Source organism: Paenarthrobacter ilicis (assembly GCF_016907545.1).
Taxonomy (GTDB): domain Bacteria; phylum Actinomycetota; class Actinomycetes; order Actinomycetales; family Micrococcaceae; genus Arthrobacter; species Arthrobacter ilicis.
Genome location: NZ_JAFBCD010000001.1, coordinates 1,834,230 through 1,891,900, shown reverse-complemented (window position 1 = coordinate 1,891,900; position 57,671 = coordinate 1,834,230). Strand labels below are relative to the sequence as shown.

Annotated in this window: 47 protein-coding genes (1 of these 47 only partly in view); 15 read left to right on the top strand and 32 right to left on the bottom strand. The window is 62.4% G+C overall.

Annotated features, from left to right (window positions below; genetic code table 11):
• Positions 1-173: 173 nt before the first annotated feature.
• The 8 genes from JOE60_RS08610 to JOE60_RS08575 all read right to left on the bottom strand — a co-directional run bounded on the left by JOE60_RS08610 (position 174) and on the right by JOE60_RS08575 (position 10,115).
• Positions 174-656 (bottom strand): pyridoxamine 5'-phosphate oxidase family protein, encoded by a 483-nt coding sequence (locus JOE60_RS08610; RefSeq protein ID WP_167266879.1) that lies wholly within the window; start codon positions 654-656, stop codon positions 174-176.
• Positions 657-725: 69 nt separating this feature from the next.
• The gene (locus tag JOE60_RS08605) at positions 726-1,370 is read right to left on the bottom strand and encodes a hypothetical protein (RefSeq protein ID WP_204814887.1); all 645 of its coding nucleotides are present in this window, start codon (positions 1,368-1,370) and stop codon (positions 726-728) included.
• 153 nt (positions 1,371-1,523) lie between these two features.
• On the bottom strand, positions 1,524-1,964 hold the full coding sequence (locus JOE60_RS08600) for a hypothetical protein (RefSeq protein WP_167266881.1): 441 nt from the start codon (positions 1,962-1,964) through the stop codon (positions 1,524-1,526).
• A 343-nt stretch (positions 1,965-2,307) separates the two neighbouring features.
• Positions 2,308-3,123, bottom strand: coding sequence for a slipin family protein (locus tag JOE60_RS08595; RefSeq protein ID WP_167266883.1), 816 nt, complete (start codon positions 3,121-3,123; stop codon positions 2,308-2,310).
• Between the two features lie 92 nt (positions 3,124-3,215).
• Positions 3,216-5,927: a magnesium-translocating P-type ATPase gene (gene mgtA, locus JOE60_RS08590; protein ID WP_167266885.1), complete on the bottom strand. Its 2,712-nt coding sequence runs from the start codon at positions 5,925-5,927 to the stop codon at positions 3,216-3,218.
• Positions 5,924-8,374: a phosphoketolase family protein gene (locus JOE60_RS08585; protein WP_167266889.1), complete on the bottom strand. Its 2,451-nt coding sequence runs from the start codon at positions 8,372-8,374 to the stop codon at positions 5,924-5,926. The genes mgtA and JOE60_RS08585 overlap by 4 nt, the downstream gene beginning before the upstream one ends.
• A gap of 7 nt (positions 8,375-8,381) precedes the next feature.
• Complete coding sequence (locus JOE60_RS08580; RefSeq protein WP_167266891.1) at positions 8,382-9,527, bottom strand: acetate/propionate family kinase; 1,146 nt, start codon at positions 9,525-9,527, stop codon at positions 8,382-8,384.
• Positions 9,528-9,608: 81 nt separating this feature from the next.
• The gene (locus JOE60_RS08575) at positions 9,609-10,115 is read right to left on the bottom strand and encodes a pyridoxamine 5'-phosphate oxidase family protein (protein ID WP_167266893.1); all 507 of its coding nucleotides are present in this window, start codon (positions 10,113-10,115) and stop codon (positions 9,609-9,611) included.
• Positions 10,116-10,331: 216 nt separating this feature from the next.
• Here JOE60_RS08575 and JOE60_RS08570 point away from each other — a divergent pair, with 216 nt between their 5' ends.
• Positions 10,332-10,754: a pyridoxamine 5'-phosphate oxidase family protein gene (locus JOE60_RS08570; RefSeq protein WP_167266896.1), complete on the top strand. Its 423-nt coding sequence runs from the start codon at positions 10,332-10,334 to the stop codon at positions 10,752-10,754.
• On the opposite strand, the gene JOE60_RS08565 is transcribed toward JOE60_RS08570, so the two are convergent.
• The 3 genes from JOE60_RS08565 to JOE60_RS08555 all read right to left on the bottom strand — a co-directional run bounded on the left by JOE60_RS08565 (position 10,699) and on the right by JOE60_RS08555 (position 14,302).
• The gene (locus tag JOE60_RS08565; protein WP_167266899.1) at positions 10,699-12,618 is read right to left on the bottom strand and encodes a heavy metal translocating P-type ATPase; all 1,920 of its coding nucleotides are present in this window, start codon (positions 12,616-12,618) and stop codon (positions 10,699-10,701) included. The genes JOE60_RS08570 and JOE60_RS08565 overlap by 56 nt on opposite strands.
• A 9-nt stretch (positions 12,619-12,627) precedes the next feature.
• Positions 12,628-13,695 carry a zinc-dependent alcohol dehydrogenase family protein gene (locus JOE60_RS08560; RefSeq protein ID WP_167266901.1) on the bottom strand — a complete coding sequence of 356 codons (1,068 nt, stop codon included), beginning with the start codon at positions 13,693-13,695 and terminating at the stop codon, positions 12,628-12,630.
• Between the two features lie 136 nt (positions 13,696-13,831).
• Complete coding sequence (locus tag JOE60_RS08555; RefSeq protein ID WP_167266903.1) at positions 13,832-14,302, bottom strand: pyridoxamine 5'-phosphate oxidase family protein; 471 nt, start codon at positions 14,300-14,302, stop codon at positions 13,832-13,834.
• Positions 14,303-14,456: 154 nt separating this feature from the next.
• On the opposite strand from JOE60_RS08555, the gene JOE60_RS08550 reads away from it, so the two are divergent.
• Entirely contained in the window at positions 14,457-16,172 is a 1,716-nt protein-coding gene (locus JOE60_RS08550) for a sensor histidine kinase (protein ID WP_420851378.1), read from the top strand.
• A gap of 4 nt (positions 16,173-16,176) precedes the next feature.
• On the opposite strand, the gene JOE60_RS08545 is transcribed toward JOE60_RS08550, so the two are convergent.
• Positions 16,177-16,875: a response regulator gene (locus JOE60_RS08545; protein WP_167266907.1), complete on the bottom strand. Its 699-nt coding sequence runs from the start codon at positions 16,873-16,875 to the stop codon at positions 16,177-16,179.
• 279 nt (positions 16,876-17,154) lie between these two features.
• On the opposite strand from JOE60_RS08545, the gene JOE60_RS08540 reads away from it, so the two are divergent.
• A complete protein-coding gene (locus JOE60_RS08540; protein WP_167266909.1) occupies positions 17,155-18,048 on the top strand; it encodes a universal stress protein in 894 nt (297 codons plus the stop codon).
• Here JOE60_RS08540 and JOE60_RS08535 read toward each other — a convergent pair.
• Together JOE60_RS08535 and JOE60_RS08530 are read right to left on the bottom strand one after the other, a co-directional pair.
• Entirely contained in the window at positions 18,020-18,460 is a 441-nt protein-coding gene (locus JOE60_RS08535; RefSeq protein ID WP_239529018.1) for a pyridoxamine 5'-phosphate oxidase family protein, read from the bottom strand. The two genes, JOE60_RS08540 and JOE60_RS08535, sit on opposite strands and share 29 nt — an antisense overlap.
• 4 nt (positions 18,461-18,464) lie before the next feature.
• Positions 18,465-18,911: a universal stress protein gene (locus JOE60_RS08530; protein WP_167266913.1), complete on the bottom strand. Its 447-nt coding sequence runs from the start codon at positions 18,909-18,911 to the stop codon at positions 18,465-18,467.
• Positions 18,912-19,071: 160 nt separating this feature from the next.
• On the opposite strand from JOE60_RS08530, the gene JOE60_RS08525 reads away from it, so the two are divergent.
• Positions 19,072-20,535: an MGDG synthase family glycosyltransferase gene (locus JOE60_RS08525; protein ID WP_167266915.1), complete on the top strand. Its 1,464-nt coding sequence runs from the start codon at positions 19,072-19,074 to the stop codon at positions 20,533-20,535.
• An 18-nt stretch (positions 20,536-20,553) separates the two neighbouring features.
• Here JOE60_RS08525 and JOE60_RS08520 read toward each other — a convergent pair whose 3' ends face one another.
• Complete coding sequence (locus tag JOE60_RS08520; protein WP_167266917.1) at positions 20,554-21,165, bottom strand: TetR/AcrR family transcriptional regulator; 612 nt, start codon at positions 21,163-21,165, stop codon at positions 20,554-20,556.
• 188 nt (positions 21,166-21,353) lie between these two features.
• Between JOE60_RS08520 and JOE60_RS08515 the strand changes: the two genes are divergently transcribed.
• From JOE60_RS08515 to JOE60_RS08500, 4 genes are all read left to right on the top strand, one after another.
• A complete protein-coding gene (locus JOE60_RS08515) occupies positions 21,354-22,688 on the top strand; it encodes an MFS transporter (RefSeq protein WP_167266919.1) in 1,335 nt (444 codons plus the stop codon).
• A gap of 39 nt (positions 22,689-22,727) precedes the next feature.
• Complete coding sequence (locus JOE60_RS08510) at positions 22,728-23,999, top strand: glycoside hydrolase family 1 protein (protein WP_167266921.1); 1,272 nt, start codon at positions 22,728-22,730, stop codon at positions 23,997-23,999.
• A gap of 62 nt (positions 24,000-24,061) precedes the next feature.
• Entirely contained in the window at positions 24,062-26,344 is a 2,283-nt protein-coding gene (locus JOE60_RS08505; protein WP_167266923.1) for an alpha-L-rhamnosidase, read from the top strand.
• An 82-nt stretch (positions 26,345-26,426) separates the two neighbouring features.
• Positions 26,427-27,494, top strand: coding sequence for a quercetin 2,3-dioxygenase (locus tag JOE60_RS08500; RefSeq protein WP_167266925.1), 1,068 nt, complete (start codon positions 26,427-26,429; stop codon positions 27,492-27,494).
• A 61-nt stretch (positions 27,495-27,555) separates the two neighbouring features.
• Here the strand turns inward: JOE60_RS08500 and JOE60_RS08495 are convergent, their stop codons facing one another.
• The 11 genes from JOE60_RS08495 to JOE60_RS08445 all read right to left on the bottom strand — a co-directional run bounded on the left by JOE60_RS08495 (position 27,556) and on the right by JOE60_RS08445 (position 41,866).
• Positions 27,556-29,079 carry a carboxyl transferase domain-containing protein gene (locus JOE60_RS08495; protein WP_167266927.1) on the bottom strand — a complete coding sequence of 508 codons (1,524 nt, stop codon included), beginning with the start codon at positions 29,077-29,079 and terminating at the stop codon, positions 27,556-27,558.
• Positions 29,076-30,323, bottom strand: a complete 1,248-nt coding sequence (locus JOE60_RS08490) for a CaiB/BaiF CoA transferase family protein (RefSeq protein WP_167266930.1) — start codon at positions 30,321-30,323, stop codon at positions 29,076-29,078. The genes JOE60_RS08495 and JOE60_RS08490 overlap by 4 nt, the downstream gene beginning before the upstream one ends.
• A complete protein-coding gene (locus JOE60_RS08485; protein WP_167266933.1) occupies positions 30,320-31,576 on the bottom strand; it encodes a DUF3500 domain-containing protein in 1,257 nt (418 codons plus the stop codon). Before JOE60_RS08485 ends, JOE60_RS08490 begins: the two co-directional genes overlap by 4 nt.
• Positions 31,554-33,278, bottom strand: coding sequence for an FAD-dependent monooxygenase (locus tag JOE60_RS08480; RefSeq protein WP_167266935.1), 1,725 nt, complete (start codon positions 33,276-33,278; stop codon positions 31,554-31,556). Before JOE60_RS08480 ends, JOE60_RS08485 begins: the two co-directional genes overlap by 23 nt.
• Positions 33,278-34,135: a fumarylacetoacetate hydrolase family protein gene (locus JOE60_RS08475; protein ID WP_167266937.1), complete on the bottom strand. Its 858-nt coding sequence runs from the start codon at positions 34,133-34,135 to the stop codon at positions 33,278-33,280. Before JOE60_RS08475 ends, JOE60_RS08480 begins: the two co-directional genes overlap by 1 nt.
• Positions 34,136-34,226: 91 nt before the next feature.
• Positions 34,227-35,102: an alpha/beta hydrolase gene (locus tag JOE60_RS08470; protein WP_167266939.1), complete on the bottom strand. Its 876-nt coding sequence runs from the start codon at positions 35,100-35,102 to the stop codon at positions 34,227-34,229.
• A 146-nt stretch (positions 35,103-35,248) separates the two neighbouring features.
• The gene (locus JOE60_RS08465; RefSeq protein ID WP_167266941.1) at positions 35,249-36,235 is read right to left on the bottom strand and encodes an alpha/beta hydrolase; all 987 of its coding nucleotides are present in this window, start codon (positions 36,233-36,235) and stop codon (positions 35,249-35,251) included.
• A 29-nt stretch (positions 36,236-36,264) separates the two neighbouring features.
• Positions 36,265-37,272, bottom strand: a complete 1,008-nt coding sequence (locus tag JOE60_RS08460) for an oligopeptide/dipeptide ABC transporter ATP-binding protein (RefSeq protein ID WP_167266943.1) — start codon at positions 37,270-37,272, stop codon at positions 36,265-36,267.
• On the bottom strand, positions 37,269-39,308 hold the full coding sequence (locus tag JOE60_RS08455) for a dipeptide/oligopeptide/nickel ABC transporter permease/ATP-binding protein (protein WP_167266945.1): 2,040 nt from the start codon (positions 39,306-39,308) through the stop codon (positions 37,269-37,271). The genes JOE60_RS08460 and JOE60_RS08455 overlap by 4 nt, the downstream gene beginning before the upstream one ends.
• Positions 39,305-40,258, bottom strand: coding sequence for an ABC transporter permease (locus JOE60_RS08450; RefSeq protein ID WP_167266947.1), 954 nt, complete (start codon positions 40,256-40,258; stop codon positions 39,305-39,307). Before JOE60_RS08450 ends, JOE60_RS08455 begins: the two co-directional genes overlap by 4 nt.
• A 51-nt stretch (positions 40,259-40,309) precedes the next feature.
• Positions 40,310-41,866 carry an ABC transporter substrate-binding protein gene (locus JOE60_RS08445; protein WP_167266949.1) on the bottom strand — a complete coding sequence of 519 codons (1,557 nt, stop codon included), beginning with the start codon at positions 41,864-41,866 and terminating at the stop codon, positions 40,310-40,312.
• A 236-nt stretch (positions 41,867-42,102) separates the two neighbouring features.
• Here JOE60_RS08445 and JOE60_RS08440 point away from each other — a divergent pair, with 236 nt between their 5' ends.
• Positions 42,103-42,927 (top strand): IclR family transcriptional regulator, encoded by an 825-nt coding sequence (locus tag JOE60_RS08440; RefSeq protein WP_167266951.1) that lies wholly within the window; start codon positions 42,103-42,105, stop codon positions 42,925-42,927.
• On the opposite strand, the gene JOE60_RS08435 is transcribed toward JOE60_RS08440, so the two are convergent.
• Entirely contained in the window at positions 42,924-43,571 is a 648-nt protein-coding gene (locus tag JOE60_RS08435; protein WP_167266953.1) for a TetR/AcrR family transcriptional regulator, read from the bottom strand. The two genes, JOE60_RS08440 and JOE60_RS08435, sit on opposite strands and share 4 nt — an antisense overlap.
• A 112-nt stretch (positions 43,572-43,683) precedes the next feature.
• On the opposite strand from JOE60_RS08435, the gene JOE60_RS08430 reads away from it, so the two are divergent.
• From JOE60_RS08430 to JOE60_RS08405, 6 genes are all read left to right on the top strand, one after another.
• Positions 43,684-46,059: an alpha-L-rhamnosidase gene (locus JOE60_RS08430; protein WP_167266955.1), complete on the top strand. Its 2,376-nt coding sequence runs from the start codon at positions 43,684-43,686 to the stop codon at positions 46,057-46,059.
• Positions 46,060-46,184: 125 nt separating this feature from the next.
• On the top strand, positions 46,185-47,711 hold the full coding sequence (locus JOE60_RS08425; protein WP_167266957.1) for a glycoside hydrolase family 43 protein: 1,527 nt from the start codon (positions 46,185-46,187) through the stop codon (positions 47,709-47,711).
• 92 nt (positions 47,712-47,803) lie between these two features.
• Complete coding sequence (locus JOE60_RS08420; RefSeq protein WP_167266959.1) at positions 47,804-48,526, top strand: SDR family oxidoreductase; 723 nt, start codon at positions 47,804-47,806, stop codon at positions 48,524-48,526.
• Between the two features lie 13 nt (positions 48,527-48,539).
• The gene (locus tag JOE60_RS08415; protein ID WP_167266961.1) at positions 48,540-49,538 is read left to right on the top strand and encodes an NADP-dependent oxidoreductase; all 999 of its coding nucleotides are present in this window, start codon (positions 48,540-48,542) and stop codon (positions 49,536-49,538) included.
• A 48-nt stretch (positions 49,539-49,586) separates the two neighbouring features.
• Complete coding sequence (locus JOE60_RS08410) at positions 49,587-50,453, top strand: alpha/beta fold hydrolase (RefSeq protein WP_167266963.1); 867 nt, start codon at positions 49,587-49,589, stop codon at positions 50,451-50,453.
• Positions 50,454-50,522: 69 nt separating this feature from the next.
• Positions 50,523-51,125, top strand: coding sequence for a TetR/AcrR family transcriptional regulator (locus JOE60_RS08405; protein WP_167266965.1), 603 nt, complete (start codon positions 50,523-50,525; stop codon positions 51,123-51,125).
• 84 nt (positions 51,126-51,209) lie between these two features.
• Here the strand turns inward: JOE60_RS08405 and JOE60_RS08400 are convergent, their stop codons facing one another.
• The 5 genes in view from JOE60_RS08400 to JOE60_RS08380 are tightly spaced (at most 10 nt apart) and all read right to left on the bottom strand, a layout consistent with a single transcriptional unit that may run on beyond the window.
• Entirely contained in the window at positions 51,210-52,889 is a 1,680-nt protein-coding gene (locus JOE60_RS08400; protein WP_167266968.1) for a dipeptide ABC transporter ATP-binding protein, read from the bottom strand.
• Complete coding sequence (locus JOE60_RS08395; protein ID WP_167266970.1) at positions 52,886-53,839, bottom strand: ABC transporter permease; 954 nt, start codon at positions 53,837-53,839, stop codon at positions 52,886-52,888. The genes JOE60_RS08400 and JOE60_RS08395 overlap by 4 nt, the downstream gene beginning before the upstream one ends.
• 10 nt (positions 53,840-53,849) lie before the next feature.
• On the bottom strand, positions 53,850-54,797 hold the full coding sequence (locus tag JOE60_RS08390) for an ABC transporter permease (protein ID WP_167266973.1): 948 nt from the start codon (positions 54,795-54,797) through the stop codon (positions 53,850-53,852).
• Between the two features lie 7 nt (positions 54,798-54,804).
• Complete coding sequence (locus JOE60_RS08385) at positions 54,805-56,442, bottom strand: ABC transporter substrate-binding protein (RefSeq protein ID WP_167266975.1); 1,638 nt, start codon at positions 56,440-56,442, stop codon at positions 54,805-54,807.
• Positions 56,439-57,671: the 3' portion of an NtaA/DmoA family FMN-dependent monooxygenase gene (locus JOE60_RS08380; RefSeq protein ID WP_167266977.1), read on the bottom strand. Its footprint extends 183 nt past the window's final position; 1,233 of the gene's 1,416 nt are visible here — the last part of the coding sequence; the start codon falls outside the window, past its right edge — the gene reads right to left on this strand; the stop codon is at positions 56,439-56,441. Before JOE60_RS08380 ends, JOE60_RS08385 begins: the two co-directional genes overlap by 4 nt.

Sequence of the window (57,671 nt, the reverse complement as noted above, 5' to 3'; positions counted from 1 at the left end):
TGGCGCAGCTACGAGGTTTGGTGTCTGGCTAATGGTTGTGAAGTGTCTCAACCAACGCGGGGAGGGTTTTCTGAGCCAGACCAAGGTCTGTTTCCTGAGGATGCACGGTAAAGGATCGGCTGAGGAACTGCCCTATCTCCCCGGCGACTGGGTCCTCGTTACTTGGTGACCCATCACTGATCGGGGATGGCGGATGGTGAGGGATCCCTGACCGTCCGCAGTACAGTGCCGCGCCAGATATCCGGGCGCAAGGTCTTGAAACGGCGGCCTGTGACGGAAGTCGGGATGAGCCGCAAATAGGAACTCTTACTTCCTGCCTGCCATGGCTCGAGGTTCAAATCATCGGCCGCAGCCATTTCCTGGGAGTCCACGATCAACTGCGACTGGCCCCGCACGACGACGCTCCACGCCATCTCTGTAGAGGAGCTGTATCCATCGATTTCCAAAGCGCTCGGATCCGTCACCGCGCTCTGATACTTGGTGCCCAGGTCGCTACGGAAAACAATACTGGCACCACTAAGGACGAAGTTCACAGGAAAAATCTCAGGATGCCCATCAACCGGGACAGCCAACCGACCCACCGTGGTCCCGTTCAGGAGATACCAGCACTCGCCCGGGTGGAGGCGTTCAACGGCAGCGCGTGATTCGGCGTTCATGTCATCGACGCTAACGGCAGCATCGCGTCATCGTTAGGGCCATTGGTCCCGTCCTGACCGCGGGCGCCTTCACCATGCGGCGGAGGGGGCGTGACTGCCAGCATCTCCCTGTCCGTTAGCGGCCAAGGCTATACGTTGGGCTGCAAGGCCTGTCAATGCCGCTACAGTGACAGCCATGAAAATTCCCGCCAACGCATAGCTCGCGAACAGCACGGGCGCTGGAGTCATTTCGTCAATGAACGGCGACGGGGCCAACGTCCACAGGATGCCGATAGCCCACGCACCAGCGTTGATAGGGATCCATTGAAGACTCTTCCGAACCACCCGCCGGAGAACAAGCCACTGCAGCGTCGGAATCGAAACCAATAGCAGTACCGCTCCGACGACAACCTCTGGCGTAATCCAAAGGTTCCCCAGGTCGAAACCAGCAATCGTACTGGGCAACATACCAATCGCCCATGCCACGGCAGCGCCCACAGCGGTAGCGGCAACCCACACGGGCCGCGGCACGACCAACGGTCCGAAGCCAATCGATTGCCCAAGTCCAAGCAAGGCTCCCTCGCAGGCACCTGCGACAACCATCACCGGATAGACACCCCATCCCTGCACTGCCGCTAAGGCGAGGAACCCGCCAACCGCAGCTGGAATCATGAATCCAACCGCCTCGCACGCTGTGACAGCCAGCATCCAGCGCCGGATAAATGCGGTGCGCACACTCCTCTGCCTCCTCTTATGTACTCACAGGACCATGACCGCCGCGCAGGTTCCCGAGGCTGCCTTCACCAAACCTCCCTGGCTCGACGTTGGCTCAACGGGCCCTTGTTGCAAGGTGCACCACGAAAATGCCGATGACCTGCATCTCCGGCGTTAATCGAAGTGGATTTCGGCCGCGGCTTGTCGGATGGATTCCAGACGCCGTTCTTCAATCAGTCCCAGAGCGTCAAGCTCTTCCGCGCGGTCTGCGCGTTCTTGGCAGGCCTGAGCGGAAATCTCATCCAGGATCACTCCCACAAGATGGGCCAAACCTGACTTGAGTTCCGCGAGGTTGGTGTTGCTGATCAGGAGTCGACGGTCCGAGACGCTGATTTCAACCTCGCCGAAGCCGGCCCCAGCGAAGCGGTGGCTGCTATTGACTGCGTGAAGAAGGTCGATCTCCCTGGGTTGGGGGCGGCGGGAAAATACTGCCGGGACGGTGTAGCGGGCGGGGCCTTGGACCGTGCCCAGGTCATGCGGCAAGGCAGAGGCGAGGACGCCGCTCAGTGTCAGTGCTGTCTCGACGCGAACAGGGAATTCGTGAATGGTTGTCATGGCGCTGTGCCAACGTTCTATTAGGTGCACTGTCGGACCCGCCGGAACGTGGAACGGCTGTGGCTGGTTCAGGGACCCGGGTCCGGGTCGGCTGGGTGGGAGGCGCTGGCATGCGTCCGGCCTGCCTGAGCAGGTTGGTCATGGCCGCCCTCAAGTCTACGCGCCCCACCCGCGACGGGAGGCCTGGAACAAGTGACAAAACCTTGTCAATCATGACGTCTGCGCGGGATCCGGGCCGTCAGGTCCCAAAGGTCCCATCATCAGCCGGGCAGAGCAACCCGAGCGCGGCTCAACCAAGCTCACTATCCTCCACCCGGTTCAGAGGGCCTGCCTATTGGGGAATTCATGCCGCTTTGATGGGAGTCTTGCCGTTGGAGGATGCTGCGGCCAGGTTCTCTCGAGCCAAGAACGCGGAAAGTTCACCGATGGTGCTCATCAGTGGGGCGGGAAAGACCACTGTGGTGTTCTTATCGACCCCGATTTCAACCAGAGACTGCAGATTCCTTAGCTGTAGGGCCAAGGGGTGGGCCATCATAGTGTCAGAGGCTTCGCCGAGCGCTGTCGCGGCGATGGCTTCGCCTTCAGCTGCGATGATCTTGGCCCTCTTCTCCCGTTCCGCTTCAGCCTGGCGGGCCATGGCACGTTTCATACTTTCCGGTAGCTGGATATCTTTGAGTTCCACCAGGGTCACCTCTACGCCCCACTCCACGGTGAGGACATCGAGGATTTCACGGATGTCAATATTGATCCGTTCGGTTTCGGACAGGGTTTGGTCCAGGGTGTGCCGACCCACGACCTTCCTCAGGGTTGTCTGGGCAATCTGGTCAATAGCGGAGGCCACATTCTCGATGGCCACCACCGACTTCACAGCGTCCACCACCCGATAGTAGGCAACGGCGGAGACATCCACGCTCACGTTGTCCTGAGTGATGATGCCTTGGGACTGGATGGGCATGGTCACGATCCGCAAACTCACCAACGGCAACCGATCGATGACCGGGATGATCAACTGCAGACCAGGCTCCCTGACACCAAGAACTCTGCCAAGCCGGAAAAGCACACCTTTTTCGTATTGACGTACGACCCGGATCGACGATTTCGCGGCGATCAGCAACAGCACCAAAACAACGACAAGGACGACAATAGTGGTGGGGCCCATCAGGATCCCCTCCTGAATGTGAGCGGGACGTGCCGGGGCCGGACACGGCCCCGTGACATGTGTCCGTTATCCCATTGTCCCACCAAAGGATACTAAAAGCCCCACTCTCTGCTCCCCGGTAAATCCCGTGACTCAGGGAACTTCGCGGGGCGGGGGTGAAGATCATCAGTGGTCTTCTTTGGGGCGCCGGATAGTTTCCCGGCTGTGGTGAAGCGCGATGCACGGCGGCTGATGTGGTGGGTCGACCGGCGTCGGGGGATTTTCATGGCGGGTGACTCTTGCTTGGAGCGGGAGAAGAACCAATGTTTGGCGAATTCGACCATCACCAGATAAATGATCACCATGCTGAGGAGGGCAAGAAAGAACGGCACCGGCAATGGATCAAAGCCAAGCCACGGTCCGAGGGGTGACAGCGGCAAAGCGACTCCCACGGCGACGACCCCCAACGAGGCAACGGTTAGCCCTGCCGAGGGTCTGCTGCGGAAGAAAGGCACTTTGCGGGTGCGGATGGCGAAGATAATCAGGGTCTGGGTGGCGATTGATTCGATGAACCATCCCGCCCGGAACTCGCCAGGGACGGCAGTAAATACCGTGAGCATCAATGTGAAGGTCGCAAAGTCAAAGATCGAGCTGATAGGCCCGAAGAGGAGCATGAAGCGTCGAATAAAGGCGATATTCCAGTGGGTGGGAGCACGGAGTTGTTCCTTATCGACCCTGTCGGTGGGGATGGCCAATTGCCCGGCATCGTAAAGCAGGTTATTGAGCAGAATCTGGCTTGGCAGCATTGGCAGGAAGTTCAACACCGCTGAGGCGGTCGCTGCGCTGAACATGTTCCCGAAATTGCTGGACGTTCCCATGAGGACGTATTTGATGGTATTCGCGAAGATCCGCCGCCCCTCCCCGACACCTGCTGCAAGGACACCCAGGTCTTTATCGAGCAGGATAATATCGGCTGCGTCCTTGGCGACGTCAGTGGCCGTATCCACTGAAATGCCGATGTCTGCTTTGTGCAGGGCCAGGGCGTCGTTGACCCCGTCTCCCAGAAATCCTACGGAGCCGCCACTCTTGCGGAGCGCAGTGATGATCCGTGCCTTATGTTCCGGGGACACCCGGGCAAAGATGGAAGCGGTCCGTGCTGCCGAGACCAGGTTCTCATCAGACATCCCATCAATGTCGGCCCCGTTGAGGGTGCCACCGGAAACGATTCCAATCTCAGCGCAGACTTTCTCGGCCACTTTGGCGTTGTCGCCGGTGGCGATCTTCACTGTGATCTGCAATGACTGAAGGTGGTCAAGTGAAGCTTTAACGTTCGCCTTGGGGCGGTCCAGGAAAATGAGAAAACCAGCAAGGGTGAAGTCGCGTTCGTCTGTGTCTCTAATCTTTTGCAGTCCAGGAACGTCACGGTATGCAACCGCCACAACGCGCGATCCTGCTCCAAACTGCTCATCCAACGTCTCCAATGCGCTTTGGGTTGTTGGCCGACACAGGGAAAGGACGTCTTCAGGGGCGCCTTTGGTGATCAGCTGCTCACCATGTGCCGGGTGTCGGACGAGCACGGAGGTACGGCGCCGATCATGGTCGAAACTGATGAGATCCAAACGTGTAAATTGCTCAGGGCCAAGCCGCGCCGCTGAAAGGCTGGTCCAGAGTGCCCCATCCAGCGGGTTTTGTCCGGCGACGGAGTCTTTGGCCGCGGTGTAGTCCGCCTCTGTGGCCAGCAGCCCCAGGGTGAGCACCTGGTCCTGGGTTGTTTCGGGCCCTACCGGCAGCGCTCCGGTATAGCTGATCCTGCCTTCGGTCAGGGTGCCGGTCTTGTCCGTGACCAAGATGTCCATGTCGCCCAGATCTTCGATGCAAACCAAACGTTTGACGAGCACTTTCTGCTTGGCCAGGACGCGCGTTCCGGTGGCCAGGCTGGTACTGACGACGGCGGGAAGAAGTTGAGGCGTGATGCCCACAGCGATGGCGAGGGAGAAGAGCAATGATTCAATGATCGGCCGTTGAAGCAGGACATTGATGATGAAGATCAAAGTGGTGAGACCTAAGGCGACTTGCAGCAAAAGGAAAGAGAATCGTCGAAGACCGAGTTGGAACTCGGTCTGAGGTTGGCGTTCTCCCATTCCCGAAGCGATACGTCCGAACTCCGTGCCCCTTCCGGTGGCCACAACCACTCCGGTTCCCCCACCGGAATGAACCACCGTGCCCATAAACGCGCACGATGTCCGATCACCAAGGGCCACCCCATCGAGAACCGGGGATGGGTCTTTTTCCGTGGGCAGCGACTCCCCGGTAAGAATGCTCTCATCACAGAGCAAACTGTTTGTTTCCAGCAACCGCAAGTCGGCGGGAACAATCGTCCCGAGTCCCAATTGAACGACGTCGCCGGGCACCACGTTTGTCACGTCCACGGCCAGGGTCCTGCCCTCGCGAAGTACCAGAGCACGATGGCTTATTTGCGAGTGAAGGGATTCCGAGGCGCGCTCGGCCCTGAATTCGTTGCTGAATCCGAGCCCCACACTGACAAGAAGGATGCCCCCGATCACTATCGAGTTGGTCGCATCCCCCAAGAACAACGACACCGACGCAGTGACGAACAACAAAACCAGGATGGGACTGGCGAGCTGACGCCCCAGTACGCCCCAGGCACTGGCTTTATGCGACAGGACCGCGTTCGGACCCACCATAGCCAGCCGGGCCGCCGATTCCTGGTCCGATAGGCCAGACGGGGCGGAAGACAGCTGGTGCAAAACCTGTACGGTATCAAGTCCGGCTGCCGTCGCTGTGGAAAGCTGGAGGGGGTTCATTTACCGGCCGTCGCCGGAGGGCCGGGATTCCAACCTTCAGTCCACACCCACTCCCTGATTTCGGGAAGATCCTCGAAGTGCTCGCGGATGTACTGGGAGTGGGCTTCCAACTGCGTCCCGCAATGCTCCAGCAGTTGGTCTTCTCCTGGGTATCGCCCGTGGGCCCGCCGCAGGGCTTCCATGACCAGGTGGTAGCGGCTGACCTTGTTCAGGACCACCATGTCGAAAGGTGTGGTGGTGGTACCTTGCTCGGTGTAGCCGCGGACATGGAACCGCTCGGGATGCGGGCGGCCGTGCAGAAGTTGATGAAGGGCCCTCGCGTAGCCATGCCAAGCCATCACGACGTCCACGCCATCGGTGAAAAGTTCCTCAAATTTTTCACCAGACAGCCCATGTGGGTGCGCATCCGGCGGTGGCAAGACCATGGCGTCCATGACGTTGACCACCCGGACTGACATGTCTGGGACGTACTTCCGCAACAGCCACGATGCCGCCAATGTCTCCTGCGTGGGAACATCACCGGCGCATGCGAGGACAATATCCGGGCCCTCGCCGGCCCGGGTTCCGGGCACCTCGTTGCCGGCCCAATCCCAGATGGATGCGCCCACGGCAGCATGCTTCCGCGCCTCTTGAAGCGTCAGGTACTGGGGATGCTCCTGCTTGTCGATCACCACCAGATTTACGTAGTCCTTGCTTCGGAACATATGTTCCGCGGTGACCAGCAAGGTGTTTGCGTCAGGAGGAAAATAGACACGGATGACCGTGCTGGAGAGGGACAGGACCGTATCGATGAGGCCGGGGCCTTGATGGCTGAAGCCGTTGTGATCGTTACGCCAGCACGTAGAGGTCAGCAGGATATTCAGGCTCGGGACGGGTTTCCGCCACTCCAGTGACCGTGCGTGCTGGAGCCACTTGGCGTGCTGGATGGTCATGGATGCGCTCACCATCGCAAACGCCTCATAGCTCGCGAACAAGCCGTGCCGGCCGGTCAGCACATATCCTTCCAGCCACCCCTGGCATAGGTGTTCTGAAAGGACTTCCATCACGCGTCCGCCAGGGGAAACGTGATCGTCTGCGAGCGCCGTTACCGGGTTCGCGGCCGGTTCCATAAGGCAGCGATCGGTGGCTTCAAAGACTGCCCCGAGCCTGTTGCTGTTGGTTTCGTCGGGGCAGAAGAGGCGGAACCTTGGGTCTTCGGCGGTATCGATGTAGATATCCCGAAGCATCTCCCCCAACGGTCTGGTGCTCTCCTGCATCACCGCACCGCGGGGCACGGCCTCGATGGCGTAGTGATCCAGCGTGGGAATCACCAAATCATGACTTCCAGCACCACGGCTGGCCGGCAACGTACCCATTCGAAGATCGCCTGTCGGGGCGAGTTGGGCGAGTTCGTCAAGAAGCCGTCCACCGCCGTCGAACAGTTCTTCCGGGCGGTAGGAACGCATCCATTCTTCCAGTTGCTTCAGGTGGCCGGGGTTTTCCCGGACCCCGGCCAGAGGGACCTGGTGGGAACGGTGGGTTCCCTCAACGGGTTTTCCGTCCACCATCGCGGGTCCCGTCCATCCTTTGGGGGTGCGCAGGATGATCGCCGGCCATCGTGCGGGACCGGTAACTCCCTCTGCGCGGGCGCGGGACTGGATGGTCCGGATCGATGCGTAGGCTGAGTCCAGCGCCGAGGCGAGGGCTGGGTGCACGATGGCGGGGTCGTCGCCGGAGACGATGACGGGATCCCAGCCGTGGGCCTCCAGCAGTGATGCTACCTCCAGGTTTGAGCGGCGGCCCAGCACGGTGGGGCCGGAGATCTTGTACCCGTTGAGGTGGAGTATTGGAAGCACAACACCGTCCCTGAGCGGGTTCAGAAACGAGGGCGCCTTCCAAGAGCCCTCCAGGGGACCGGTTTCGGCTTCCCCATCGCCCACGACGCAGGCAACGATCAGATCCGGGTTGTCCATGGCTGCGCCGGTGGCATGCATGAGGGAGTAGCCCAGTTCGCCGCCCTCGTGAATGGATCCGGGCGTAGCAGGACCAACATGGCTGGCGATGCCTCCCGGCGTCGAAAACTGCCGGACGAGTCTCCGAAGCCCCTCCAGGTCTTTGCCTATGTCCGGATAGACCTCCGAGTAGCTGCCTTCCAGGTAGGTATTGGCGACGACGGCGGGACCACCGTGGCCGGGACCGGCCACGAACAGGACTTCCGAACCTGTGCGGCGGATGAGCCGGTTGAGGTGTGCGTAAATCAGCGACAAGCCCGGACTGGTGCCCCAGTGTCCCAACAGCCGGGGCTTGATGTGCTCTGCTTGCAGCGGCTCTCTGAGCAGGGCGTTCTCCTGCAGGTAGATCTGTGCCACGGTCAGGTAGTTGGCCGCGGACCAATACCGGTGAATGAGGGCAAAGTCCTCCTTCACCGGTTCTCGCTCAGTAACTGTGGTGTTTCTCTTCAAACTCATGTCGCGGTCAACCTTCCGTGGGGGTGGCGAGCAAGGCCGCCGTCGATTCTGCAATGGCGCGTTCTTCGTCGCAGGGCACTGCCAAGACAGGAAATGTTGATCGTCTGGTACTGATTTTGCGGATGCCTTCCTGGAGAGACGCATTGAGTTCCTCGTCAAGCCCGATCCCCAGCGGTCCCAACCAGGCGACCACTTTGTCCCGGAACAACGCAGAGTTCTGGCCCACGCCGCCGGTGAACACCAAAGCGTCCGGCCGGCCAACCACCATGGCGTAGGCCGCGATGTACTTGGCAAGACGGTAGGCAGCGATGTTCAAAGCGAGGATCGCAGCCGGTTCGCCCTTGAGGGAAGCGGCGCCAATGTCACGCATGTCTGCTGTTCCGGCCAGAGCCAACAGCCCCGAACGGTGGTTGAGTGTGTCAGCAACTTCCTCCGCCGTTGCGCCCGCCTGCTGCATCAACAACACGATGGAAGGGTCCAGGTCTCCCGATCGAGTCCCCATGACCAGGCCTTCCACTGGGGTCATTCCCATGGAGGTGTCCACGCTGAGCCCCTTCCTGACAGCGGTGACGGACGCCCCGTTGCCAACATGGGCCACGATCGCGTTCACAGATGCCACGCTGAGAAATCCTGCTGTGTCACGGCACGCCATTTCCACAGAGATTCCATGGAAGCCGTAGCGCCGGACTGGATAGCCTTCGCATGCGTCCTCCGGAATGGCATAGCGGGCCGCGAAATCCGGAATGGAGCGGTGAAACGCCGTGTCAAAGACTGCCACTTGTGGGAGGCCGGGCCACCGTTTGCCGGCGGCGTTCATGCAGGCAACACTGGCCGGGTTGTGGAGGGGGGCCAACGGGTTTAGTCCTTCGATGGCTGCTATCACGTCCGCCGTGACGCGAATCGGGGCGCTGAATTGCCGGCCTCCATGGACCACGCGGTGTCCAATCGATTCCGGGCGCGCGGATCCGAGGCTCTTCATGTTCTGGACCATCTCTTCAAAAGCCGCCTGAAGACTGCCGGGGATGAAGCGGTCTTCCGCTGGCCAGTTCACCTGTCCTGAGGCAAGAATGCCCGCAGCCGGGTTGGTAGCTGTGGTTTCACGCATTTGATACTTCAGCGATGAGGAACCGGGGTTCAGCACGAGAACGCGCATGTTCTCCTTTCCTTCCGAGGGGCGGGCTGCGGTCGGTTGGCTCTCTTGGCACTGCGGCGCCCCACCCCGTGTGACCCGACCCTAGCCAGAGGCGCCGGGCAGGAGTTCCTGGGTTTCGCCGTCGGGCGCCTCGGAGCCAGTCGGATCCAACGGTGGCCACCACTTCGACGGCGGGCTGATGACAAACCGGCGTCCGCTGATCTCCGTGGGCGTGACCCTCACCAGGATGTCCTTGGCGCCGGGCTCCCACGGAGACAGGCCAGCATCCACCGCTTCCTGGATGTCTTCCGGCTGCGTCACGAATTCCGGCTTCCCCTTGAGGATGACGCTCCACGCAACGGTTCCGTATCGGTTGAAGCCATCGGCTTCCAGCGCGATCACGGCCCCTTCACGGATAGTGTCGTGCTTCGTCCCCGGTCCGGTCCTGAAGAGAACAGTTCCGTAATTCGGCACGTAGTTCACGGGAAAGATCTCAGGTTCCTCTCCGTTGATGAGGGCAATCCTGCCCATGGACACCGATTGAAGGTACTTCCAGCAGTCGTGGATACTGAGCTCTTTAATGTCCTGACCCGTCGATGTAATCTCCATGGGGCCGAGCCTATGCCCTCCGGCTACGCGCAAACAGGGCAGAAAGTCCCTCCCCAACAGAGCCATTTGGGCGGGAGTGAATCACCCGTGCCTCTTTGTCCTCGGGACCTTGGACTCTATTGGCCGCTGAGACCCGACCATAGGCTCGGGAACACAGAAACCAGCTGCGACGTGGCGATTCGCCCACATCCACCGCCCACAAAGGAGACATAGACAATGGAAACCGACGAAAGACCCGGAACCGTCCTCTCCGAAGCCGACTCATGGAAGGTCCTGGAGCGTACCCAGCATGGTCGTTTGGCTGTCAGCGTCCTGGGTGAACCGGACATCTATCCACTGAATTTCATAGCCCACAAGCAGCGGCTGCTTCTAAGGACTAATCCGGGGACAAAGCTTGCTGAACTGACCGTCAACGAAAAAGTCGCCTTCGAAGTGGAGGAGATCGTCGACGCCGAAGCTTGGAGCGTTGTCCTTAAGGGGACTGCCAGGGTGATCGAGTCACAGTCTGAGATCGATGAAGCGGACAAACTGCCCCTGAAGCCATGGATTCCCACCCGCAAGTACACATACGTGGAGATCACTCCTACCCGGGTCCACGGCCGCCACTTCGAACTCGGTGATGAGCCTGAGCGGTACTGACGGCCCTGGAACTCCTGGAAGCCACGGACCGTCCGGGGCTCAAGGCTCTGAGGGCGTTAAGGATGGTTGCCAGATCCACCAGTTCCTGGAGCAGCGCTCCGGCGACGGCTGGAATCATCCCAAGTGAGGCCATCACCATCAGGCCGAGGCTCAGAACTATCCCCGTCCATATGCTGGTACGCGCGATGCGAAGAGTGCGCTGCCCAATGCCAACTGCCATCGCAGCTCTGGACAGGTCATCGACCATGACCACCACGTCCGCCGACTCGCTGGCCGCAGTGGCGCCTTTGGCGCCCATGGCGATGCCGACGTCGGCCGCTGCCAGTACCGGGGCGTCGTTGACACCATCTCCCACCATCATCACGGGCCTGAGCGGAAGCGCGGCGACGGCAGTGACTTTGTCAGCAGGCAAGCATTCGGCCATGACGTTGCTGATGCCCGCCTCCACGGCGATATGTTGGGCTGTCGTTGCAGCGTCTCCGGTCAGGAGCATCGTTTCCACGACCCCGAGCCTCCGAAGTTCTGCCAGCGTGTCCCTGGCATTTGGCCGCAGTGGATCACTCATGATCAGAGTTCCGGCAAACCGGCGATCCACGCCGACGTAAATCCCGAGATGCCCGGTGGGCAGCGCCTCTTTCTCGAATCCGCTCACCAAGGAACCGACGTAGGCAGGTTTTCCGACCACAACACGGTGGCCTCCGCAGTCTGCCGTCACTCCGTTGGTTGCATGTTCACTGGCGCTTGTTGCCGCTATAAGTACCAAGCCGCTGGCACGGGCGGCACACATGACTGCGGCGGCCAGGACGTGGGTGGAATACTGCTCGGCGGACGCGGCCAACTGCAGCAGGGTGGCTTCGGACAGATTTGATTCGGGGGCCACACGGATTCCGGCCAAGGACGGGTTGCCTAGAGTGAGGGTCCCTGTCTTGTCGAACACGGCCGTCTTGACGCCGCTGAGTTGCTCAAGCGTCCCGGCGTTCTTGATGATAATGCCCGCATGTGCAGCCCGGCTTGTCCCGGCGAGAAACGCAACGGGAGCTGCTATCAGCAGAGGGCACGGGGTGGCTACTACCAGCACCTCAGCGAACCGACCCGGATCCTGGCTGAAAAACCAGGCAACAGCGGCCAACACCAAGGCGACCAGAGTGAACGGCACAGCATATCTGTCAGCCAACCGCACCGTCGGCGCCCGGCTGGCCGCAGCTCCCTGAACCAAGGCAACTATTTGGCTGTACTGGGAATCCACCGCCGTGGCTGTGGCCGTCATTCGCACGGCATCAGCGCCATTAAGCGAGCCGCTGAGCAGCATGTCGCCCTCGGTTCGCTCAGCGGGCAGGCTCTCGCCTGTCAGCGCGGACTCGTCAAAGATTCCGACGTCGGACAGCAGGGTTCCGTCCACCGGAACCAGCTCTGATGGTTTGACCAGCAGCACGTCTCCGGGAACCACTGCATCCACCAGGATGTCTTCCACAGGCAGGCCAAACCGTTCTCGGTGCGCATTCCGCGGGGAGCGGTCCAAGAGTGCACGGAGCTCCTTGGTAGCGCGGCCTTGGGCAAATTGTTCCAGCGCTTCGCCACCTGTCAGCATCAGCACCACGATCAGGGATGCCAGGTACTCCCCCACCGCAACAGTTGAGCAAATGGCCATCACGGCCAGAAGATCGATGCCCCAGCGTCCATGCAGGAGCCCTTTGACCATGGTGCTGGCCCGGTAGAGGGCAACACTGAGGGCGAAAATGCCCGCCAGCCATTGAGCTGCCGGCGTGAGTCCGGTGACTGTCAGGACCGCAAAGGTGACGAGCACCCCCACGGTAGCCGACACCAACGGATAGTGCACGGCCGAATGCAGCAGACGTTGCGTCATGACCGATGGTCAGTCATGGGGGTTTCGGCTAAGAACCACCTTCAGGGCCCCTGTCTCCGCCGCTCGCGAGAACGTGTCGTAGGCATCCATGATCTGTCCCAGCTCGAAATGATGAGTCGCGAACTTATCCGCAGGGAGCTTATGGTGGGTCACCAAGCGAAGAAGCATCGGGGTGGTGTTGGTGTTGACCAGGCCCATGCTGATGTTGATGTTTTGAATCCACAGATCCTGGAGCGGCAGTTGGACGGGTTTTCCATGAACCCCGATGTTGGCAACGTGCCCGCCGGGACGGACCACGCGCAGGGCCATGTCAAAGGTCTCTGGTACTCCGACGGCTTCCATGGCCACGTCCACCCCGGCGCCATCAGTGAGGGCAAGGACATCGGCAATCCATGCGGGGTTGGTGGGATTGACTGTATGCGTGGCACCGAAGTCGCGGGCCTTGGCGAGACGGCCCTCGTCCGGATCCATGGCCACGATGGTGGCTGCACCGTGGAGTCCTGCTGTTGCCATGGCCGCGAGGCCTATGGGTCCGGCTCCAATGATGGCCACGACGTCCCCCGGGGACACATGTCCGGCTTGGACTCCGATTTCGAAGGCCGTGGGCAGTATGTCGGAGAGCATCACGGCTTCATCGTCGGTGACGCCCGCGGGCAATTTGTGCAGGGAGTTTTCGGCATAGGGAACCCGGACGAATTCGGCCTGAGTGCCGTCGATGAGGTGGCCGAAGATCCAACCGGTTCCGGATTGTCCTTCGTCACCGAGGCAGTGGGAAAAAAGGCCCTTCCTGCAATTGCCGCAATGCCCGCATGACTTGATACAGGAGATGATCACCCGGTCGCCGCGGCTGAGTGAACTGACCGAACTCCCGACGTCGGTTACGGTTCCCACGCCTTCGTGCCCGAGGATGCGTCCTGGCTGGACTGCAGGGACGTCTCCCTTGAGGATGTGCAAATCCGTTCCGCAAATGGTGGTGGTGTCGATGCGGACAAGAGCGTCTGTGGGTTGCATGATGACGGGATCCGGAACGTCCGTCCAGGACTTCTCGCCGGGACCACCGTAGACGAGAGCCTTCATAGTATTGTTCCGGCCTTGTTCAGCCCGTCTGAAGCGCCGGGTGTGGGTCTTAGTGGAAGTCGTCCAGTCGGGCATCGACGCCGGCCTTTCCCTGCCGTCCGGGGCAAGACGTCGACGGCGGCACTCGGCCCGGCAGTCATTCCAGACCCGCGCGGGTGGCGTCATCCAGGGGACTCCACCACGTCAAGGGGGGCGTCACTTTAAAGCGGCGTCCTGTCAACAAGGTGGGAACGATGCGGACAAAATGATCCTTCCGCCCGGCCTGCCAAGGAAAGAGCAGCAGGCCCACGGTGTCCAGCACATCCTGTGTCAGTTTGATGCTCTCTGCAGTACCTTTGGCCACCACACTCCACGCGACTCCGGCGTTTGTGTCTACTCCGTCAGCTTCCAGCGCTACCGGCGTGGCGCTGAGGGAGGCATGGAGCTTACTCCCCTCCCCGGTGCGGAACACGAGCGTGCCGTGGTCTGCTTTGTAATTGATGGGGAAGATGTCCGGGTGGTCCTGCGCCCAGACTGCGAGTCGGCCCACCGACACGCTGCGCAGCAGCTCCCAGCATTGCTTATTGTCCAGGATCTCGACTTCCGGAACGGTCGGTGTGTTCGTCATGGTTTGACCGTAGGCCCGGCTGGGCGGGGACAACAGGGCACAAAGGCCCACATGAGCGCCGTGGTAGCCGGTAAATATGGGTCAGAGTACTCTGGCTCCAAGGGCCCCCTGCGGGGCCCACCACACGTTGTTCGGCACTCTTCGAAAGGTACTAGTGAACGAATCCGAAGCCCCTGGGCCCCGTCGGCCGAAGCCAGAAGCGCGGATCCCCATCGATGACCTGTTGAAGGACTTCGTAGCGCGCGCCGGGGAGCTTCTGCAAGCTCAGGAAAGAACCCGGGGCCTGCTTGAGGCAGTTGTCGCCGTAGCGGAAGACTTGAGTCTTGAAGCGGTGCTCGACCGCGTAGTGACCTCCGCATGCCAGCTGCTTCAGGCACGCTACGGGGCCCTGGGCGTCATCGGCGAAGACAATGCCCTCAGTCATTTTGTCACCGTAGGGATAGACAGCGGGCTGGCCAAACGCATCGGCCCGCTCCCGACCGGTCACGGCGTACTTGGCCTGCTCATCACCGAGCCGGCACCCCTTCGCCTCCATGATCTGGGCCAACATCCAAAAGCCTACGGGTTTCCGCAGCACCACCCGCCCATGAAGTCGTTCCTGGGAGTTCCCGTGCGGGTAAGGGACGTGGTGTTCGGGAACCTCTACCTGACCGAGAAAGCTGGTGGGGGCGACTTCACCCCGGAGGATGAGGACCTTGCCGTGGCATTGGCCGCGGCGGCCGGCGTGGCAATCGAGAACGCACGGCTCTATGAAGACGCCAGACGCCGGGCAGCCTGGCTCGAGGCCTGCATGGACGTCACGGGGAAGATGCTCGGCGCTGAGCAGCCACAGCAGGTTGAGAACTCAGCACTGGACCTGATCGCTGGACGGGCCTTGCAGGAGTCGGCATCCCATCTCGCCTTGATCCTGGTCCCCTCAACACCGGGAGGGCCATACGCAGTGGCGGGCACGGCAGGGGAAACCGCCTCCGACTTCGCCGGCATGTCCTTGGTCATGGAGGCCGCCGAAGTCCGTGGAGTCGAACGAAACGGGAAGCCGGTTTGCCTTGACGATTCCAAGGAACTCCTCAATATTGCTGGAGATGCAGGGCCCGCAAAGCTTTTGGTGATCGACCTCAGCGCCCAAGGAGCCCATCATGGCCTTTTGATCCTTGCCCGTACTGCAGGCACAGGCACTTTCTCCAAGACCGATGTGGAGATGGGGGCGGTCTTCGGCTCACACGTAGCACTCGCTTTGGCCCTGGACAGGATCCATCGGCTCCGGGAGCAAGTGGTGGTGTTTTCGGATAGGGACAGGATCGCACGCGACCTGCACGACCTGGTTATTCAGAGGCTGTTCGCGGCCGGGCTGAGTATACAAAGCCTCAGGCGCTACACGTCGGGGGAATCCGCTCTAGGCAGGATCGACTCCATCACGGAAGAGTTGGACACCAGCATCCGCGATCTCCGCAACACCATCTACTCCCTTCAAGCCAGCACCCACGAACAAGAACCGTTGAGCTACCGCATTCTCCAGTCGATTCAAGCCGGCTCCAAGTCCCTGCCCTACGCGCCTCATCTCATGGTGTCCGGCCCGGTTGATTCTGTGACTGACGAAATCGTCATTAATCATCTGATAGCTGTTGTCTCAGAGAGCCTCAGCAATGCGGCCCGCCACTCAGCAGCCCAGTCCATTAATGTTTCGGTGACCGTGAACGATGACCGACTGACCCTGGAAATGATGGACGATGGATGCGGATTCGAGGACCCCGTTCCGGGGAACGGACTAACGAACATGGCTCGCCGGGCTGCAGAACTGAGAGGAACTTTTACCATCACCAGCCAACCGGGCAAGGGCACGTCGCTGATATGGTCTGTGCCGTTGGATTGATCCCTCAGCGCAGTTTCCCAACGTCATCATTGGGGGGTTGGGCCATAAAGACCGCGGCCTGGGTCCGGCGTTCAAACCCGAGCTTGGCCAGCAGTGATGACACATAGTTCTTCACTGTCTTCTCTGCCAGCAGCATTTCCTCCCCAATCTGACGATTGGTCATGCCTTCTCCAACGAACTCCAAAACCCGGCGCTCCTGCGGCGTGAGGGTTGAGACACGGGAATCCTGCTTCTTTGGCTCCGTAAGGCCCCGAAGTATCCGGGTTCTGACGGCCTCATCGAACAAGGACTCGCCTCTGGCTGCCTTGCGCAGGGCACCCAGCAGGTCCATGCCTCCGATTTCCTTCAGAATGTATCCGGCGGCACCGGCAAGGACAGCCCCGCGAAGTGCCTGATCGTCGTCGTAACTGGTGAGAATGAGGCAGTTCAACGCGGGGTCAACCGAACGTACGTCCCGACAGACCTCAATTCCAGTGCCGTCAGGCAGCCGCGCGTCCAAAACAGCTACATCGGGCCGCAAAGCGGGAATGCGGCGGGTCGCTTCTTCCGCTGAACCGGACGTGCCGACAACAACGAAACCTTCGCCTTCCAATAGTTCCTGAAGGCCTCTGCGAACCAACTCATGGTCATCGAGGATGAAAACACGGATTGGTCCTCCAGGGGAAACGCCGGTGCCTTGACCGGCTGTTTCTGGGCGATCCATGATTCTCCTGTCCGGCGGCTGTTGGCCTCGATATCGAGCACTTTGTGATGGCGGCTCTGCCAAATTCTTGCTGACTGCTGGCCATGCCCACAAGGGCCCAAGGACCCTGCCGATGCGTATGCCGCTATAGCCCTCCCCCTGCCGCCACCAAGGTGCCAGCGCGATCGCCGCCCAGGAATAAGGACTTCCGGCCCTAACCGCCCATATGAAGCCCGGTACAAACTGACAACAGAACCCGTCGGAAGTCGGGGAACCCATCAACGAAGAACGGGCCAAGCCATGCAAGAAGCAATTGTCGTCGGCGTCAACGATTCACCCAGCAGCGAGGCCGCCATGGGGTGGGCAGTGCAGCGAGCAGCCGCCGTGAAGCTGCCGATACTGTTGGTCCATGCAGTGGACGACCGATGGGTGTACGACGCCGTCGGGTACAACGACTGGATCCGGGAGTCCGGCGTCACCTTCCTTGCTGCTGCCAAGGACCGTGCAGCCAAAATGGAACCCACCGTCTCCGTCACCACCGACCTCGTCTCCGGTGGAGCCGGATACGCATTGGGCAAGAGGTCCAAGAAGGCAGCCATGGTGGTTATCGGTTCGGGCCATGGTTGGGCCGGCGGTTCCCTGACCGATCGCGCGTTACAGGTTGCTGCCGTTGCACGTTGTCCCGTAGCAGTGATCGGCGAGCACGACATGGCACACCGCAAAGGGATTGTGGTGGGCGTGGATGGTTCCGAAGAGTCAACACAGGCCGTCGCGTTTGCTGCAGCAGAAGCGGACCGCATAGGCCAGGAGCTGACTGTTCTCCATGCCTTCCCCACACCGGAACCCTGGGTTACCCGAGGTGTTCCGCATACCAACTACTTCGAGGTCATCACGGAAGAAGAGCGCGTCGTCCTGGCTGAAACTGTCGCCGGTTTGGCAGACAAGTACCCGGATCTAGTGGTGCACCAGGTCCTCGACACCCACACGCGGCCAGCCGAAGCACTGCTCGCGGCAGGGGCCACTGCGCAACTGCTGGTAGTAGGCAGCCGGGGACGGGGAAGTTTCAAACGCCTCCTGTTGGGCTCAACAGCGCATGCAGTTCTCACCAAGCTGCCGTGCCCCACGATCATTGCGCGGCTGGCAGGTCCGCATTTAGGCGTTGCAGCTAAGCGAGAAAGACGTGCTTCCCTGTGATGATGGCGGGTTGGATACAGATGAAGTGGCCCCTGTCCCCACCGGCCCACGGTTCTGCCGTCATATGGCCCCACAGGCGCGTGAGCAGCTCCCGGTCAACAACATGGGATGAAGACCCGCTGGCCAACACCGACCACCCTTCGCTTCGATCAGCCCTGGCGTCGTCGATCTGGAATGATGTCTGCGTTCTGGCCGCCGGACCGCCGATCAAGCCTTCCAACGAGGTTCGGAAGTAGATGGCGTGATCGTGGACCAGATAGTTGACTGGCAAGATCATCACTCTGCCGTGGTGGACAAAACCTATGCGCCCCGTGTCCTGCGCTCGCAGCCTCTCCCAGCATTCCGCCTCACCAAGGTCTTCACTGACGTGGCGGGCACCATCGATGCGTACAGGTTCATGCCCGGGAACCATCATTTCAGGCCTCCTTTTCGGGGGTGTGCACAACAAGAACAGGGCAATGTGCGTGGGCCACGCAGGCAGAACTGACCGATCCCAACAGGAGACCGCCAAATCCGCCGTGGCCACGCCTGCCCACCACCACCATTCCTGCTCCCCGGCTGGCGTTGATCAATCCTTGCCGAGGATGGCCTTGTTCCAGATGGGAACGGACATTATCCGGCACGTCGACGCCGAAGGCCTTCTCTATCGACTCTTTCAGTACTTGACCTGCGGCCTCCTCGAAGCCGTTGATGCCGACGGCAACGTAGCCATCGTAGACCCGTGGGAAATCCCAGTACGCTATGGCCTCAACGGTTGCCCCGAGCGGGACCGCCAAACGTTGGGCATCGCGGAGCGCCTGGATGGACGCCTCCGAACCGTCCACACCTACAACGATCCTGCCCCATGATCCGTCCTGATCCATGCTGCCCTCCTGGCGTTTGTGATGGTCCGTCCTGCCAGAATGCTGCGAACCGCCTGCATCCAACAGGGCCGAAGGTCACAGTGGCCCAAGCTGCGGCCACCATTTTCGGAGGACTGCCGACCGAGACCCCGACACCGCCCATGCCTGCTAGCCTCACTCCATGCGCACAACGTCGGCTCGAGACCCGGATACCGGCCGTGGGGAGCGCGTCTTGATCCTGTCTGCAGGTGTGGGGTCCGGTCACAACAGCGCCGCGGCCGCGATCCAGCAGGCGTGCGCGGCCCGCCATGACATAGCCGAGGTCGAGGTGCTGGATGTGCTGGACGTCAGCAGCCTGCTCTACCGCACACTGTTGGGGAAAGGCTACTTCGTTCTGGTCGAGGGCTTGCCTTGGCTGGTCGAGTGGGGTTACGACATCAGCGACCCACCGTTCCGGCGCCGCGGCCCAATTGACCCCTGGACGCGGTTGAACGCCAGTCCGGTGGTCAGTGCAATCAAACGGTTCAAGCCGACCGCGGTTGTATGCACCCATTTCCTCCCCGCCCAGCTCCTGGCTTCGCTGCTCCTTCGAGGCGTGGTCGACGCGAAGACAGCCGTAGTGACCACAGATTACGATTTCCAAGGGCTGTCGCTCACCGGTGCTTTCCACAAGATCTTCCTGGCCAAGGAGGAAGGCCGCATGGAACTGATGGCGCTCGGTCTGCCTCCGGACCGCGTCGCGGCCACCGGGATCCCGATCACCAAGCAGCTCGCTCCCTTGCCCATCCGCGACGTCAACAGGCCGCCGATGTTGCTGATCTCGGCTGGCGCCACGGGCGGCGACTATGCCGTCTCGGTGGTTCGGCAGACGATGCACATGCGCTCGGAGTTCACGGCCACGGTGGTCTGTGGAAACAACGCTCTATTGCGTCAGCGCATCGAGGAACTGGTGGCGCCGGCGGGCAACCGCTACCGTGTGCTCGGATTCACGACGGAGATGCCGCAACTGCTGGCCCGCGCGGACCTTTTTGTGGGCAAGCCGGGCGGCCTTTCGTCTTCGGAGTGCATGGCTGCGGGGTTGCCGATGGTGCTTGTGAACCCCATCCCTGGGCAGGAGACCCGCAACGGCGATTACCTGATGGAACAGGGAGCAGCCATCCGATGCAACAACGCCGCAACGATCGGGTGGAAAATCGATGAGGTGCTCCGTGAGCCCGGGCGTTTGCGGAGCATGCAAGCAGCGGCGCGGAGAACTGGCCGCCCCAACGCTGCGGCGGACGTTCTGATCGGCCTGTTGAGCGGGCCGTCACGCCCGTTGGTAGTGACCCGTGCCGCGCAGAGAACAATTCTTGCCGCAAGCGAGCAGCGCTTCGTCGCTACCGATCTGACGGGCCCTTCCTCGCTGGTCCGTCTGGTGGACCGGTCCGCAGGCAGCACGGTCGCGCTGCTTCAAGCCGAGGAGCTGGAGGGGTTGAAAGAACGCTATTCGACGACGAACGAGGGCATCGTGATACAGCGGGGTCAAGCGCCACTGTTGCTTCGCTGGGAGGAACGGCGGTTGGTTCGCGCGATGCTAAGGGACGACGATGGGTTGCCCGTCCGCGTCGTGGGACCGTCGGCGCCGTTTAGCCTCTCCCCCTGGTGATCCGCGTTTACCCTTGAACTAAGGGTGCTTGATCAGCTCCATGAAGCCCTGGAGATGATCGGCCATGTCCACTGACTCGTCGTAGAGCCAGGCCAGCTGGATTCCATCCACGAGCGAGGTAATCTGACGGGCCACCACAATGGGCGAGATGCCGTCCCGTAGGCGTCCAGCCGCGAGCTCGCGCTCCAGTTCGGCACGGACTGAGTCAACGAAATCCTGATTGCGTCGTAATAAGAAGTCGTGAGCCGGGTGGTCGGGGTTGATGGCCTCTGCCCGCAGCGTCGCATCGAGTTGAATAACTCCCCGGATCCCCGCATTGTGCCGCATAACGGCAGGCACGGTTTCAAGGAGACCTTTGTTGCTGATCAGCTCAGTCCTCCATGGCCCTTCCCGCTCTTCGCGGAGGACAAGCACGGCCTCCAGTAGTGCTTCCTTGCTCCCGAAGTGGTGAAGAAGCGCAGTATGGCTGGTGCCCACCGCCTCCGCTATCTGGCGGATCGACAGGCCCAGGTAGCCCTTTTCAGCGAATACCTGGAAGGCTGCTTCCACCAATTCAGCACGCTTCTTGGCTCCGTTGGCGTAGGGGGCACGCTTGCCCGTGCGGGCGGGCCCGCGGGTTTCCTGATCCATGGGTGGACCTCCTCTGAGAAGAGGCTACCAAGTTTCTTTTCCACTTTGGAAAAGAAATCTTTAAGAAAGTATTCCAATGTGGTCTAAGTTTGGTTAACGTTGCTGGAAAGGTCCGGCGGTTGCCGCTCGGAGCCTGCATCACCGGTCACAGGGAGCCAACGGTGGCTCTGGTCCAAAGGAGGATTTTCATGGGTGACCCCACAGCCCAGGCGCAGGTCATGGAACCTGCCGGGAACGCAACACTTCACTCACCATCCGCTGCAACGCCGACGTCGGGCGTTGCAGCGCAGCAGCCAATCGCACAGCAGCCGATGTCGCCCCGGAAAACCATGGCATTGGTACTCATCGCTGCTTTGGGCATGTACATCATGAGCCTGACGCTGGGAACGGCACTCTCGCTCCGTCTGGCCGTCGTCGACCCGGCCAGCAAAGAGACGAGCTATGGCATGGCCGTTTCCATCAGTTCACTGCTTCTGATCGTCACCGTCCCAATCACCGGTGCACTCTCCGATCGCACCGCGGGCCGGTTCGGCCGGCGTCGTCCGTGGATCATCGGCGGACTGGTCCCTGCCCTGCTCGCAGCAGCTGTCATCGGCACAGTGCCGTCCACACCCGTGATCATCGCCGCGTATGTCATCGCCCTGGTCTCGGCGCAAGCCGCCTTCAACGCCTACGCAGTAATTCCCATCGAGGCCCTTCCGGACAACAAGCGGGCACGGGTCATGGGCGCCATGGGCATGGCCGGCGCACTGGCCATGTCAGCGGGTTCCTACCTTGCCGCCTGGTTGGTGGAAGCCCCTCTGCTCATGATGTGCGTACCCGTTCTGCTGGCCATCGCCTGCAGCTTGCCGCTGCTGGTCCTCTACAAGGACCCCGCCAAGACCCGGGCTGAACTGCCCGTCTTGGACCTCAAGGGATTGGCGAAGTCCTTCCTTGTTGATCCGAGGAAGCATCCGAACTTCGCATGGGCTTGGGTTTCACGGTTCCTTGCCGGCATTGCCATGACGGCATTGTTTGCCTACTTCATCTTCTTCCTGATGGATGGACTCCACATGCCAATCGCCGAAGCGGGGAAGAGCGCGGGCCTGCTCACCCTGGTATCGGCTCCGGTCAGCATCCTTTTCTTCACGGTCTCGGGCTGGCTTTCGGACAAGATCGGACGCCGCAAGCCGTTTGTCATTGCCGCGGCTCTCCTCATGGCGACGGCTCTGGTTTTCGGCGCCACGGCAACGTCCTTCGAACAATTCGTTGTGGCCTGGATCGTCTTCTCCATGGGCCAGGCGATGTACCTCACCGTCGACCTCGCCCTGTGCGCAGCTGTCCTCCCGGACGCCCGCGACACCGGCAAGGACATGGCCGTCTTCAGCCTCGCCCTCAGCATCCCCAACATCATCGTTCCGGCAGCCGCACCGGCCATTCTCGCCATCGGCAGCGGGCACAACTACGGTCTCCTTTGGTTCGCAGCCGCAGCCCTGTGTGCCATGGGCAGCATCACCGTCACGTTTATCAAGGGCGTCCGCTAGACAGCGGCGACCATTAGTCAAGCTTCGATAAGGAAAACCATGACAAAGTCCCCCTCTTTCCCTGGCGAATTCCTCTGGGGAGTCGCCACAGCTGCCCACCAAGTTGAAGGGAACAACGTCAACAGCGATACCTGGTTCCTGGAGCAGTTACCCGGCACAATCTTCGCCGAACCCTCCGGTGACGCGATCGACCACTACCACCGCTACAGCGAGGACATCGCCCTCATTGCCAGTCTCGGTTTCACCACTTACCGCTTCTCGCTGGAGTGGGCGCGGATCGAACCTGAGGAAGGTCAGTTCTCGACGGCGGCCCTCAACCACTATCGTCGCGTCCTGGAAGCGTGCCACCAGCACGGCCTGACTCCCGTAGTGACCTTCCACCATTTCACCTCTCCGTTGTGGCTGTTGGCCGCCGGGGGTTGGGAAGATGCAGCGACGCCGGAACGGTTCGGTCGCTACTGCGATCGCGTCACTGAACACCTTGGCGACCTGATCGGGGTTGCCTGCACACTGAACGAGCCCAACCTTCCCTGGCTGCTCAAGGAAATCGGAATCGGTGGCGGCCCCGCAGAAAGCCGCGGGCAGGTGCCGGTCTGGGCCGCCGCAGCCGAGCGCCTCAACATCGAGGCAGCAAGGGTGGCTCCTTTCCAATTCACCGTCTCTGATGCAGGCTTCGACGTGAAACTTGCAGCGCATCATGCCGGCCGCGACGCCATCAAGGCCCGGTACCCCGAGCTGATGGTTGGCTGGACCCTGGCCAACACGGACATCCATGCCGCGCCAGGCGGAGAAGTCAACGCCGACCGTATCCGCCGGGAGGTCAATGAGAGGTTCCTCGAAGCCTCCCGTGGAGATGACTTCGTGGGCATCCAGACGTACGGACGCACGGTGTTCGGAGCCGATGGGCTGGTTCACGCCGAGGATGGAGTTCCCACCAACCAGATGGGCGAGGAAATCTACCCTGAGGGCCTGGAGGCGACCATCCGCGAGGCCGCCCGCGTTGCCCGGATCCCCGTCATCGTCACTGAAAACGGCCTCGCAACCGAAGACGACGCCCAACGCCTGGACTACCTCCGCACGGCGGTCGCCGGTGTCGCGTCCTGCCTGGCCGACGGCATTGATGTCCGCGGCTACATCGCCTGGACTGCCTTCGACAACTTCGAGTGGGTATTCGGCTACGTTCCCAAGTTCGGACTCATCGCGGTGGACCGGACCACCCAGCAGCGGACGCCGAAACCAAGCGCCCACTGGCTGGGAAGCGTGGCGCAGAGCAACGGCGCCTCGTTCGACGGGGCCTTCCAAGCTGTTTAGACCGGCCTCCTGGTCCAGTCAACCCTGCAATTGAACCCGCAAGAACTTTGGAGATCACCCTGATGACTACCTGGCACGCCCGCATGATCGCTGCGGACAAAGAATACGACGGGGCACCCCTGCTGCGCGGCCAATTCACGCTCGACGAAGGCCATGGCGACGTCGTGTCTGCCACCCTGTTCCTGTCCGCGCTGGGCGTGGTGGAGGCATGGGTCAACGGCAGGCGCGCCTCCGAGGACCTGCTCACCCCGGGTTGGTCCAGCTACGAATGGCGGGTCCGGTACAGCGAACTCGACGTCACAGACTTGATAGGCCCGACGACGGTCATTGGACTTGCGCTCGGCAACGGCTGGTACCGGGGACGGCTGGCGTGGTCCGGTGGTTCGAAATACTACGGTGAGGAGCTTGGCGGGTTTGCCGAGTTGCGGGTTCGGTTCGCCGACGGCCACGAACAGGTAATCGGCACCGATGAATCGTGGACTGCCGGGCCGTCGGCCACCACTGCCAACGATCTCTACGACGGGCAGTCAATAGACGCCCGGCGTTTCGATGACGCGTGGCTCGCCCCAGGGTTCAGCTCCGCCGAATGGTCGGCGGTCCGCGAACTCGACGACGACCTCAGCCGCCTTGAGCCATACATCGGACCTCCCGTCCGGCCCCAGCTGGAGCTACAGCCCGTGAAAGTGTGGACGTCGCCGGCTGGCAAGCTCTTGGTGGACTTCGGCCAAAACCTGGTGGGCTGGGTGCGGGCGTCAGTGACCGGTACTTCCGGCGAGGTGGTGACCCTCCGTCACGCGGAAGTACTGGAGCATGAGGAGTTGGGCACCCGGCCCCTGCGTTCGGCGGAAGCGACGGACCGTTTTACGCTCTCAGGCGGGGCAGACAGCTTCGAGCCGACGCTGACATTCCACGGCTTCCGATACGTGGAAGTTGAAGGTTGGCCGGGAGGCGCCGAAGCCCTACAAGCCAAAGGCGGCCTGACCGCCGTCGTCATCAGTTCGGACATGAAGCGGATCGGCACCTTCCAGACGTCCGATCCACTCTTGAACCGCCTGCACGAGAACGCCGTGTGGGGCATGCGCGGCAATTTCGTGGACGTTCCCACCGACTGCCCGCAGCGCGACGAACGTCTGGGCTGGACCGGTGACCTCTCGGCCTTCGCACCGAGTGCGGCGTTCCTGTTCGACAGCCGTGACTTCCTGAGGGACTGGCTGCGCGACCTTGCTTTGGAGCAGAGCCATGATGAGGATCTGGTGCCTTTCGTCGTCCCCAATGTGCTCAAGTACATCGAACAACCGGCCGAGTTCGGAGCCCCGGATACGGCAGCGGTGTGGAGCGACGCTGCCGTGTGGGTACCTTGGGCACTGTGGGAGGCCTTCGGTGATCGACGGGTCCTCGAGGAGCAATTCGAGTCCATGACCGGGCACGCCCGGCGGCTCCGCAGCAAGCTCTCGCCCAACGGTTTGTGGGACACCGGCTTCCAGTTTGGCGACTGGCTCGACCCCGACGCGTCCCCGGACCAGCCGTGGGCGGCCAAAGCTGACAAGCATGTGGTGGCAACACTGTGTGCTTTCCGCTCGGCTTCCTTGGTTGCTGCTGCCGCCGAGGTGCTCGGGGATCACGCTGAATCCGCAGAATTTGGCGACATGGCGCAGGGACTGCGGACCGCATTCAAGGCTCATTATGTTGGCGACGACGGCGTGATCACCAGCGATTGCACCACCGTCTACGCCCTGGCCATCGTCTTCGGGATTCTTGGTGAGGGCGACCGTGACTTCGCGGGCAATCGGCTGGCCGAGCTGGTGGAAAGGTCGGGCTTCCGCATTTCCACCGGCTTTGCGGGGACACCGTTCGTCACCGATGCGCTGACAGACACGGGCCACCTCGATGCGGCATACCGGCTCCTGCTCCAGACCGAAAACCCCTCGTGGCTCTATCCGGTCACCATGGGCGCCACCACCATCTGGGAACGCTGGGACTCCATGCTTCCCGATGGCAGCATCAACGCCGGCGAAATGACCAGCTTCAACCACTACGCCCTTGGCGCGGTGGTCGACTGGATGCACCGGACCATTGGCGGATTGTCCGCGCTGGAGCCAGGCTACAGCCGAATCCTGGTTGCACCGCAGCCTGGCGGCGGACTCCAGTGGGCAGAAACCAGACTGGAGACAGCGCTGGGGATTGCTTCGGTTCGATGGGAGATCGTTGACGGTCGGCTTGAGGTTGAATGCACGGTCCCGGATGGCAGCGAGGCTGTACTGCGGCTACCAGGAGTGGACGACGAGATTGTTGGTCCGGGCCGGCACGTCCGGAGTGGCAGCGCCGCCGAGCTCTCCTTCCAATGATTGAAAACGCGGCCCTGCGCCGCGGGTGCAATGAGCAAAGCTAAGAAGAGGCACACAGCCCCATGAAGGAAAGAAGGATCATATGTCCCTCAGCGTCGAGGAAATCACCAAGACACTCCCCCTGGCCAACACGCTCCCGGGTGACGCGGTTCCCTATTACATGGCTTCCGGCGATGGTGCCCGCTACGAGGTCAACGGTCAGTTGATCACTGTGATCGCCCGCGCGGCGGACACGGGCGGTATCTTCAGCGCAGCCTACATTTCGGGCGGCATGGGAGCCGAGTCTCCGTTCGTCAGCCACGCAGTCGAACACAAGACCCTCTACGTGTTCGACGGCATCCTGCATGTCTGGTTGCCCGGTGAAAGCCGCATCCTGACGCCCGGTGATTCCGTGGTTATTCCGCCGGGGACTCCCCATGCCTACCGTATGGCCAGCCACTACACCCGGTTCCTCAACTGGATGACTCCCGGTGGCGCCGAGGCCTACTACCAGCGTGTCGGTACACCCATCGACTCGCACGTTCCTCCGGCCCACGCCGGCCACAAACCTTCGGTTAAGGAACAGGCAGAGGTCGGTGCTGAATTCGGCATCACGTTCCCGGACGTCGAACGTGTCCAGCCGGGACTGCAACAGAACGCGGGCCTGCCGTCCACGCTGAGCCCCTATTTCCTCAGTGCGGGGGAAGGCGAGCGTCTGGTCAGCTATCAGACCATGTTCTCTTATCTGTCACGGCCGCAGAATACCGGGGATAACTACTTCGCGGTCCACACCAAGGGCGCAAAATCCCCGTACATTCCGCTGCATTTCCACTCGGAACACACAGAGAACTTCCTGTGCACTGAGGGACGAATGTGGCTCTACGCCAACGGCCGCGAGATGCTGCTGACCAAGGGCGATTTTGTCCACGCCCCGGCCGGGACTGTTCATTCCTTCGCGTTTGATGCACACAACACCCAGATGGTGGGCTTCCTGACACCGTCGGTCTTCAATGGTTTCTTCGAGTACTTCAACAAGCCCACTGAGGACTATATCTACACGGAAGGTGGCGAGCCCTACATGGACATGGAAGGTTTTGGCCGGGCGCAGGCGGAGCTGGATCTGACCGTCGTCGGTCCGCCGCCGCAGCGGCGTGTTGCCTTGGATATCTAGGCTGAACCGCAAAGGGTCCGGACTCCCAGGGAGGCCGGACCCTTTGCGTTTGGTTGCGATTTCAGGCAAGCCCGACGGCGGCAACGGCGGCATGGTCACCGCGGCGAAGTGTCAGGAGATCCAGAAAGTTCTCCTCGATCATCAGCCCTGCCCTGCGGCAGAATTCCGTCGGTTCCGCTGCGGCGTCGGGCTTTTCTGCAACCACCGTGCTGACGGCCCCGCACGCCACAAGGTCGTCGGCCGTGATCCGGAGGCTCCGGGCAAGTTCGGACGCCCTTGAGCTGTCGCGATGCAGTATGGCGCTGGCTCCTTCCGGGGCCAGCGGGGCGAGCCATGCGTGCTGGGCACACATGATCTTGTCAGCCGGGATCAGCGCGATGGCGGCTCCCCCGGTTCCCTCCCCCGCAATGAAGGCCAGCGTTGGCACAGAGAGGGTCGGCAACAGGGCGAGGCATCGGGCAATTTCGCGGGCCAACCCACCTTGTTCGGCGTCAGGACTCAACTCCGCTCCCGGGGTGTCAATGACGGTCAGCAGGGGAAGCCCCAGCTGTTCGGCGAGCCGCATGCCACGCCGTGCCGCAGCCAGGTGCCGCGGTCCGATGAGCCGTCCGGTGTACTGCTCTCGGCGATCCTGGCCCACAACAACGCAACGAACTTCCCCGACGGAGGCCAGGGCCACAGTGATGGGACCCCGGTCCAACAGCACCACGTCATGGGCTGCGGCGGACAGGAGCTCCCGAAGGCCCGGACGGTTCGTGTCGCGGGAACGGAGGACAACGTCCCATGCTGTGTCCTGGTGCACCTCAGGCGACCGGGCAGCGAAGAGGTTTCTCAGTGCAGCGGATGCATGAGGGGAATCAGCGCCGGCATCTGGCGCTGCGTTTTGGTGGCCGTATCGGAGACTGGCCACCAGGACAGAACGCAGCCCGTCCACGGGCACCACAGCATCAACCACACCGTGCCGTGCCAGGTTCTCGGCCATCTGGACCCCTGAAGGAAAGGGCTCCCCGTGCAACGACTCGTAGACCCGTGGGCCGAGGAAACCCAACAGGGCACCGGGTTGGGCGAACGTGACATGGCCCAATGAACCCCATGAGGCCATGGCTCCGCCGGTGGTGGGGTGTCGAAGGTAGACGAGGTAAGGGTTTCCGGCGGATTTGTGGCTTTCCACCGCTGAGGCAATGAGCGCCATGGCAAGAAACGCGGGAGTTCCTTCCTGCATGCGGGTTCCACCCGAGGATGGGCTGGCCACCACCGGCAGGCCCTCAGCCGTTGCCCGTTCCAAAGCACCGATAATCCTCGACGCGGTAGCCAAGCCGATGGAACCGCCCAAGAACGCGAACTCCCCGGCGATCACCACCACGGTCCTGCCCTCGATGGTACCTACCCCCGTCAGCACCGCTTCATCCGTCCCGCTGCGCTGACTCGCGGATTCAAGTGCCTCCAAGTAGCCAGCCCCGTGGCAGGCGTGCAGTGGTGGACGGTCCCATGATTCATAAGAGCCGGGATCCACGACGGCTGCTATCAATTCCGACGCAGCAATGATGGGAGCCTTGGCGCCTGGCTGAAGACCATGGACCGTCATGACCGGTATGGAGTTTCAGTCGCCAGCCAGCTCCGGATACTCTCGCCGTGCCGATTCAAGAGCGGGGGCGCCGTGTGCGTGACGGGCGTTGTTTCGCGCTCGCCGTCGAGGGAGGCGTCGAAGAAGCGCAGTGGAGGACCGGGCAGCGTGATCTTACCAAGGACGTCGTGGTCAACCTCCACGGTCAAGCCCTGCGAGCGCACTTGGTCCCAGGCGTAGACCTCGTCGAGGGTGCGGACTTTCCCGGCAGGAATACCGGCGAGGCGTAGCTTCTCCAGCAGTCCGGCAGCGGCGCAGTCCGCAAATGCCCGTTCAACCACTTCGATGGTCCGTTGTCTGTTCCGCACCCTGTCAGCGTTTGATGCCAGGAGGGGATCCTCCGCATCCAGGCGGAAAGCAGCACAGAATTTCCGCCACAGGGCGTCGCTGCCCACGCTGATTTGCACCGCGCCGTCGAGGCAGCGGAACAGCCCGTAGGGCGCGATGGATGGGTGGTGGTTCCCCTGGGCTTCGGGGACTTCACCGGCGACGGTCACCCGGGTTCCCTGGAAGGCGTGGACACCTACGACGGCGGCCAGCAGCGAGGTGCGCACCACCTGTCCGCGGCCGGTCCGTTCCCGCTCAAGGAGCGCAGCGAGGAGCCCGTAGGCACCGTACATGCCTGACAACAGGTCTGCGATGGGAACACCAACCCGCTGCGGGTCATCGGGGCCGTTTCCGGTAACGGACATGAGTCCGGCTTCGCCTTGGACGATCTGGTCATAGCCAGCCCGGCCTCCTTCGGGTCCGTCATGGCCGAAGCCGGTGATGGAGAGGATCACCAGCTGCGGGTTCAGTTCCTGCATGGCAGCGGTGGAGAAGCCCAAACGGTCCATGACTCCGGTCCGGAAGTTCTCGATGACGATGTCGGCCCTGCCCAACAGTTCCTTGAGCACTGTCCGGTCGGCGTCCGACTTCAGGTCCAGGCTGATCGATTCCTTGTTCCGGTTGCACGAGAGGAAGTAGGTTGCCTGGAGGTCATCTTCGGGCCCAACAAAGGGCGGTCCCCAGCCACGGGTGTCGTCACCGGTGCCGGGAACCTCAACCTTGATGACGCGGGCGCCCAGGTCTGCGAGCATCATTCCGGCGTGGGGGCCTGCGAGTGCGCGGCTGAGATCGATGACGAGCAATCCCTGCAGGGGGCCGCCGGACTGTTGCTGCCGGGTGTCCGGCTGCGCTGCGTTGGTAAGTTCCGCCGTCGTCATGATTTATCCCCGTCCGCGTGGGCGGCCGCTTGTCCCAGCAGCGCCCGTCCGTAGTCGTTACCGTTGGGCGTCCGCACTACCGTGTGCATGTGGAAAGGCGCCGGGGTGTCGTTGTTGAGGAAAACGCCGGTGTGGTGGTCCAGTTCCAGGATGACCACGGGGCTTTGGATCCGGAAGTAGAAGGCTTCCCCGGCATCCCAGCCGCCGATCCATGAGAACCAGGTGTCCTGGTAGTGTTCTTGGATTTCCCGGAGGCGGGCAGCGCGCGGTCCAGCAGGCAGGTAGGCAATGGAGTCCGCTACGAGTCTGTCCAGGAGGGCCAGGGCGGCAGGGGTCATGGACGGGACTGGAATGCCTTCATAGGGAATGACCCGGTTGTCCTGGAAGCAGCCTGCCAAGTGCCGTTCGTCTCCGGAGTGCAAACGCCCCTGCGGCATGGCGGGGTCTTGCATCTCTTGGTACACGGTGGCTTCGTCGCGAAGCTCAGCCGTGAGGGCGGACATCAGCTCCCGTGCCCACTGGATTCGTTCTTTGAAGACCTTGAGGCCTTGGAACGGTCCATCGTCAATGGTGTCTGGTTCGGCGCCGAGGAACACTGGAGAGATGACCATTTGGCTGCCCACAACCAGGCAGTTGAGAGCGACATGGTGGCCGAACAACTGCCAGCCCCACGGCTCCGTTTCCGAGGGAGTTCCGTAGAGGGCAAAGTTGTAGCTGTACTCGTTCATGAGCAGCGGCAGGTCCACCAAATCGCCCAGGAAACCGTTGATGCGCATGAGGTTGCGGGTCAGCGCATACCCTTCCGGGCTGAGGCTGGCCTCCACCACGGCCAGGGCGGCATCGCGGACTGGGCCGTCGCATTCATCCAGGCGAAGCCCGGTATCGTGCTGCATGAATTCCGGGTTGGCCCAGCTCTGCCACTCGTGGGCGTCGACGGCGTAGCAGAGGCGGTCCAGCTGCCCGGACGGCAGCTGTGCCAGCAGCTTCCCGGCCGCGGCCACCATCCCCGACGTCTGAGCCTCTTCCCCGGGCAACGCTTCAGTCAGTGTGAACAGCCCTTCACGGACCACGCCATCGTTGGTCACGCCGACGAAGGGTGCGGGATACAGCTTCTTCCATCCCTCGATCATGGGGCCGGCAAAGGAATCGGCTTTGGCGGCTTCGGCGTAGGCCCGCGCGTCCAGGCCGCGGAGTTTCGCCACGCGGGGGTGGTCCGGTGTGTACAGGTAGTCACGAAACGACGGCGTCGACATGGGTGGCCTCCTCGCTTTCGGGGCTTTCGGTGGGTACCCACCCCGCGGCGATGCGGAGGGCACGTGCTGCTGAGGCAGCGGACGAACCCCGCCACGCGACGTGTTGATCGGGGCGGACCAGCACAGCGTCGGCAGCCCAGAAGTCGGACATCGAAGTCCCCCGGCTGTCAGGTCCTACTGCATGCACCGTCAGGGGTACGCCCAGTTCGGCAGCGGCGATCAGGATGGGCGCGTACGTCTTTTCGAGGTCACCATCCGGGTGGGATCCAGCGTCCACCAGCAGGGAGAACCCAGCCCCCAGGTGGTCGTAGATGGAGGTGGAGTCCGGCATCCATGCGTGGGGAAGCAGGGCTCCGGGGGCGGCGGTGGGCACGTACCGGATGGGATCTTCTACCGGCACGGGTGATCCGTCAGGGACCACCAGTGGCGAGGCGGCGTAGTTGTAGCCAAGCACCAGGCCCAGGGAATCGAATTCGCTTTGCTTGACACTGAGAGATTCGTGCGCGCGCGCCCGGGCAGCGGCACCGTCACTTTCTTCCCGTTCCAAGGCAGGATCCGCGAAATGGTATGCCAACGCCTTTCCGTTGGCCGCGGCGTCGTTGATGGTGCGTTCGGCAACGGGGCGCCGTTCCAGGCCGTAACTGTCCAGCAAGGCAGGACCTGCCCACCCCTCCACCGCGGCTGCGATTTTCCATGCCAGGTTGGCGGCGTCTCCGATGCACGTGTTGAATCCGTGGCCGCCCCATGGTGGGTTCTGGTGAGCGGCATCTCCCACCAGGAATACGCCATCCTGCCCGTAGGAGGGCGCCAGGAGCATGCGTGCAGTCCACGGGTCGGTGGCAATGACGTCAACCTCGACGTCGGCACCCACCAAGGAGCGCACCATCGCCACCGGGTTAAGTTCGTGCCCTTCCGAGGATGCGTCGACGCCCTGGATAATCGCCCACCACGTCGTGTCCAGGTTCATGCGCCCAACCATCCCGGCTGTCCCGGGTCCAAGGACCCAATACTGGACAGCTGGATCCAGGCTGATCGTTTCGGCCAGGTCACTGGAGCGGAAGAGGATGCTGATGTTGGAGAGCGCTGCGGATCCGCCCTCCATGCGGATTCCCAGCCCTCGGCGGACGGTTGACGAACCGCCGTCGGCTCCGGCCAGGAAGCGGCACGCCAGGGTCCGGGTGTTGCCTGCATTGTCAGCCACTGTCACTGACTGACCGACGTACCCTTGGGAGGCAAACTCCTCAACCCGCAATCCTGCCAGGAGAGTGGCGTGTGGTGATGCGGCCACGGCTTCACGGAGCACCGTCTCCAGCACCGGTTGGGGTACCTGCTGCCCGCACTCCGGCTGCGGCCCGTAGCGGCCTGTCTCGAGTTGGAAGGCATTCGGGAAACGACGTATCTCGCGTCCGGTCAGGGACGAACAGAAGATGACGTCCTGGGAGAAGTCCACGGGCAGCGGCGCCGCTTCCCGCAGCTGTGACGCCAGGCCCAGCCGACGCAGGTGCGTCATGGTCCGGGCATTCGTTGTCTTGGCGCGCGGACGGGCCGGGTCAATGCCTGTGCGGGGCTCAATGACCACGCTTTGAATACCGCGGTGAGCCAGATCCAGGGCCAGGAAGAGTCCGCTGGGACCTCCACCGGAGATCAGGACGGGAACCTCGTGGGGAAGGTCAACCAAGCGCGCCTGGTTGATGGCGGCCATCAGGCCCTCGCCCGGAGTGATGGCTCACCGATGGGGGTCACCAGGGTGCCAAGCTTCTCAATCTCCACCTCGACTGTGTCTCCTGCCTGGAGAAGCCACTGCGGTGTTCGTGCGTAGCCGACTCCCTCGGGAGTTCCTGAGGCGATCACATCGCCGGGGTGGAGGGTAAGGGTTTCACTGATCAGCGAAATGATGGCCGGGACGGAAAAGATCATGTCGCGGGTGTTGCCGTTCTGAACCTCGGCGCCGTTGACCCGGGTGCGAAGCTGCAGGCCCTCGCGAAGATCACCGACCTCGTCGCGGCTGACCAACGGACCCAAGGGGCCGGTGAAGTCGCCGTTCTTGCCGAGTGTCCACTGGGACGTGAGTTTCTGGGCACGTCGTGCAGTGATGTCGTTGAAAGTGGAGTATCCAAACACGGCTTCGGCGGCTGCAGCCTCGTCAGCGGACTCCACGCGTTTGCCGATGTACGCAGCTACCTCGCCTTCCCAGTCCAGGCCCGCCTCGCCGCCCGGAACCGGGACGGGAACGTGCCCCACGGACAGGGACGCCGTCCACCGGCCAAACAGCGTGGGATACGGCGGGAGCTCCTGGTCCTTGTAACTGCCTTCCGCGGCGTGGGCCTTGTAATTGAGACCCACGCAGATCACTCGTGCCGAGGCAGGAACCAGTGGTACTTCGGTGACGTCACTTCGCTCGAAACCTGCGCTGGCGTCAGTGACCACCGCCGCCGCTTTCTCGTGCCACCGGGCTGCATCGGCCCAAAAGTCCGTCACGGTCGCCAACGGAAAAACGCGCGCGCCGCTGAGGGCAGCAACCCACGTGTCGCCGTCGTGGTTAATACCTATGTACTGCATGGTGGGCCTTTCAGCTTCGCCCGGAGGCGGTTATCGGTAGGAGGGCACGGCAAGGAGACCCCAGGGGGTGACGCCGGGCTGGGTGGGAAAACTAGCGGCTGGCCGCTTGGTGCCGGAAGAACGCGACCGTGGCGGCCAGCGCCCTCAGGGCAGCTTCCGGACTTCCGTCCGGGAGCGACCACATGTGGTCGGCGTCGTCGACCAGAAGAAGTTCGACGTCGGCGCCTGCCTTCTCCAGTGCAGAGGCCAATGACTCCGATTGGGCGGCAGGGACGAAGCGGTCGGCGGTGCCGTGAATCAACAGGAAGGGCGGAGCGTCGGAATGGACGTAGCTGATAGGGCTGGCTGCTGCCGCCTTGTCAGGGTTCGCCGCCAAGACCGCACCCACCAGCAGCTCTTCGCGGGATCCGGGATCGCTGGCGCGGGCAATTGCCTCAGGCAGGGCTTGTTCCCCCATGTGGGTCAGGTCCGTTGGCGGGTACCACGCGGCGACGGCAGCTACGGCTCCAGCGCCCTCTCCCGTGAGCCCAACCAAGCTGGCCAGGTGGCCGCCTGCAGAGTCACCCCAGGCGTAAAGGCGGTCCGGATCCACACCGTACTGGTCTGCGTGGTCCCTGAGCCACGTCACCGCGGACAGCGCATCGTGGAGCTGGGCCGGGAACAGCGCTTCGCCGCTCAGACGGTAATCGGCCGAAGCCACTACAAAGCCGGCATCGGTGAGAGCGTCGAAAGGCGCCAGGCCGAAACCGTCGCACACAGGGCCCAACGAAGAACGCTCGCCTGTGCGCCAACCGCCACCGTGGAAATGGACGACGGCGGGACGAAGGTTTTCGGGGCCGGCGTCCCCCGGCGCTGACTCCGGAAGCACCGCGGTCTCCGGCAGGTGGAGGTCGAGCAAGAGCGGGCGGGAGCCGTCATCGCCGGTGCGGGCAAACTCGATGCCCTTCAAGTGGCGACCGTTCGTCATCGTTGACTCCCTCTGCTTCGTAGGCCTGATCCGTGATTTTCCCGCGCTTCTCTCCAAGGATGTCGAACACTGACCCGGACCAGAACCGGCGATTTCATTCATTGAAACCTTAGGCAGTGGCAAGCCGGGAACCACGGAGGCGAGGCTCATTGCTGCCCGAATTCACGCCGGAAGAAGTCAACGGATGTCTCCAGGATCCAGTCCACCTCATCTTCGGCAAAAAAGAAGCAGTGGTCGGCGCCGTCGATGGTGATGAGCTTGTTCTGTACGCCTGCCCGCTCCAGGGCATCGGCCAGCAGTTCGCTTTGGGAGTGGGGCACCAGGCCGTCCCTGTTGCCATGAACCAGCAGGAAAGGAGGCGCTCCGGCGGTGACGTATCCAAGAGGGCTCGCTGCGTGCAGCAGGGCCGGATCCGGCGCCCCTCCCACCAACATGGTTCCGGGATCAAGGGAAGCTCCCGGGGGGACGGCCGCAGTCAGTGGACCATTCAGGAACGACTCAACTCCCAGCCGGCGTGAGACATCATTGAGCGAAGAAATGCCGTAGAAGTCCACCACCGCGGTGACTGCGCTGGACTGGCCTTGCACTCCGAGGCCGCCTTCGAGGTCCTCCCGGGAGCCGGTGAGCCCCAGGAGTGCGGCGAGATGGCCTCCTGCCGACTCGCCCCAGGCCCCGATCCTTTCGCCATCGATGCCGAGGACATCCGCGTGGTGCCGCAAATAGCGGACGGCTGCCTTGATGTCGTGGAGCTGCGCCGGAAACGGCGCTTCCAGGGAGTACCTGTAATCCACCGTCGCACAGGCGATGCCGGCTTCGTTGAGGCGACGGAACACCGAGTCAGGGACGAACGTCGGCGGCAGCTCCCGACGGTCGCCCAACTGGAACGCTCCCCCGTGGATCCACACCACCAACGGGACAACAGCCTCGGCAGCTTTCCTAGGCAACCACACGTCCATGGAAAGACGGCGGAAGCCGACGGTGATGGCGTAGCTGAGCTCACGGTGCAGCAGCGACTCCTCCGACACCTCTTCAGGTTTCCCAGGCGCATGGAAGGCGGGAAAGGGTGGCGGTGTGGGTACGCGGTGTGGATCGATGCTGATCCCGGCAGTCTCCGCTGGTGTTTCAAGGGTCATTGCTTGCTCCTGGAGTCTTGGATAGAAAGTCAGGCGTAATGGCAGGCGACGTCAGCTTCGCCCACGCGCCGGAGGGCAGGTCGTTCGGAGGCGCAGAGTTCGGTGGAGAGCGGGCAGCGCTGCCGGAAGGGACATCCACCAGGAGTCGCGGCCACGGCTGCTGCCGTCTTGACTCCCAGGGACTCCCGGACAGCGCGGCGCTCAGCTTGCTCTGCCGGGCGCGGCACCGGTGATGCCGCAACGAGAGCCTGGGTAAACGGATGCTTGGGTGATTCAGTGACTGCTGCGGTTGGACCGGATTCCATCACCTGCCCTCGATATAAGACCACCACCCGCTGGGCCAGGAACTGCACCACGGAGATGTCATGCGCAATGAACAGGTAGCTCAGTCCGCGCTCGTCGCGCAGATCGGCCAGAAGGTTCAATACCTGCGCCTGCGTCGAAAGGTCCAATGCGCTGACAGCCTCGTCGCAGACCACCAGTTGAGGTTCGCAAATGAGTGCGCGGGCCACCGAAATACGTTGCCGTTGGCCACCGGAAAACTGGCTCGGATACCGGTCCACGGCCTCCCGTGGCAGGCCAACCCGTTCCAGCATGTCCTCTGCCCTAATGCGGGCCTCGCCGCTGGCGACACCCCGCACGCGCAGGGGTTCTGCCAGTGAGGCGCCAACGGTCTTCCGGGGATTCAGCGATGAATTTGGGTCCTGGAAGACGGCTCTCAGCTCGCTGCCAATGGCGCGGCGTTTGCCCGAACCGGCATGCGTGATGTCTTCTCCCTTGAATTCCACGGAACCGCCGGATATCTTCTGGAGACCCAGGACCGCTTTGCCAATGGTCGATTTGCCCGAGCCGGACTCCCCCACCAGACCCACCGTTTCACCGTGCTGGATGGTCAGGCTGACACCGTCGACGGCGGGCGTCGCGGCAGCGGCCTTCCGTCCCCTTCCGTAGCGGACCACAAGGTCCTTCACTTCAAGCATGGGCAACGGTCGGACAGTACCGACGGGTGGACTCAACAGAGGGATTTCGATGCTCATGCCATGTCCTTTTCAACGATGTCCAGGCGGTGCCGGGAGGGAATATCCGCCGGAACCGGATGTTCTGATGGAATGTCGGTGGGTACCCACGCAAGACCTTCGATGGCCAGTTCATCGGCCTTGACGCAGCGCACCACCCCCGATTCTGTTCCCGAGGGAAGGAGGGGAACCGGTACCTGGCAGGCAGATCCCGCGAACTGGCAGCGGGCCGCGAACCGGCATCCGGTGGGCCAATCCTTGGGCTGGGGAACCTGTCCCTTGATGATGGCCAGCCGCTCGGGCATGTCGTGTGCAGTGTTCGCATGGGGATCAGCCGCGAGGAGTGCCAGAGTATAAGGATGCCGTGGGCTGTCCAGGATGCTGGCCGTACGGCCGTTCTCCACCACTTGGCCGGCATACATGACGGCAACGTGGTCGCAGATGTCGGCCACTACTCCGAGGTCATGCGTCACCATGACCACGGACATGCCGGTGTCCTTCACGAGCGTCCGCAGGAGGGACAGGATTTCGGCCTGGACAGTGACGTCCAGGGCGGTGGTGGGTTCATCAGCCACCAGCAGGCGTGGATTACCGGATAACGCCAAGGCTATGGCGACGCGCTGGGCCATGCCGCCCGATATCTGGTGCGGGTAGGTCTTGAGGATGCGCTTGGCGTCCACGATGCCCACCTTTTCCAGCAGGTTCAATGACTCCGCTTTGGCTTGCTTCTTTCCCACTGACCGCAATCTGCGAATGGCCGAGGTCAACTGGTAGCCCACGGTGAACATGGGATCGAGTGCCCGCATGGGCTCCTGGGAGATGAGGGCGATGTCGCGCCCCCGGATGCTTTCCATGTCCTTGTCCGTGGCAGCGGCAAGGTTCCTGCCGTTCCAGAGAAGTTGGCCGCCACTGACTGCGACGCCGGACGGCAGCAGTCCCATGAGGGACAGCGCGGTCATGGTCTTACCGCAGCCGGACTCGCCAACCAGTCCCAGAACGGTGCCGGGTTCGACGTCGAAGGAGACGTCCGTGACCAAGGGAGTTCCGCCGTCGACCGCTACCGAAAGGGAGCGGACGCTGAGCTTCCCGGCCTCCGGAGCGTCGTGGACAGCAGGGGCAGCTGCCGCTGCTGCGGCAGCCTGAACTGAACGCCTGCGGCGGACGGCGGCAGATGGAAGATGGGAAGCCGTAGCATTGGGAGCCTTGCCCAGGGCGTTGCCGATCGCATTGGCGGACAGCACCGTCAGGGCCAACACCACGCCGGTGGGAACCATCAGCCACGGAGCGTCATAGACATGCTGCGAAGCACTTTGGATCATGCCGCCCCAGCTGGGCTTCGGGAGGGGAGGTCCGAAACCAATGAACGCGAGGCCGGCTTGGATCAGGAGGCCCACAGCGAAAATCAGCGCAGATTGCACCACGATGGTGGTGGCCAGGCCCGGCAGCACATGGCGGGCACTGATGGCCAGCGGGCTCAGCCCGTCCACCTTGGCAGCATCAACATACAACTGGCTTTGCAGCGACTTTGCCTGGCCGAGCATGACCCGGTAGATGCCTGCCGAGATCAGTACGCCCAGGATGGCCATGATCAGGGGGATGTTGGTACCGACTGCGCCAATAACGGCGAGGATAATGACGGTTCCAGGCAACGACATCATGATCTCGGTGACCCGGCTGATGACACCTTCGGCGCGCTGGCTGTTGGCAGCTGTCAGCGCCAAGAGGGTTCCGAGTCCGACGCCGACAATCACCGTAATGAAGGACGTCCCCAGTGTTTCGGCTGCTGAGGCGAAGATGCGGCTGAGGATGTCACGGCCCAGTTCATCCGTGCCCAGCCAGTGCGTGGCAGTGGGTCCGGAAAGGACGGAGGTGAAGTCCTGATCTTCGGTCTTGAAGGGCAGCCACCACGGGGCCGTGAGCGAGGCAAGAACCATCGCCGCCAACCACAGTGTTCCGGCGACGCCCCCTGGCGAGGTAAGCAGTCGATGCCCTGAGAGCTTCGTCAGGGCCGTCCGGCGCTGGGATGCCGGCGTTGTTGCTGGAAGTGTGGGAATCATGAGGCACGCAACTTCGGGTCAAGGAATTTGGTAGCGAGTTCGAGCACCAGGTTCACGGCGACCACAACCACCGTAGCGATCACCACTACCCCCTGAACGGCCGGGGCGTCGTGGGTGCTGACGGACGTTTGAACAGCCTGGCCGAGACCCGGCATGGCAAACAATTGTTCAGCGATTACGGATCCCCCGAACAGGCCGATGAACTGCAGGGCGATGCCTGCAACGATCGGCAGGCTCGCATACCGGAGGGCATGGATGTAGAGAATTTTCCACGTGGGAGTGGCTGTGGCCCGGAGGGTCCGGATGTGTTCCTGCTGCAACGCCTCAAGCATCGAAGCCCTGGTCTGCCGGGCAATGAACGCACCGCCTCCAACGGCCAAGGTGATGACCGGCAGGGCGAGGGACATTGCCCAATCCTGCGGGGAGACTTCGAACGGGACGTAGCCGGTGGCCGGGAACACGGAGGACTGGACGGCAAAGAGATAAACGAAGATGACGCCGATCCAAAAGGCTGGCAGTGCCACGAGCAATCCAACAAACCCGCCAATCATTTGATCCAGGACACCACCACGCACAGCTGCGGTGACACCGAGGATGATGCCGAAGATTGCACTGAGAACGGTGGCACCGGCGGCGAGGGAAGCTGTGACCGGAAGCCTGTTGGCAAGGTCGGCGCTAACGGACCGACCATCGATGAGGGAGTTTCCGAGGTTGCCTTGGACGGCATCGCCCAACCAACGAAAGAACTGGCTTACCAGCGGATCATTCCAGCCGAGCGTTTGGTTCAACTGGTCGATGGCCTCTTGCGAGGCTCCTGCCCCGAGAGCTACCGCACCTGGGCTGCCGGGCATCGCGTGGACCAGCAGGAATGCCAGTACCGCCACCACCAGCACGGTGGCGAGCGCCATCAGAAGGCGCTTGGTGACGAACATTGCCATGGTGACCTCCATTGGTCGGACCGGGTGCCAGTTCCGCAGAATTGGCACCCGGTCATTGGTGGATCAGTTGGTGGGTGCGTACGAGGACAGCAGCGGGTACACGTTGCTTCCGGCGAACTTCACCTGCTGGACCTTCTTGGTGTTGTAGCCCTGGTTGGTCAGTGACTCATAGAGCGGGATCATCCAGCCGGACTCCACCAAGCGGGTGTTGAGCTTGGTGAGCGCGGCCTTCCTGGAGGCGTCATCCTTGGCAGCGGCAACCTCTGCGGTCGCTGCGCTCAGTTGCTCGTCCGTTGCTTTCTGAACATTGGTGAAGCCATTCAGGATTGCGCCGTACATGAGGCCGACCGGGTTGTCCCAACCCAGCGGGGAGTACCCCAGCGGCGTGGTTGCCACCGCGGCGAATGCCTCATCCGTGGAGGCTGCAAGCTTCACGTTCATGGTGATTCCGACGGCCGCCAAGTCCTTCTGCACTGCTTGAAGATCCGTTTGCGTCTGGGCTCCGGCAATGATGGTGAAGTCAAAGCCGCTCCCATAACCGGCCTCGGCCAGGAGGCTCTTTGCCTTGGCGGGATCATAGGCATACTTGGTATTCAGTTCATCAGTGAACCCTGCCGAGTCCTTGGGCAATGCGTTCCACGCCGGGATATCGCCCTTGTGGAGGGCATCCACCAGTGCCTTGCGGTTGATGGCGTACTGGAAGGCCTGGCGCACCTTCTCGCTGGCGAAGGCCGGCGCGGTCTTCCCGGTCTTGTCGAAAGAGATCATGGTCTGGACGGTGCCGCCGATTTGGGACACGCCCACACCCTTGGACTTTGCGAAGTCCACGGTGGGCGAGGTCAGGGATGCAACATCCGCCTGGCCGGACACCAGCGCGTTGGCACGGGCCTGCGGGTCCATGATGACGCTGAACGTGATCTTGTTGTAAGGGTACTTGGAGGCATCCGTGTTCTTCTCGTTCTTGGTGAAGACGTACTTGTTGCCCTTGACGGTGGTGGCACTGTCCAGCGTGTAAGGGCCGGAACCGTCCGGTGTCGTGGCCAGGCTGGCAGTGTCCGTCACAGCGTTCTTGCCCACGATCATGCCCAAGGTGGAGGTGAGGTTCTTTTCGAAGCCGGGCTGGGCCTTGGCGAACGTGATGGCCACCTGGGTGGGATTGACCACGTCAACAGAGGCAATCTCCTGCGCTCCGCCCTTGGCGATTGCTGAGTAAGCACTGAGCGCGGTATCGCTGCGTCGATCCAGGTTGGCCTTGACCAGCGCGGCATCCAGGGTGGAGCCGTCCGTGAAGGTCACACCTTCCTTGAGGGTCAGCGTGAGGACTGTATTGTCCGCGTTGTAGCTGAAGTCCTTCGCCAGGCCCGGACCCACACTGCCGTCAGGCTGCAGGGTCATCAGATTCTCGTACAAGCCTTCGAAGAACTGCCGTTGGGCATCCGAGACCCGCAAGGGGTCGTAGCCGAACGACGCGCTGTCGCTGTCTGTGGCAATGGTCAGCGTGCTCTTGTCCACGGAGGACGTTGCTGCTGTACCGCCGCCGCAGGCTGTCAGGGATCCGAGAAGGAGCGCCCCGGCCAGGACGGCCGCGCTCCGACGTGCAGGTGAGGTGAGGAGATTCATGTGCTGCGCCTTCGCATTCGTGATGGAATCGGAATCGAGATGTGGGACCGGGGGCCTGAACGTGGTCGGCTGTGACCTGATCGGGCCGATCCGTCGGCGCCCTCTCGTCAGATGGCTTCCGGTAACCGGCTTCTTCAAGAGTCGTAGGCGGGCAGCACTTACCCCCACGTGAATTTCATTGGTTGAAACAGTATTGTGGTGGAAGTCACTCGCACGCTTGAAAGGATTCATCGCCCATGGGGGTCAACGATGGGAACCAGACGGAAAAGCCGCTCCGCGGCAAGCGTCCCAAGCAGGGCGAACCTGTCATTGACCGCGCGCTGAGCCTGCTCGCCGTCTTCAGCGACCGGCGTCGCGCCTTGACGCTATCCGAAATGGCGAGACTCGCCGATATGCCGGCCCCCACTGCGCTGCGCCTGATCGCCCGCCTTGTGGCTTGGGGGGCCTTGGAACGCCTTGAGGACGGACGGTACGTTGTGGGGGTCAGATTGTGGGAGGTAGCGTCGCTGTCACCGCGCGGGCACGGTGTCCGGGAGATCGCACTGCCATACCTTGAGGACCTCTTCGCCGTGACGCGACATCACGTACTTCTTGCCGTGCGCGATAAGAACGACGCCGTCCTGATCGAGCGGTTGTCGTCCAAGGAGGCAACGGAAGTCGCCTACCGAGTCGGTGGACGTGCTCCCCTAAGGTCGACGGCGGTGGGCCTGGTCCTGTTGTCCGGCGCGGACGCCGACTTTCAGGAGTTGGTCATCAACCAGCCGCCCGACGCCGAAGTGGGCGTCGACTCGCTGACTGAAGGGGAGCTGCGACGCACGCTGTCCGATGTCCGCAGAACCGGGCTGGCCATGATCCGACGGTCAGCACCCTCGCGTACCGTCTCCGTCGCGTCGCCGATTTTCGGTGCCGAAGGGTCCGTAGTGGCGGCACTGTCGATCGTGGTTCCGGATGGCGCAACGCCACCCAACGCGTTGGCTCCTGCGGTACGGGCCACCGCGAGGGCGGTGTCGCGAAACCTGGGACACAACCCCGGCCCCAGCGAGAGTGTACGGATGCGCTAAAGAGCGTTGGCGCCGTCCACGTGTTCCGGCGCCAAGAGTGCGCGTGCCAACCGGCGGGAATAGTCACGGACGGCCTCCACGAGGTCCAACTGCCCCCCTGAGAGTACCCACTGCAGTTGCAGCCCGTCGCTGACGGCAATGATCTCCCTGGCGCATCCACTGACGTCCGTGCCGGGCAGCAGGTCACCCCGCTCTACACCCGCGGCCAGTCGTTGCGCCGTTTCGTCCACGGCGCGCTGGTACCACGAGGCGTACAACTGGTGCGCAGGTGTTGTGGCATCGGCAGCCTCGGCCGAAATCAGGACAAACAGTTCAATGAGCCCAGGTTCCTTGGCCAGCTCGCGCGTGGACTCAACCATGCCCCTGAATACCTCCAGGGGATCCGGGGCACCCTCAGGCCGCCGCCTGCCCCACCATGTGGCAGTCTGTTCCAACCGGCGCTCCGCCACTGCCAGCAGCAGGTGCCTTTTGGAACGGAAGTGGTGCAGCAGGCCGCTTTCACTGAGCCCTACGTCCGCAGCCACCTGAGAGAGGGGCACCTTGTGGTAGCCGGAGCTGCCGAAAAGACGGGAGGCGACGTCCAGTATCTCGGCACGTTTGGCACGCCCTACCTCATAGCTTCCAGTTTTTCGCCGAACCCGCATCTTCACAGGGTAGCCATTACCGGCGAATCAGAAAAACAGTGCATACTCGGTTTTTATGGTTTAGCATGAGCGGGAAGCAGCAAAGGTGCCTGCTTTTCACGGAGGAGTTTCCTTGACTGACCCTTTCTTTGCCCCCTCGCCGCAGGATTCGCTCCGTGACGCCGTGTGGATATCACCTGCAGAAGAGCACCCCGCGAAGCCCGGCGGGCGTCCCGCGTACTGGCTTCGCGGGAGGTTCACGTGGACCCGCGAGGATGGGCGGACAATCATCCATGCGACCGCGCACGGCATTTACGAGTTGTTCGTCAACGATCATCGCGTTGGCGACCACGAACTCACGCCCGGCTTCACGTCGTACCGGAGGCGCCTGCAGGTCCAGTCGTGGGACGTCACCGATCTCTTGATCCATGGCGACAACACCGTTTCCGCCCTGATTTCAGACGGGTGGTTTCGTGGCAGGCACGGCTTCGAGCGCCGGGCAGACGGTTTTGGCGCTGAGACGGCGTTCCTTGCATCCGCCCTCACACCCAGGCGGACCCTCTTCACAACGCAACCGACGTGGGAGTCCCGCGAGAGCCACATCATCCGCGCCGACCTCATGGACGGTCAGGGGGTCGACTTCCGGCTGCCATCCACTCCGGGAGACACCCGGACGCCGGGAGGTTGGTCACCCGTGATACCCCGCAGCGGCGGGCTGTATGAGAACAGGGCAAGGTTTGTGCGGCACATGACACCACCTGTTCGGCGTATCGAAGAACTCCCACCAGTGTGCTTAACATTTCCTGCGCCAAACCGCACGGTGGTGGACTTCGGCCAGAACATCAACGGATGGATCCGCTTGAAAGAACTCGGCCCCGCAGGAACGTCCATGACGCTGCTTCACGGAGAATTCCTTGACCAGGCCGGGCTGGTGTCCACGGATCATCTCCAAGCCTTCGACTTCGCCACCAAGACACTCCTCCCCGCAGGGCAGCTGGACGTGGTGACCTCGGCAGGCCGGGAGGGCGATGTCTTCGAGCCACGCCACACCACCCACGGTTTTCGCTACGTCCAGGTGGAAGGCAATTCCGTTCCGTTGACCGCCGAAGCGATCACCGCCGTCGTTGTCCATACCGACCTGAAAAGCACCGGCACGTTTGAATGCAGCGATCCACGGTTGAACGCCCTTCACGATGCCATCCGCTGGAGCTTCCGGGGCAATGCTTGTGATGTCCCCACGGACTGCCCGCAGCGTGAAAGGTCCGGTTTCACCGGTGATTGGCAGGTTTTTGTAGACACCGCTGCGTTGATGTTCGACGTTTCCGGATTCAGCGCCAAGTGGCTCCAGGATCTTGCTGCCGACCAGTGGCCCGATGGTCGAGTGCCTACGATAGTTCCCAACCCCGCCGGCAATGGTCCCTCCGGAAATTTCTTCGAAGACCTCGCCACCGGTTCGGCAGGCTGGGGTGACGCCGCAGTTTTTGTTCCATGGTCACTTTGGCGGGCCTATGGAGAAAAACAAGTCCTGTCCGACGCCTTTCCCTCCATGTGCTCATGGGTTGACTACGCGGCCGGAGCAGCCGCCAGTGGGCGTCACCCCCAGCGGGCGGCAGCACGCCCCGCACCCCTGGCCCACGAACGCTATGTGTGGGACACAGGCTTCCACTTCGGTGAATGGCTTGAGCCGGACACCCCGCCCAATCCGGACCCTTCGCGGGACCACGGCATCGTAGCCACGGCCTACTTGCACAGGTCCGCTCTCCTCCTGTCAAAGGCGGCCACCGTCCTCGGTGCCTCCGGGGCCGCAGCCCACTACGGCTCGCTGGCCACCAACGTCCGCACGGCCTGGCAGGCCGAATACCTCGACGCCGGAGGCCGGCTGTGGGAAGAGTCGCAAGGGCACTACGTCCGTGCACTGGCCTTCGGGCTGGTTCCCGATGGGCTCGCTCCGTTGACCGCCGGCAGGCTTGTGGAGCTCATCCGCGCGAACGGAAACCGGCTGGGCACGGGCTTCCTCGCCACCGGCCTCCTGCTGCCCACACTGGCCCACCACGGCTACCTCAACGTCGCCTACGATCTCCTGCTTAACGCCGGAAGTCCCTCCTGGCTTGGAATGCTCGACGCCGGGGCAACCACCATGTGGGAATGGTGGGACGGGGTATCCGGCGGCGAGGCCCGCGGTTCACTCAACCACTACAGCAAGGGCGCCGTCGCTTCATTTTTCTACACCCACATAGCGGGCATCCGCCAGCCGGAGCATTCAGCGGCATACCGTGCAGTGACCATTGCACCGCGGCCCGGCGGCGGCATTACCTCGGCAAGCGCCGCCGTCGAGACCGTTAGAGGCCGCATCAGCAGCGCCTGGACCCTGGATGGGGATCTTTTTGCCCTGCACGTCGGGATCCCGGAAGGAGTAACGGCTGTCGTCGACCTGCCGGATGGAAGCTCTCATGCGATGCCCGCCGGTGCGCATGATTTCCGCACAGTCTTAAGTACTCAAAGGCGCTGACGACCTTCAAGACCCACACGGGTATTCCAACCAATGAAAGTGCCGATGGGGCGGGAGGTGTGCGTTTGTAGCGTTGGAGTCGAACTCCGTCGCCGGACGGACCCCAGGCTACAGACGGAGCATCAATGGTGGAGAATGCGATCAAACAGGTTCAGTGGGACACGCGATCAGCGGCCACAACGCCAGTCATTCCTGGTTTCCACCCCGATCCCACCATCTGCAGGGTGGGCGACGACTATTTTCTTGCTGCATCAAGCTTCGAGTATTTTCCGGGCGCACCGATATTCCATAGCCGGGACCTTGTAACGTGGGGCCACATCGGGAATATCCTCACCCGCAGGAGCCAGTTCGCAGTTGGCGACGGGCGCTCCTCCGGCGGAATCTTCGGATCCACGCTGAGGCACCACGGTGGTGAATTCTGGTTCGTCACCACCAACATGAGCGATCTTGGGGGCGGCCACCTGCTGCTGAGGGCTGCATCAGCCGCAGGTCCATGGAGCGAGCCCGTTCAGATACCGGGAACGTTGGGCATTGATCCGGACATTGCCTGGGATGCCGACGGCACGTGCTATCTCACGTGGGTGGGGTTCGGTCCTGCAGATAATGAGTCCGGAATCGTCCAGGCGCGACTGGACCCTGACGCCGGCCGGCTCCTGGAGTCTCCCCGAAAGCTGTGGCAGGGGTCAGGACTGGCCTACCCCGAAGGCCCGCATCTCTATGAGATTGACGGCTGGTGGTACCTGCTGTTGGCCGAAGGCGGTACTGAACGCGGGCACGCCGTTACGGTAAGCCGGGCAAGCAGTCCTGCGGGCCCCTTCGAGCCCCACCCGTCCAACCCAGTGTTCAGTCATCGCAGCACGGCGGCGGCCGTTCAGAATGTTGGTCACGCCGACCTGGTCCAAACAGCCGACGGCGACTGGGCCGCCGTCTATTTGGGCGTGCGCCCCCGCGGCGTTGTTCCTGGATATCACGTCCTGGGCAGGGAAACGTTCCTCGCCGGCATCTCATGGGAATGCGGCTGGCCGCACTTCCTCCAAGAACGCTACCGGGTACCGGCCAACGACCTATCCTTCACCGACACCTTTCCTTCCGGGGGCCTGCACCATCGATGGATCGCACCCGGCCAGGATCCAGCGGCGTTCACGGCACCTTCTCCCGGCGGTCTGGTGATTGGCCACCATCAGACCAACAGCACTCCCCTACTGTCAACACGGGTCCTCAGCCACACGTGGAGCGCCCGCGCATCAGTCATCATTCCGGAGGATGCGGGAGTCCGATTCATTCTGAGAATCGACGAGGCCCACTGGTACGCCCTCGAAGCATCCAACCGCCAGGTCCGGGTCATGGCCCGGATCGGGCCTCTTGAGCAGGTGGTGGCTGCAACGGACATTGCACCGTCCGCTGAAGCACTGCACTTGGTCATCAGCTGCAACGACTCACCATTTGCGGGCTTGCCTGGCAAGAATACGGGCCCCGACCAAGTCACTCTTGGCTTGGAACAGGATGGGCATGCTACCGCCCTGGCCACAATTGACGGCCGGTACCTATCCACGGAGGTCGCTGGCGGTTTCACGGGCCGTGTTCTGGGACTCGCGGCCAGCAGCGGCAGCATCGTGATCGAACGCTTTGACTACTACCACCAGGATCGGTGATGAAGTAACGACTGAAGTGGGCAGGAATAATTTCTGAGTGGATTCACTTATGAGTATAGTCAGTCAAGAATCCTCGAAAGAAAGTTCGTGAAATGCCTTCACTCAATGGAGCAGTTGTCCTCGTTACCGGTGCCAACGGTGGAATCGGAACCCACTTCGTCCAGACGGCCTTGGCCCGGGGGGCCAGCAAGATCTATGCCACCGCGCGTACTCCGCGGACGTGGGAGGACGAGCGGATCATCCCGCTGACACTCGACATCACGGATCCGGCGTCAATACAGGCCGCTATCGCCGCCGCCGGCGACGTCACCGTCTTGATCAACAACGCTGGAGCGTCCGTGGCAACCCCAGGCATCCTGAGCCACACCGACGAAGAAATTCGGGCCAATGTGGAGACAAACTTCCTTGGCCCGCTCTTTTTGGCCCGTGCGTTCGCGCCGATCTTGTCAGCCAAGAAGGACTCCGCAATCGTCGACATCCATTCCGCCATGAGTTGGTACGCCGTGGGCGGAATCTACAGCGCCACCAAGGCCGCCCTCTGGTCAGCCACCAACTCACTGCGTCTGGAACTCGCCCCCGAGGGCGTCCATGTGGTGGGCGTTCACGTGGGCTACGTCGACACAGCGATGGCGGCACATACCACCGATCCCAAGATGGACCCGGCCGAGCTTGTTGCCACGGTGCTGGATGCCGTGGAGGCCGGTGAGTACGAGGTTCTGGCCGACGAGACATCGGTACAACTCAAGGCCGGCCTCAGCGCCCCGATCGAGGCGCTCTATCCCCAGCTTGCGGCCGGCAAGTCCATTCAGGCTTAAGGGGCAGCAGGCTATGCAAGCATTCGTCATCACCAAGTACGGTCAACCACTGCGTGCTGCGGAGGTGGCTGAACCTGTCACCGGGGATCGGGATGTGCTGGTGCAAGTCCACACAGCCGGACTGAACCAGCTGGACGAGAAAATCCGCCTGGGCGAGTTCAGGCAGATCCTTCCTTACAAGCTTCCCTTGATCCTCGGCAACGACGTAGCCGGTACGGTATTGAGCGTCGGGAAAGAAGTAACAGGGTTCAAACCCGGCGACGAAGTCTGCGCCCGCCCCGACCAGGGCCGCATTGGCACTTTCGCTGAACGTATTGCCATTGCAGAGGAAGACGTGGCGCTCAAACCCTTGTCGGCCAGCATGGAAGAGGCCGGCTCGCTGCCTCTTGTGGCCTTGACTGCCTGGCAGGCTCTTGTCGAACAGGGCAACGTGCGCCCCGGGCAGAAAGTTCTCATCCATGCCGGCGCTGGCGGGGTGGGTTCCATCGCCATCCAGCTCGCCAAACATCTCGGGGCCACCGTAGCAACCACCGCCAGCAGCTCCAACACCGGCTTCGTTCGGGAACTCGGCGCCGACGTCGTGATCGACTACCGCACCCAGGACTTCGGGCAGCTACTGAGCGGGTACGACCTGGTCCTCGATAGCCTCGGAGGGGAAACCCTGCAGAAATCCCTGCGCATCCTCAAACCCGGCGGGAAAGCGATCGGGATCGCAGGCCCGCCCGATCCAGCCTTCGCCCGCCGAGCCGGCCTCAACCCCATCGTGCGCCTGGCAATCACTGGCCTCAGCGGCAAGATCCGGAAGCAAGCCAGAAAACTTGGCGTCAGCTACGAATTCCTCTTCATGCGCGCCAGTGGAGACCAGCTTCGCCGGATCACCGCCTTGGTTGACGCCGGAGCAGTGCGCCCGATCGTCGGAAAGTCCTTCTCCTTTGACCAAGCTCCGGAAGCGCTGCAGTCCCTGGCCGCCGGAGGTTTCCGCGGAAAAGCAATTCTCTCCGTCACCCACTAAGCCCCCGCCACCCAGCTTCACCCCAGAAACCCAGGAGAACGTACCATCATGGAAAACGCCGAAACTCCCAATAATCCGGTCATCACGTCCTATGCAGTGGCGCCGACCCGTACCATTACCGCCGGCGGGGTCCGCTATGCGTACCGCGAACTGGGGCCCAAGGGCGGCATTCCCGTTGTTTTCTTCGTGCACCTGGCAGCCACCTTGGACAACTGGGATCCCAGGATCATCGATCCCATAGCGAAAAACCGCCATGTCATCACCTTCGATCAGCCGGGAGTCGGCACATCCAGTGGCCACGTGCCGAACACCATCGAAGCGATGGCTGACGACGCTTACACCTTCATCGAGGCTCTGGGGTTCGACAAGGTGGATATCTTCTCCTTCTCCCTCGGCGGCATGATCGCCCAGGACCTGGTCACCAAACACCCCACCCTGGTCCGCAACCTCGTGCTGACCGGAACTGGTCCCCGGGGCGGCAAGGACATCGACAAGGTGGTCGCTACCACCTACTGGGATATCCTCCGCGCTACCGTGACCAGGTCGGACCCCAAAGAGTTCCTGTTCTTCAACCGCAACACCAGCGGCAAAGCCGCTGCGAAAGGCTTCATCAAACGCCTCGAGGAACGCACCGGGGACCGCGACAAGCCAATCAGCATCCGCGCATTCCGGACGCAACTGAAAGCAATCCGGAAATACGGCCGATCCGCCCCTTCCGACCTCTCCAAACTCACCCAACCCACGCTCATCGCCAACGGTGACAACGACCGCATGGTCCCCTCCACATTGTCCGAAGACCTGCACCGACGCATCAACGGATCCCAACTCCTCATCTACCCCGATTCCGGCCACGGCGGTATCTTCCAGAACCACGCAACGTTTGCACCCGCCGTCGTGGACTTCCTGGCTCCCTGACCACCAGCGCACCAACCGCTATCCTTATACTCACTATTGAGTTCAGTCAGTTTGATTCCGGAGAAACCCATGCCTGTCACATCCAAGCCGCCGGGCCGGCGGGAACGGAACAAGCAGGAGAAACTGGACCGCATCACGGCTGCAGCCAGCGAGCTGTTCGCAGAATACGGGGTGGAAGACGTCACCACCCAACAGATCGCGGACAAAGCAGACATCGGCGCCGGAACGCTTTTCCTCTACGCCAAAACCAAGGGAGAACTCCTTCTCCTGGTCCAGAACACCCACTACGCAGAAGCCCTGGAAAAGGGCCGGGCAGCCGCTGAAACCCTTCCGGGCGCCTTGGACGCAGTGATGGCAATAGTGCGGCCTGTGGTGGAATGCAATCGAAAACAGATTGACAACGGACGCTTCTATCTGCGGGAAATGGTCTTTGGCGACCCAACGGAACCACACCACGGCGAGGCCCTCACAATCGTGGCACAGACCGAGGAAGCGATCACCGGCATCCTGGCCCGGGGTAATCCAGCGGATGCGGTGAACGCGGCGACGACGGCCCGTATTGTCTCGGCCATCATGTTTGTGAGCATGGCGGCAAGTGTCAACGCCGGATTGGATATCGATGCGGTAGTACAGGACATCAAGGCACAGATCAGCGTCCTCATACGCCGCTAACCCACAGGTGATCGTCGTCCGCCCACCAGAACCCCTCAGATGGTGGGGAGCGCCTGGCGAAGTTGGGCGACGATCGCACCCTACCTAGGTTGCCACCCTGGTGGGACCCGAATCCACCATCGCACCAGTCCGGCCGGGAATGGCTGAAATGAGGGCCTTCGTGTATTCCCCGGCAGGGTTGACCAAGACGTCCCGTGTACCGCCGATTTCCACCAACCTGCCGGCCTGCATGACGGCCACGCGGTCGGAGATTTGCTGCACCACGGCGAGGTCATGCGAGATGAAGAGGTAGCTCAACGACTCCTGAACCTGCAATTCAGCCAACAGCGTCAGGATCTGCGCCTGCACGGAAACATCCAGTGCCGACACCGCTTCGTCCAGCACCACGAGTTTGGGTTTCAGCGCCAACGCCCGGGCGATGGCGATACGTTGCCGCTGCCCACCCGAGAGTGCAGCCGGACGGCGCGTCCCGTAGTCCGCGGGAAGGTGAACCTCCTCAAGCAGAGCCTTCACCCGGCTCTTTCGTTCAGCCGGAGTGCCTTCCGCGAAGGCCCGGAGCGGCTCGGCGATGATGTCCTCCACAGAGAACCTCGGATCCAGCGATGCATAAGGACTCTGGAACACCACTTGGAACCGACGTCGGAGTTGGCGCAGCCTCTCCCCTTTCGCGCTGGCGAGGTCCACGCCGTCGAACGTCACTGAACCCGAGGTTGGCTTGTCCAACCTCAGCAACAAGCGGGCAACTGTGCTCTTTCCGGAGCCGGACTCTCCCACCAACGCCAACGTCTCACCGCGCCGGATGTCCAACGAAACGTCGTCGACGGCGGTCAGCGACCTTGCGCCGCCGGCTGTCCGGGGCAGGGTGAACACCTTCCTCAGGGACTTGGCCTCCACAAGAGGAGAAACGTGGACAGCGCCACCACCCGTCGTCGTGCTTGGGTTCTGGACCGAAAGCGATGGCCGCAACCTGCGCGGGCTGAGTCCCGGAGCCGCCGCAATGAGTTGCTGCGTGTAGCTGTGCTGCGGGTTGCCCAGCACATCGGCGGCGGACCCTTCCTCCACAATCTCGCCGCCGCGCATCACGATGATCCGGTCGGCACGGTCAGCTGCGACGCCGAGGTCGTGCGTGATCAGCAGGACGGCGGTCCCCCGCTCCGCGGTCAGGGCAGCAATGTTGTCCAGGATCTGCCGCTGGACCGTCACGTCAAGAGCACTGGTGGGCTCATCCGCAATGACCAGTTTGGGCTGGGCAGCAAGCGCTGTAGCGATGAGTACACGTTGCCGCATGCCACCGGAAAACTGATGGGGAAACTGGCGCGCCCTGGAGGAAGCGTCGCGGATCCCGGACTCCTCCAGCAACCTGACCGCACTTTGCCGTGCAGCCCTTTTGGGCTGAAGCCGGTGAATGGTGAGCGCTTCCGCCACCTGATCGCCCACCCGTTGGAGGGGATCCAACGACGCCGTAGGGTCTTGCGGAATCAGCCCAATTTCTTTGCCGCGCACCCCCTGCCACTCCTTGCGCGTCAACTGCGTCAGGTCAGTACCGTCGAAGGTCACGCTGCCGGAGGTAACCCGGGCGTTTCCGGGGAGCAAGTTGATGATGGACTGGGCAGTGGTGGTCTTCCCGGAACCGGATTCGCCAACGATCGCCACCACCTCACCGGGATGAACCTCAAAGCTGACACCCGCCACCGCGTTGCGCGGCGATCCGTTCACCAGATAGTCAATGCGGAGATTCTCAACCCTTAGTAGTGCAGAGCTCATCGCCCGTTCCTTTCAGAGTCTTGGAAAGCATGCGAAATACGGTTGGTGGACAGCACGACGGCGGCAATCACCACGCCCGGCAACGTCACCAGCCACCACGCAGCCACCAGGTAGTCGCGGCCTCCGGCCACCAGTGAACCCCATTCCGCGGAGGGCGGTGGCGCGCCGAACCCGAGGAAGCTCAGCGATGAAATCGACAGGACTGCCATGCCGAACTCCAACGCGGACAAGGCAAGAACCGGGCCGGCAGCGTTGGGGAGGACATGTCGGAGCAAAATTGAGTGCCACCGGACTCCCGAGGACCGCGCCGCCTCAACGTACACAGCAGTGCTCACCCGGAGGGTTTCAGCCCGCATGATCCGGGCGAAGTTGGCCACACTGGCGATGCCCACCGCGATGGCGATGTTGATGGTTCCGAAGCCGAGCACCGTGATGAGCGCCAAGGAAAGCAACAAACTGGGAATGGCCAGCAGGACATCCATGACGCGCATGATGGCGTCATCCACCCACCCCCTGATGGAGCCGGCCAGCAAGCCAAGTGCCGACCCCGCAACCAGGCCGACGGCAACGGCCACAGCCGTAGCAGCCAAGGACGTTGCCGAGCCGTGGACCACCCGTGAGAACAGGTCGCGACCCAGGCTGTCCGTTCCGAACCAGTGTTCCGCGGATGGTGGTTTGAGCCGCGACGACGGAACACCCGTGTCCGGAGGCCACTGGGTAAAGGCCTGGGGAACCAACGCCCACAGGATCACCAAAGCAAGGACCAGCACGGACAGCACCAAGCCGGGCTTGGCCAGGAACCTTCGGGCGCCAGCCCATAGGGAACCAGCCCATCTAGCTGAAGCCTGGTGGTCGGCCGGCGGGACGGGAACTGCCGCCTCGGGTGCGGCGGCCGAGTGCCCAGCCGCAGGGTCTACGGAGTGCGTCTCCCTCACAAGTTGCTGCGTCATGATGGCCCTCCTAGACCTTGGCCCCGCGCGCTGTGTTGATACGCGGGTCCACGAGCGGATAAATCAGGTCAACGATCAAGCTGGTGATCACAAAGATGGCGGCGGCCAGGACCACCAGGGTCTGAACTACCGGGATGTCCCTGCTGTTGACGGCCGTGACAGTGAGCCGCCCGATGCCTGCACGGGAGAACACTGTTTCGCTCACCACTGCCCCGGCCAGTAGGTTTCCCACCAGGATTCCGAGCATGGTGAGCGTGGGAATGGCTGCGTTCCTGAGGGCATGGCCAAAGTTGATCAGTGCTTCGCTGGCTCCCTTGGCCCGGATCTGTTCGATGTACGGTTCGCCCAATGTCTGACGCAAGCTGCGCGTCAACAGCTGGGCGATCACCGCTGAGGTGGGTATGGCCAGAGTCAGGGCTGGAAGCACGAGGCTCTGGCCGCCGTCGTTCCCTATCGCGGGAAACAAGCGCAAGCGGAACGAGAAGAACTGCAGCAGCAGGAGGCCGATCCAGAAGGTGGGCACCGCGATGCCCAAGGGCGGCAGGGAGGAGAAGGCCTGGCGGATCCAGCGGTTGCGGCTGAACGCCGCAACCACTGCCAGGGCGCTGCCCAGGAGCACCGCGAGTGCGAATCCCGCTACAGCCAACTTGATGGTCTCCGGCAAGACTTCCGCCACAGTCTGGGTCGCAGGGACACCGTTCTTGATGGACAGTCCGAAGTCCAGCTGGAGCGCCTTGACCAGGGCAATAAAGTATTGCTCGTAAAGAGGCCTGTCCAATCCGTACTCGGCGCGGAGTTTCTCCACGAGAGCCGGATCCACTGCGTTCTGTTCGTCGCCGCTGGCCATGATGCTCACGGCGTCGCCGGGCAGCAAGTACAGGATCAGGAAGGACACTGTGTAGGCGGCCCAGAGGACGAACGCGCCCTGCAGCAACCGTTGGCCGATGTAGCGGATCATGGGATTCCTACTTGCTCAGCCAGGCGTCGTAGAAGTCCAGGCGGCTGGAAGCTTCGAAAGTGAGGCCCTTGACTTTGTCGCTGGCGGAAATGGTGGTGGACAGCTCATACAGCGGGATGGAGTGGGCGTCCTTAATCAGGATTTCCTGTGCTTCGTCCACCAGTTTCTGGCGTGCGTCCTTGTCCAGTGCCGCGGCCTGCTCGCCCAGGACATCGTCCACGGGCAGCTTCTCGCGGAGGTTGCTTCCGCCACGGGCTGTGGTGGAGGCGAAAACGGTGCGCAGGACGTCCGGGTCGCTGCGGGTCAGGTTGCCGTAGGAGAAGTCATAGGTCTTGTCAGCCTGGGCAGCCGTCACGTCCGCGATGGTGGTGAACTTCAGTTGCAGGTCCACGCCAATCACTTTGAGTTGCTGCTGCACGAGCTCCAGTACTTCCTTGGGTGACTGCCAGTAAGTGACCTTGAAGGACAGTTTCTCGCCGTTCTTCTCACGGACCCCATCCTTGCCAACCTTCCAGCCGGCATCGTCCAGGAGCTTCTTGGCGCCATCGGGATCATTCTTCAGCAGCTCGCTGTAGTCCTTGAAGTACGGCGTGGTGTGGGAGAGGACGCCCTTGGCCGGCTGGTCCGCTTCGGTCAGCAAGGTCTTGGTAATTTCCTCACGGTTGATGGCCTTGGAGATGGCCTGTCGGACGGCAGTTTCCTTGAGCTTGGGGTTGGACTGGTTGGCGTACAGGTTGTAGACCACACCCGGGTTGGCGCGTGTTTCGTTCCAGAAGCCGTTGCCGTTGAACAGGCTGATGTCAGCCGCGGAGATCGCCGCCGTGGCATCGATCTGACCGGACTGAAGGCTGCCCGTGCGGTTCCCTGCCTCGGGAATGATCTTGAACGTCACAGTCTCCAGGTAGGCCTCGCCCTTGTTGCTGTTGGTGGCGGCGGGCCAGTTGTAACCGGCCCGCCGTTCCAGGACAGCTTCCTTGTCCACGGTGTAGCTCTTCACGCTGAACGGGCCGGAGCCGGAGAACTTCCCGGCGCAACGGTCCGCCTCGGAGAGCGTGGCAGATGCCGGGGACAACAGGCCGAGGGTGAACGTGGACGTCGCCTGGAGGAACTGCGCGTTCGGCTTGGAGAAGTCCACCACCACTGTCTGCGGATCCTTCACGGTGATGGCGCTGACATCGCTCAGGTAGGTGGAGCCCAGGGTCGCTTTGGCACCGAGCGCCTTGATGGCCTCGAAGTTCGTCTTCACCGAGGCAGCATCAATCGCGGTCCCATCTGCGAACGTCGCACCGTTGCGGAGGGTGAACGTGAAGCTGGTGGCGTTGGTGTTGGTTTCGAACTTCTCCGCGAGCCACGGAACGATCTCTCCCGTCGTCGGATCCTGCGACGTCAACGACGCCACGGTCTGGCGGGCAATCGCGATCGCATCGTTGTTGCCCACCTGCTGCGGGTCAATGCAGCCGCGGTCAACGGACACCGCGAAGTTCAGGTTGCCACCGGAGACCGGGGTGGCGTCGGCACTCTGCTGGGTGCCGGCGTCGGCCCCTCCAGCGCAGGCTGAGGCCAGGAGCGCAAAGGCTCCCAGGACGGAGACGACGGCGGCTGGTTTCCGCAGCTTGCGCGCTGCGGTTGGGGTGGGGACGCTCATGCGACTTCTTCGCTTTCAGTGAGTTGGGTGCTGGTGAGGGATCCCCGGCGGGTCAGCGGGGCGCGGAGGCCGAGGTTTTCGCGGAGGTTGGTGCCTTCGTATTCGGTGCGGTAGACACCGCGGTCCTGCAGGCGGGGAACCAGTTCGTTGACGATGTCATCCAGCCCGCCAGGGACAATCCACGGGGTGATGTTGAAGCCGTCAACGGCACCGGTGTGGGCGTACTCGGCGAGTTTGTCCGCAATATCGTCGTAGGAACCCACAAGGCCGCGGCCATTGAGCCGGGAACGTGCAGCAACGAACTGGCGGATCGACTGGCCGTTTTCCTTGGCGTCCGCGCGCCACTGGGCGGCGAGGTCTTTGGCGCTTTTCCCGTGGAAGGCGTTGCCGCGAGTGGGGTTGGTGAGGTCCACAATGGGGTCGATATCCGGCAGCGGACCGTCGGGGTCGTATTCGGTGAGGGTGCGTCCCCAGAACTGTTCCAAGTAGGCGATTGCGGTTTCCGGACCCACTTGCAGCGAGCGGACCCACTGGTGCTTTTCTTCCGCTTCAGCAGCTGTGGCACCGAGGATGAACTCCTGGCCGGGGAAAATTTTCACGTCATCTGCCGGACGCCCGGCCTTGAGGGTGCGGGCCACGATGTCGTCGCGGAATTTCTTGGCATCCTCCAATTCGGGGTGTGCCGAGAAGATCACGTCGGCGTTCCGCACGGCGAAGTCACGGCCGTCCGGCGAGTCCCCTGCCTGGAACAAAACAGGGTGCTGCTGGCTGGAGCGCGGAAGGCTGCCGGTGATGTCGACGTCGAAACTCTCGTCCTGGCGCTTGACTGTGGTGATGGCGTCCTCGCGGAGCCAGCGTGGATCATTCCGGGACCCGGCGATTGCGCCGTCAGCCCAGGAATCCCAGATGGCTTTTGCTGTCTGAACGAACGCTTCGGCCCGGACGTAGCGGTCCTCGTGCTTGAGGAACCCGCCGCGCCTGAAGTTGGCACCGGTCCATGCGTTGTCCGTGGTGACGATGTTCCATGCCGCACGGCCGCCGGACAGCAGGTCCAGACTGGCCAAGCGGTGGGCGAGGTCCGCGGGATCGTTATACGTGGTGTTCTGCGTCGCCACCAAACCGATGTTGGTGGTGATGGCTGCGAGAGCGGCGAGGGCGGTCTGCGCGTCGGGACGGCCCACGACATCCAGATCGTGGATCTTTCCAAGGTGTTCCCGGAGGCGGAGTCC

Bases quoted from the DNA above. Each gene is read 5' to 3' on its own strand.
- JOE60_RS08610 (WP_167266879.1), bottom strand. From the start codon at position 656: ATGAACGCCGAATCACGCGCTGCCGTTGAACGCCTCCACCCGGGCGAG.
- JOE60_RS08600 (WP_167266881.1), bottom strand. From the start codon at position 1,964: ATGACAACCATTCACGAATTCCCTGTTCGCGTCGAGACAGCACTGACA.
- JOE60_RS08595 (WP_167266883.1), bottom strand. From the start codon at position 3,123: ATGGGCCCCACCACTATTGTCGTCCTTGTCGTTGTTTTGGTGCTGTTG.
- mgtA (WP_167266885.1), bottom strand. From the start codon at position 5,927: ATGAACCCCCTCCAGCTTTCCACAGCGACGGCAGCCGGACTTGATACC.
- JOE60_RS08585 (WP_167266889.1), bottom strand. From the start codon at position 8,374: ATGAGTTTGAAGAGAAACACCACAGTTACTGAGCGAGAACCGGTGAAG.
- JOE60_RS08580 (WP_167266891.1), bottom strand. From the start codon at position 9,527: ATGCGCGTTCTCGTGCTGAACCCCGGTTCCTCATCGCTGAAGTATCAA.
- JOE60_RS08575 (WP_167266893.1), bottom strand. From the start codon at position 10,115: ATGGAGATTACATCGACGGGTCAGGACATTAAAGAGCTCAGTATCCAC.
- JOE60_RS08570 (WP_167266896.1), top strand. From the start codon at position 10,332: ATGGAAACCGACGAAAGACCCGGAACCGTCCTCTCCGAAGCCGACTCA.
- JOE60_RS08565 (WP_167266899.1), bottom strand. From the start codon at position 12,618: ATGACGCAACGTCTGCTGCATTCGGCCGTGCACTATCCGTTGGTGTCG.
- JOE60_RS08560 (WP_167266901.1), bottom strand. From the start codon at position 13,695: ATGAAGGCTCTCGTCTACGGTGGTCCCGGCGAGAAGTCCTGGACGGAC.
- JOE60_RS08555 (WP_167266903.1), bottom strand. From the start codon at position 14,302: ATGACGAACACACCGACCGTTCCGGAAGTCGAGATCCTGGACAATAAG.
- JOE60_RS08545 (WP_167266907.1), bottom strand. From the start codon at position 16,875: ATGGATCGCCCAGAAACAGCCGGTCAAGGCACCGGCGTTTCCCCTGGA.
- JOE60_RS08540 (WP_167266909.1), top strand. From the start codon at position 17,155: ATGCAAGAAGCAATTGTCGTCGGCGTCAACGATTCACCCAGCAGCGAG.
- JOE60_RS08535 (WP_239529018.1), bottom strand. From the start codon at position 18,460: ATGGTTCCCGGGCATGAACCTGTACGCATCGATGGTGCCCGCCACGTC.
- JOE60_RS08530 (WP_167266913.1), bottom strand. From the start codon at position 18,911: ATGGATCAGGACGGATCATGGGGCAGGATCGTTGTAGGTGTGGACGGT.
- JOE60_RS08525 (WP_167266915.1), top strand. From the start codon at position 19,072: ATGCGCACAACGTCGGCTCGAGACCCGGATACCGGCCGTGGGGAGCGC.
- JOE60_RS08520 (WP_167266917.1), bottom strand. From the start codon at position 21,165: ATGGATCAGGAAACCCGCGGGCCCGCCCGCACGGGCAAGCGTGCCCCC.
- JOE60_RS08515 (WP_167266919.1), top strand. From the start codon at position 21,354: ATGGGTGACCCCACAGCCCAGGCGCAGGTCATGGAACCTGCCGGGAAC.
- JOE60_RS08510 (WP_167266921.1), top strand. From the start codon at position 22,728: ATGACAAAGTCCCCCTCTTTCCCTGGCGAATTCCTCTGGGGAGTCGCC.
- JOE60_RS08505 (WP_167266923.1), top strand. From the start codon at position 24,062: ATGACTACCTGGCACGCCCGCATGATCGCTGCGGACAAAGAATACGAC.
- JOE60_RS08500 (WP_167266925.1), top strand. From the start codon at position 26,427: ATGTCCCTCAGCGTCGAGGAAATCACCAAGACACTCCCCCTGGCCAAC.
- JOE60_RS08495 (WP_167266927.1), bottom strand. From the start codon at position 29,079: ATGACGGTCCATGGTCTTCAGCCAGGCGCCAAGGCTCCCATCATTGCT.
- JOE60_RS08490 (WP_167266930.1), bottom strand. From the start codon at position 30,323: ATGACGACGGCGGAACTTACCAACGCAGCGCAGCCGGACACCCGGCAG.
- JOE60_RS08485 (WP_167266933.1), bottom strand. From the start codon at position 31,576: ATGTCGACGCCGTCGTTTCGTGACTACCTGTACACACCGGACCACCCC.
- JOE60_RS08480 (WP_167266935.1), bottom strand. From the start codon at position 33,278: ATGGCCGCCATCAACCAGGCGCGCTTGGTTGACCTTCCCCACGAGGTT.
- JOE60_RS08475 (WP_167266937.1), bottom strand. From the start codon at position 34,135: ATGCAGTACATAGGTATTAACCACGACGGCGACACGTGGGTTGCTGCC.
- JOE60_RS08470 (WP_167266939.1), bottom strand. From the start codon at position 35,102: ATGACGAACGGTCGCCACTTGAAGGGCATCGAGTTTGCCCGCACCGGC.
- JOE60_RS08465 (WP_167266941.1), bottom strand. From the start codon at position 36,235: ATGACCCTTGAAACACCAGCGGAGACTGCCGGGATCAGCATCGATCCA.
- JOE60_RS08460 (WP_167266943.1), bottom strand. From the start codon at position 37,272: ATGAGCATCGAAATCCCTCTGTTGAGTCCACCCGTCGGTACTGTCCGA.
- JOE60_RS08455 (WP_167266945.1), bottom strand. From the start codon at position 39,308: ATGATTCCCACACTTCCAGCAACAACGCCGGCATCCCAGCGCCGGACG.
- JOE60_RS08450 (WP_167266947.1), bottom strand. From the start codon at position 40,258: ATGGAGGTCACCATGGCAATGTTCGTCACCAAGCGCCTTCTGATGGCG.
- JOE60_RS08445 (WP_167266949.1), bottom strand. From the start codon at position 41,866: ATGAATCTCCTCACCTCACCTGCACGTCGGAGCGCGGCCGTCCTGGCC.
- JOE60_RS08440 (WP_167266951.1), top strand. From the start codon at position 42,103: ATGGGGGTCAACGATGGGAACCAGACGGAAAAGCCGCTCCGCGGCAAG.
- JOE60_RS08435 (WP_167266953.1), bottom strand. From the start codon at position 43,571: ATGCGGGTTCGGCGAAAAACTGGAAGCTATGAGGTAGGGCGTGCCAAA.
- JOE60_RS08425 (WP_167266957.1), top strand. From the start codon at position 46,185: ATGGTGGAGAATGCGATCAAACAGGTTCAGTGGGACACGCGATCAGCG.
- JOE60_RS08420 (WP_167266959.1), top strand. From the start codon at position 47,804: ATGCCTTCACTCAATGGAGCAGTTGTCCTCGTTACCGGTGCCAACGGT.
- JOE60_RS08415 (WP_167266961.1), top strand. From the start codon at position 48,540: ATGCAAGCATTCGTCATCACCAAGTACGGTCAACCACTGCGTGCTGCG.
- JOE60_RS08410 (WP_167266963.1), top strand. From the start codon at position 49,587: ATGGAAAACGCCGAAACTCCCAATAATCCGGTCATCACGTCCTATGCA.
- JOE60_RS08405 (WP_167266965.1), top strand. From the start codon at position 50,523: ATGCCTGTCACATCCAAGCCGCCGGGCCGGCGGGAACGGAACAAGCAG.
- JOE60_RS08400 (WP_167266968.1), bottom strand. From the start codon at position 52,889: ATGAGCTCTGCACTACTAAGGGTTGAGAATCTCCGCATTGACTATCTG.
- JOE60_RS08395 (WP_167266970.1), bottom strand. From the start codon at position 53,839: ATGACGCAGCAACTTGTGAGGGAGACGCACTCCGTAGACCCTGCGGCT.
- JOE60_RS08390 (WP_167266973.1), bottom strand. From the start codon at position 54,797: ATGATCCGCTACATCGGCCAACGGTTGCTGCAGGGCGCGTTCGTCCTC.
- JOE60_RS08385 (WP_167266975.1), bottom strand. From the start codon at position 56,442: ATGAGCGTCCCCACCCCAACCGCAGCGCGCAAGCTGCGGAAACCAGCC.